Source organism: Pseudomonas sp. ICBG1301, from assembly GCF_016918385.1.
GTDB classification, from domain to species: Bacteria; Pseudomonadota; Gammaproteobacteria; order Pseudomonadales; family Pseudomonadaceae; genus Aquipseudomonas; species Aquipseudomonas palleroniana.
Genome location: NZ_JAEKGB010000001.1, coordinates 460,271 through 517,941, shown reverse-complemented (window position 1 = coordinate 517,941; position 57,671 = coordinate 460,271). Strand labels below are relative to the sequence as shown.

44 protein-coding genes and 1 tRNA gene (2 of these 45 running past the window's edge) are annotated in these 57,671 nt (G+C 60.3%); 18 read left to right on the top strand and 27 right to left on the bottom strand.

Annotated features, from left to right (window positions below):
- Positions 1-2,776: the 5' portion of a multidrug efflux RND transporter permease subunit gene (locus JBE38_RS02330; RefSeq protein ID WP_090369688.1), read on the bottom strand. The gene continues 287 nt to the left of window position 1, outside the view; the window shows 2,776 of its 3,063 coding nt (coding positions 1-2,776); it begins with the start codon at positions 2,774-2,776; its stop codon lies off the left edge, out of view.
- Complete coding sequence (locus JBE38_RS02325) at positions 2,773-3,933, bottom strand: efflux RND transporter periplasmic adaptor subunit (protein ID WP_205343468.1); 1,161 nt, start codon at positions 3,931-3,933, stop codon at positions 2,773-2,775. The genes JBE38_RS02330 and JBE38_RS02325 overlap by 4 nt, the downstream gene beginning before the upstream one ends.
- Positions 3,934-4,482: 549 nt before the next feature.
- On the opposite strand from JBE38_RS02325, the gene JBE38_RS02320 reads away from it, so the two are divergent.
- From JBE38_RS02320 to JBE38_RS02280, 9 genes are read left to right on the top strand one after another with little or no spacing between them, the layout of a single operon-like run.
- Positions 4,483-5,697 carry a methyl-accepting chemotaxis protein gene (locus JBE38_RS02320; RefSeq protein WP_090369684.1) on the top strand — a complete coding sequence of 405 codons (1,215 nt, stop codon included), beginning with the start codon at positions 4,483-4,485 and terminating at the stop codon, positions 5,695-5,697.
- A gap of 9 nt (positions 5,698-5,706) precedes the next feature.
- Positions 5,707-6,075, top strand: coding sequence for a response regulator (locus tag JBE38_RS02315; protein WP_003174214.1), 369 nt, complete (start codon positions 5,707-5,709; stop codon positions 6,073-6,075).
- Between the two features lie 22 nt (positions 6,076-6,097).
- On the top strand, positions 6,098-6,385 hold the full coding sequence (locus JBE38_RS02310) for an STAS domain-containing protein (protein ID WP_205343467.1): 288 nt from the start codon (positions 6,098-6,100) through the stop codon (positions 6,383-6,385).
- A 38-nt stretch (positions 6,386-6,423) separates the two neighbouring features.
- Positions 6,424-8,463: a chemotaxis protein CheW gene (locus JBE38_RS02305; protein ID WP_205343466.1), complete on the top strand. Its 2,040-nt coding sequence runs from the start codon at positions 6,424-6,426 to the stop codon at positions 8,461-8,463.
- A 29-nt stretch (positions 8,464-8,492) separates the two neighbouring features.
- Complete coding sequence (locus JBE38_RS02300; RefSeq protein ID WP_205343465.1) at positions 8,493-10,151, top strand: methyl-accepting chemotaxis protein; 1,659 nt, start codon at positions 8,493-8,495, stop codon at positions 10,149-10,151.
- A gap of 36 nt (positions 10,152-10,187) precedes the next feature.
- Complete coding sequence (locus tag JBE38_RS02295; RefSeq protein WP_060755841.1) at positions 10,188-10,727, top strand: chemotaxis protein CheW; 540 nt, start codon at positions 10,188-10,190, stop codon at positions 10,725-10,727.
- A 9-nt stretch (positions 10,728-10,736) separates the two neighbouring features.
- Positions 10,737-11,546, top strand: coding sequence for a CheR family methyltransferase (locus JBE38_RS02290; protein ID WP_060755842.1), 810 nt, complete (start codon positions 10,737-10,739; stop codon positions 11,544-11,546).
- Complete coding sequence (gene cheD / locus JBE38_RS02285) at positions 11,543-12,046, top strand: chemoreceptor glutamine deamidase CheD (protein ID WP_060755843.1); 504 nt, start codon at positions 11,543-11,545, stop codon at positions 12,044-12,046. Before JBE38_RS02290 ends, cheD begins: the two co-directional genes overlap by 4 nt.
- Entirely contained in the window at positions 12,039-13,121 is a 1,083-nt protein-coding gene (locus JBE38_RS02280; protein WP_060755844.1) for a protein-glutamate methylesterase/protein-glutamine glutaminase, read from the top strand. The genes cheD and JBE38_RS02280 overlap by 8 nt, the downstream gene beginning before the upstream one ends.
- Positions 13,122-13,765: 644 nt before the next feature.
- Here JBE38_RS02280 and JBE38_RS02275 read toward each other — a convergent pair.
- The 6 genes from JBE38_RS02275 to JBE38_RS02250 form a co-directional block, all read right to left on the bottom strand.
- Positions 13,766-14,419 (bottom strand): RraA family protein, encoded by a 654-nt coding sequence (locus JBE38_RS02275; RefSeq protein ID WP_060755848.1) that lies wholly within the window; start codon positions 14,417-14,419, stop codon positions 13,766-13,768.
- Positions 14,420-14,446: 27 nt separating this feature from the next.
- Entirely contained in the window at positions 14,447-15,502 is a 1,056-nt protein-coding gene (locus tag JBE38_RS02270) for an NAD(P)-dependent oxidoreductase (protein WP_205343464.1), read from the bottom strand.
- A gap of 64 nt (positions 15,503-15,566) precedes the next feature.
- Positions 15,567-15,914: a hypothetical protein gene (locus JBE38_RS02265; protein WP_205343463.1), complete on the bottom strand. Its 348-nt coding sequence runs from the start codon at positions 15,912-15,914 to the stop codon at positions 15,567-15,569.
- Complete coding sequence (locus JBE38_RS02260; protein WP_240202383.1) at positions 15,850-16,419, bottom strand: hypothetical protein; 570 nt, start codon at positions 16,417-16,419, stop codon at positions 15,850-15,852. The genes JBE38_RS02265 and JBE38_RS02260 overlap by 65 nt, the downstream gene beginning before the upstream one ends.
- 648 nt (positions 16,420-17,067) lie before the next feature.
- A tRNA-Asn gene (locus JBE38_RS02255) sits at positions 17,068-17,143 on the bottom strand.
- 85 nt (positions 17,144-17,228) lie between these two features.
- Positions 17,229-18,113 (bottom strand): LysR family transcriptional regulator, encoded by an 885-nt coding sequence (locus tag JBE38_RS02250; protein ID WP_090369672.1) that lies wholly within the window; start codon positions 18,111-18,113, stop codon positions 17,229-17,231.
- 101 nt (positions 18,114-18,214) lie between these two features.
- Between JBE38_RS02250 and lldD the strand changes: the two genes are divergently transcribed.
- Positions 18,215-19,345, top strand: a complete 1,131-nt coding sequence (gene lldD, locus JBE38_RS02245) for an FMN-dependent L-lactate dehydrogenase LldD (RefSeq protein ID WP_090369670.1) — start codon at positions 18,215-18,217, stop codon at positions 19,343-19,345.
- A gap of 303 nt (positions 19,346-19,648) precedes the next feature.
- A complete protein-coding gene (locus tag JBE38_RS02240; RefSeq protein ID WP_205343462.1) occupies positions 19,649-20,575 on the top strand; it encodes a GGDEF domain-containing protein in 927 nt (308 codons plus the stop codon).
- A gap of 23 nt (positions 20,576-20,598) precedes the next feature.
- On the opposite strand, the gene JBE38_RS02235 is transcribed toward JBE38_RS02240, so the two are convergent.
- The 7 genes from JBE38_RS02235 to JBE38_RS02205 all read right to left on the bottom strand — a co-directional run bounded on the left by JBE38_RS02235 (position 20,599) and on the right by JBE38_RS02205 (position 28,315).
- A complete protein-coding gene (locus tag JBE38_RS02235) occupies positions 20,599-21,372 on the bottom strand; it encodes a TenA family transcriptional regulator (protein ID WP_218580644.1) in 774 nt (257 codons plus the stop codon).
- Between the two features lie 78 nt (positions 21,373-21,450).
- Positions 21,451-23,913, bottom strand: a complete 2,463-nt coding sequence (locus JBE38_RS02230) for an EAL domain-containing protein (protein WP_060755927.1) — start codon at positions 23,911-23,913, stop codon at positions 21,451-21,453.
- Between the two features lie 71 nt (positions 23,914-23,984).
- Positions 23,985-25,802 (bottom strand): ATP-binding cassette domain-containing protein, encoded by a 1,818-nt coding sequence (locus JBE38_RS02225; RefSeq protein ID WP_205343461.1) that lies wholly within the window; start codon positions 25,800-25,802, stop codon positions 23,985-23,987.
- Positions 25,795-26,430, bottom strand: coding sequence for a DsbA family protein (locus JBE38_RS02220; protein WP_205343460.1), 636 nt, complete (start codon positions 26,428-26,430; stop codon positions 25,795-25,797). The genes JBE38_RS02225 and JBE38_RS02220 overlap by 8 nt, the downstream gene beginning before the upstream one ends.
- 3 nt (positions 26,431-26,433) lie before the next feature.
- Positions 26,434-27,375, bottom strand: a complete 942-nt coding sequence (trhO, locus tag JBE38_RS02215; protein WP_090369661.1) for an oxygen-dependent tRNA uridine(34) hydroxylase TrhO — start codon at positions 27,373-27,375, stop codon at positions 26,434-26,436.
- 118 nt (positions 27,376-27,493) lie between these two features.
- On the bottom strand, positions 27,494-27,790 hold the full coding sequence (locus JBE38_RS02210; RefSeq protein WP_205343459.1) for a BolA family protein: 297 nt from the start codon (positions 27,788-27,790) through the stop codon (positions 27,494-27,496).
- 6 nt (positions 27,791-27,796) lie between these two features.
- On the bottom strand, positions 27,797-28,315 hold the full coding sequence (locus JBE38_RS02205) for a DUF2059 domain-containing protein (RefSeq protein WP_060755932.1): 519 nt from the start codon (positions 28,313-28,315) through the stop codon (positions 27,797-27,799).
- A gap of 181 nt (positions 28,316-28,496) precedes the next feature.
- Here JBE38_RS02205 and JBE38_RS02200 point away from each other — a divergent pair, with 181 nt between their 5' ends.
- Complete coding sequence (locus JBE38_RS02200) at positions 28,497-29,879, top strand: class II fumarate hydratase (RefSeq protein WP_205343458.1); 1,383 nt, start codon at positions 28,497-28,499, stop codon at positions 29,877-29,879.
- Here JBE38_RS02200 and JBE38_RS02195 read toward each other — a convergent pair.
- From JBE38_RS02195 to JBE38_RS02180, 4 genes are all read right to left on the bottom strand, one after another.
- Positions 29,876-30,832, bottom strand: a complete 957-nt coding sequence (locus JBE38_RS02195) for a DMT family transporter (RefSeq protein WP_104994376.1) — start codon at positions 30,830-30,832, stop codon at positions 29,876-29,878. The genes JBE38_RS02200 and JBE38_RS02195 overlap by 4 nt on opposite strands.
- A gap of 70 nt (positions 30,833-30,902) precedes the next feature.
- Positions 30,903-32,087, bottom strand: a complete 1,185-nt coding sequence (locus JBE38_RS02190) for a thiolase family protein (RefSeq protein ID WP_205343457.1) — start codon at positions 32,085-32,087, stop codon at positions 30,903-30,905.
- Between the two features lie 467 nt (positions 32,088-32,554).
- Positions 32,555-34,063 (bottom strand): polyphosphate:AMP phosphotransferase, encoded by a 1,509-nt coding sequence (gene pap, locus JBE38_RS02185; RefSeq protein ID WP_205343456.1) that lies wholly within the window; start codon positions 34,061-34,063, stop codon positions 32,555-32,557.
- 101 nt (positions 34,064-34,164) lie between these two features.
- Positions 34,165-39,003, bottom strand: coding sequence for an NEL-type E3 ubiquitin ligase domain-containing protein (locus tag JBE38_RS02180; protein ID WP_205343455.1), 4,839 nt, complete (start codon positions 39,001-39,003; stop codon positions 34,165-34,167).
- A gap of 233 nt (positions 39,004-39,236) precedes the next feature.
- On the opposite strand from JBE38_RS02180, the gene mnmC reads away from it, so the two are divergent.
- Positions 39,237-41,210: a bifunctional tRNA (5-methylaminomethyl-2-thiouridine)(34)-methyltransferase MnmD/FAD-dependent 5-carboxymethylaminomethyl-2-thiouridine(34) oxidoreductase MnmC gene (gene mnmC, locus JBE38_RS02175; protein WP_205343454.1), complete on the top strand. Its 1,974-nt coding sequence runs from the start codon at positions 39,237-39,239 to the stop codon at positions 41,208-41,210.
- Between the two features lie 7 nt (positions 41,211-41,217).
- On the opposite strand, the gene JBE38_RS02170 is transcribed toward mnmC, so the two are convergent.
- On the bottom strand, positions 41,218-46,044 hold the full coding sequence (locus JBE38_RS02170; protein ID WP_205343453.1) for an NEL-type E3 ubiquitin ligase domain-containing protein: 4,827 nt from the start codon (positions 46,042-46,044) through the stop codon (positions 41,218-41,220).
- Positions 46,045-46,353: 309 nt separating this feature from the next.
- On the opposite strand from JBE38_RS02170, the gene JBE38_RS02165 reads away from it, so the two are divergent.
- The 4 genes from JBE38_RS02165 (at position 46,354) to JBE38_RS02150 (ending at position 51,361) form a co-directional block, all read left to right on the top strand.
- The gene (locus JBE38_RS02165; RefSeq protein ID WP_205343452.1) at positions 46,354-48,126 is read left to right on the top strand and encodes an N-acetylglutaminylglutamine amidotransferase; all 1,773 of its coding nucleotides are present in this window, start codon (positions 46,354-46,356) and stop codon (positions 48,124-48,126) included.
- A gap of 3 nt (positions 48,127-48,129) precedes the next feature.
- A complete protein-coding gene (gene ngg, locus JBE38_RS02160; RefSeq protein ID WP_205343451.1) occupies positions 48,130-49,863 on the top strand; it encodes an N-acetylglutaminylglutamine synthetase in 1,734 nt (577 codons plus the stop codon).
- A 23-nt stretch (positions 49,864-49,886) separates the two neighbouring features.
- Positions 49,887-51,071 carry an osmoprotectant NAGGN system M42 family peptidase gene (locus JBE38_RS02155; protein ID WP_090369643.1) on the top strand — a complete coding sequence of 395 codons (1,185 nt, stop codon included), beginning with the start codon at positions 49,887-49,889 and terminating at the stop codon, positions 51,069-51,071.
- Positions 51,072-51,133: 62 nt separating this feature from the next.
- Entirely contained in the window at positions 51,134-51,361 is a 228-nt protein-coding gene (locus JBE38_RS02150) for a YheU family protein (RefSeq protein ID WP_003192759.1), read from the top strand.
- Between the two features lie 7 nt (positions 51,362-51,368).
- Here the strand turns inward: JBE38_RS02150 and csrA are convergent, their stop codons facing one another.
- The gene (csrA, locus tag JBE38_RS02145; RefSeq protein ID WP_060755941.1) at positions 51,369-51,566 is read right to left on the bottom strand and encodes a carbon storage regulator CsrA; all 198 of its coding nucleotides are present in this window, start codon (positions 51,564-51,566) and stop codon (positions 51,369-51,371) included.
- A gap of 127 nt (positions 51,567-51,693) precedes the next feature.
- Positions 51,694-52,509, bottom strand: a complete 816-nt coding sequence (locus JBE38_RS02140) for an SDR family oxidoreductase (protein ID WP_205343450.1) — start codon at positions 52,507-52,509, stop codon at positions 51,694-51,696.
- 327 nt (positions 52,510-52,836) lie between these two features.
- Between JBE38_RS02140 and JBE38_RS02135 the strand changes: the two genes are divergently transcribed.
- Positions 52,837-52,989: a DUF3309 family protein gene (locus JBE38_RS02135; protein WP_015885095.1), complete on the top strand. Its 153-nt coding sequence runs from the start codon at positions 52,837-52,839 to the stop codon at positions 52,987-52,989.
- A 56-nt stretch (positions 52,990-53,045) separates the two neighbouring features.
- Here JBE38_RS02135 and JBE38_RS02130 read toward each other — a convergent pair whose 3' ends face one another.
- The 5 genes from JBE38_RS02130 to JBE38_RS02110 form a co-directional block, all read right to left on the bottom strand.
- Positions 53,046-55,136, bottom strand: coding sequence for an LTA synthase family protein (locus JBE38_RS02130; RefSeq protein WP_205343449.1), 2,091 nt, complete (start codon positions 55,134-55,136; stop codon positions 53,046-53,048).
- Positions 55,137-55,518: 382 nt separating this feature from the next.
- Entirely contained in the window at positions 55,519-55,710 is a 192-nt protein-coding gene (locus JBE38_RS02125) for a PLDc N-terminal domain-containing protein (protein ID WP_003172956.1), read from the bottom strand.
- A gap of 67 nt (positions 55,711-55,777) precedes the next feature.
- Positions 55,778-56,308, bottom strand: a complete 531-nt coding sequence (locus tag JBE38_RS02120; RefSeq protein ID WP_060755944.1) for a hypothetical protein — start codon at positions 56,306-56,308, stop codon at positions 55,778-55,780.
- A 41-nt stretch (positions 56,309-56,349) separates the two neighbouring features.
- A complete protein-coding gene (locus tag JBE38_RS02115; RefSeq protein WP_060755945.1) occupies positions 56,350-56,865 on the bottom strand; it encodes an ankyrin repeat domain-containing protein in 516 nt (171 codons plus the stop codon).
- A gap of 96 nt (positions 56,866-56,961) precedes the next feature.
- On the bottom strand, positions 56,962-57,671 hold the final stretch of the coding sequence (locus JBE38_RS02110; RefSeq protein ID WP_205343448.1) for a long-chain-acyl-CoA synthetase. Its footprint extends 1,117 nt past the window's final position; only the last 710 of its 1,827 coding nucleotides appear in the window; its start codon lies off the right edge, out of view; the stop codon is at positions 56,962-56,964.

The window sequence follows — 57,671 nt, the reverse complement described above, 5'->3', positions numbered from 1 at the left end:
GCAACTGGTTGGCGAATTCGACGATCAGAATTCCGTGTTTGCTGATCAAACCGATCAACGTCACCAGCCCCACTTGGGTATAGATGTTCAGGCTCGACCATCCAAGGAACAAGGGAATCAGCGCTCCGCAAATCGACATCGGCACCGTCACCAGTATCACCAACGGATCACGGAAGCTCTCGAACTGCGCCGCCAACACTAGGAAAATAATGGCCAACGCCAAACCAAAGGTCACCCACAGTGCGCTACCTTCGTGGACGAACTGCCGTGATTCGGCGCTGTAGTCAAATGCATAACCTGGCGGCGCTTCTTCGACGGCAATCTGCTTCACCGTCTCGATGGCTTCTGCCATTCCCACCAATGGAAAACCCGAGATCAATGCCGAGTTGAGCTGCTGGAACTGGTTCAACTGCCGTGGTCGCGCCCGATCGGTGATGCGGATCAACGTCGAAAGCGGCAACAATTCACCATTGGTGTTTCTGACGTAGTAACTGTTCAACCACTCGGGGTTGTCGCGGTAGGCCCTCTCGACCTGGGCTATCACTTTGTAGCTACGCCCTTCAAGGGTGAACCGATTGATTTCCGCCTCGCCCAGCAATGTCGCCAGCGTACTGCCAAGATCCTGCATCGACACACCCATCTGCGCCGCCTTGGCACGATCGATGTCTATCACCACTTCCGGTTTATCGAACGCCAGGTCGATATCGACAAAAGCGAACTTGCCCGTCTCCATGGCGCGCGTCTTCACCCGATCGGCCACTTTCAGCAACGACTCATAATCGCTGGCGGTGTTGATGACGAAACCAAACGGCAAGCCTTCGCCAGTACCTGGAAGCGAAGGCAGGTTAAAGCCAAAAATTTGTAGACCAGGGATCTGCGCCAGTCGACCTTGCAGTTCGGGCAGGATCTGCATTTGGGTGCGGTTGCGCTCATTCCATGGTTTGAGCAGGAAGCCGCCAATCCCGGACTGCACGCCGTTATAGCCGTTGATCTGGAAAGACGAGTAGTACTCCGGGAAGGCTTTGAAGATATCGATGAATTCGTCGGTGTAAGTATTCAAGTAATTCAGGTTGGTCGGTTGAGGCGCACTGGACATCATGAAAATGATGCCTTGGTCTTCAGCCGGCGCCAGCTCCGACTTGGTGAATTTGAGGAACACTGGAATCAGACACAACACAATCACGGCAAACACCAGTACCACTGGCCGTGTATTAAGAGTGCCATGCAGCAGCCGTTGATAACGCCGTTTGAGGCTTTCGAAAATACGGTCCAGTCGGTGGGCGAGCCCCGAACTGCTGGCCTCGGAACGAAGCAACAGAGCGCACATCATCGGCGAAAGTGTCAACGCGACAATGCCGGAAATCACCACCGCACCGGCCAGAGTCAAGGCGAATTCCTTGAACAGTGCACCGGTCAAACCGTCCAGGAACCCAATTGGCGCATAGACCGCCGCCAAAGTGACGGTCATGGAAATCACCGGCAGGGCAATTTCCCGCGCGCCCTCCAGCGCCGCGTCCATCGGTCCCTTGCCGTCCTCGATATGCCGGTGAATGTTTTCGACCACGACGATCGCATCGTCTACCACCAGGCCGATCGCCAGGACCATCGCCAATAGAGTCAGCAGGTTGATCGAGTACCCCATCATCTGCATGAAGAACATTACGCCAATCATCGACAGCGGAATGGTGACCACCGGGATCACTACCGAACGTAGCGCCCCCAGAAACAGGAACACCACCACAATCACAATCAGCACAGCTTCAAACAGCGTCTTCACCACTTCATTGATCGACGCCTGGATAAATTGTGTGGCGTCATAGGCTATATCTACCTTGAGGCTGGGCGGCAGTTGAGTCTCCAGCTCAGGCATGAGCTTGCGTACTTCCTTGATCACGTCCAGCGGGTTGGCGCTCGGTGTCGCCTTGATGGCGATGTAAACCGAAGGTGTGCCGCCAAAGGAGCTGATGGCGTTGTAGTTTTCCGCCCCCATTTCCACCCGCGCCACATCCCCCAATAACACTCGGCTATCGCCATCGGTTTTCAGGGTGATGGCAGCAAAGGCTTCAGCGGTTTTCAGATCGGTACTGGCGTTAATACTGGTAACCACATATTCGCCTTTTACCTCACCGGCAGCCGAAAGGTAGTTGTATCGGCGTACCGCTGCGGTGACATCGTTGGCACTCAAGCCGAACCCCGCAAGCTTCACCGGGTCGAGCCACAGGCGCATGGCAAATACCTGACTGCCGAGGATTTCGGCTTCAGCCATACCAGGCAGCGTGGCGAGCTTGGGCTGGATGACCCGAGACAGGTAGTCGGTGATTTGCGAATTATTCAGTTGCCGGCTGGAAAAGCTGATGTACATGAGCGCCGAGGCGTCAGCGGCCTCCTTGCTCAGCACCGGGTCTTCGGCGTCCTGTGGCAGCTTGTTCTTGACCTCGTTAGCCTTGGCCAACAGTTCGGTAAACAGACGATCGCTGTTAGACCCGATGCGGGCGTAGATCGAAATCACCGAAAAATTCTGGCGGCTGACCGACGTCATATAGTCAATGCCCTCGGCACTGGCCAGGCTTTGCTGCAACGGTTGGGTGATATAGCCCTGAATGGTTTCGGCATTCGCACCTGGGTATGCGGTCGTGACTGTGATCAGTGCGTTTTCCATCTTCGGGAATTGCCGCAGCGCCAGCTTGCTGTAAGCCTGAAACCCCAGCAGCACGATCAACAGACTGACCACCACGGCCAACACCGGGCGGCGAATGAAAACATCGGTGAACTTCATAGCGCACCTGCAGCGAGGGCTGGTTGGTCAGGCACTGCCGGCTGAGTCTTGTCAGGGCTGATGGCGACAGGGGTACCGGTGTCCAGCTTGAGCTGGCCGGCGCTGACCACCTGATCACCGTTTTTCAATCCGCGCGTTATCAGCACCAGACCGCCTCGCCGCTCGCCAGTTTCTACAAAACGCCGTTCGGCAATCAGGACGGGCTGGTTGTTGGCGTCTTTTTCCACGCTGCCGTCATCGGCTTTTTTCTGCGTGATGGCATACACCGAGTTGCCGTAAAGGGTGAACGTAATCGCGCTTTCCGGGAGCACAATCTCAACCTTCGGATCAGGCAGCAACACCCGCAGGCTGGCGAACATGCCGGGGAGCAGTTTGTTGTCAGGGTTGGCCAGGGTGGCGCGCACCAACATATTGCGCGTGGTGCTCTCAACCTTGGGGTTGATGGCACTAATGGTGCCGGGAAAGGCTTGTTGCGGGTAGGCCGACACCTCGACCTGCACGCCTTGCCCGATGGCCACTTTAGGCACCGATTGTTCGGGAAGATAAAAGTCGACGTAGAGGCTGCTCAGGTCCTGCAAAGTGGCAATCACAGTGCCGCTGGCCAGGTAATCGCCGACATCGACCTGACGAATACCGATGACACCGCCAAACGGCGCAAGAACGTGCTTCTTCGCCAGGGACGCCTTGAGTTGATTGACAGTGGCCAGGTTTTTTTGCAATTGGGCCGAGAGTCGATCGAACTCACCTTTGGAGATGGCCCGATCACCAACCAATTGGCTGCCGCGTCCAAAATCCAGCTTTGCCAGGCCAAGATCGGCCTGGGCGGTTTCGAGCAGCGCCTGCTCTACCGCGCTATCGAGCTGGACCAGAGGTTGTCCGACCTTCACCGTTTGCCCTGATTCGAACTGCACGTCCTTGACGGTGCCGGCAATCTCCAGGCTCAGGTTTACGCCGCGCAATGCCTTGAGCGAGCCCACCGCCGGCAATCGCTCCTGCCATGTCTGCTCCTGCGCCGTCACCACGGCCACACTGACTGGAGGGCGGGGTGTGGAAAAACCCTGTACTTGCTGATAGATCGAATAAGCCTTGTAGCTTGCCAGCATCAATACAACGCACAGAGAAACACCCAACATGATCATCATGCGACGGCGCAGCATATTCCGATTCCTTGGAAAATTTGAACACCCGAAGTCAAAGCAACTGGCACGTTACTTCAAGTATCAAAATGTTTCCAACAGCTAAAACCGACAGGTCGGGACGTTGGATCACTAGACCCGCAACCTAGAGCCTCGCGCAAGATATCGAAATTTTCCATACAGCGGATTCTGTCGTCATTACGCCGTGTAAAAGTGGTTTTTCGGGTGCGCGCGTCTCTTTTTGGCAGGATCTACAGGTTTCGCAGTAAAGTCCCGAACCTCTAAAACCGGCGCACTCATGAAATCATCGGGGTACTGGCCTGAACGTGCAGGCGCTGAAAGGCAGCACAAAAGTCAAGGCAAAAACTGCATAGCCCCATTTGCGTTCGACTTGAGTTGCACACCTCGCAGCGCTACGGCAAGAAATAGGCCATAGCCCTTTTCCCGGCGCCCACTCACGCCTCAGTCACAAACCAGACGGAAGGTACATACTAGGTCTAAAGTTAAGGCGCCAGGGACAGATAGACTTTATGTCGTTCATATCTGCAACAATGTTCAAGGACCGAACTCATGACTCAGCGTCAATCCGGCCGTACTTTGCCCCCCGTTCCCTTGCCTTTTCGCTGGTTTGCGTTAATCCCGGTCATCCCTGCCATCGCATGGACACTCCTGCAATCAGCCTCTCTGGCCAACATGGTGGCCTGTGCCGTACTGCTGCTGATCGGTCTTGGTGCGTGCGCCTGGAGCACCCGTTCGCAGCGTGACCTGGTGCTGCGAGCGATTGCGCAGGCCAAGGCAGACCCGGCAGATGCAGACGCGACACACCACGGCATGGCCGTGCGCGCCCAACTCGACGAGGTGTTGCTGGGCGCCATGCCGATCTGGGCCAAGCAAGTGGAAAGCTCGCGCCTGCAGACCGAAGACGCCATCGTCAGCCTCGCCAACCGTTTCACCGGTATTTCCACGCGCCTGCAGGACACCGTGCAGGCCTCGCAGCAAGCCGCCGGGGAACTCGATGGGCAAGCTGCCGACGGCGCGCTCAAGGTGCTGGCGCGCAGCGACAGCGAACTGAGCCAGGTCATCGACTCGCTCAAGGCCGCTCAATCGAGCCGCGACCAGACCCTCTCCCAGGTGCGCAGCCTTACCGCCTATACCGGCGAACTGCGCACCATGGCCGCCGACGTGGCGGCGATTGCGGCACAAACCAACCTTCTGGCCCTCAATGCCGCGATCGAGGCGGCGCGTGCCGGTGAAGCCGGGCGCGGGTTTGCCGTGGTTGCGGATGCGGTGCGCAGCCTGTCGAGTAAATCCAGCGAGACCGGCCAGCAGATGTCGGCCAAAGTCGACATCATCAACAACGCCATCACCCAACTGGTGCAGGTGGCCTCCACCAGCGCCGACCAGGACAGCCACTCCGTCGCCGCGTCCGAGCAGAGCATCCAGCAGGTGCTCGAACGCTTCCAGAGCATCACCGGGCGCCTGGCCGATTCCGCCGACCTGCTCAAGCAGGAAAGCTACGGCATCCGTGACGAAATGACCGAGGTGCTGGTCAACCTGCAATTCCAGGACCGGGTCAGCCAGATCCTCAGCCATGTACGCGACAACATGCACGCCCTGCATGAGCACCTGCTCCAGGCCAACCAGACGCCCGACCAACTGGCAGCCGTCGATGCCCGCCAGTGGCTGGCGCGCATGGAGGCCACCTATGCCACCGACGAGCAGCGGCGTAACCACCATGGCGATACCGCGGCGCAGCAGAGTTCACAAGACATCACTTTTTTCTAGGAGCACAGCATGGCGAAGAATGTATTGGTGGTCGATGACTCGAGCAGCGTGCGACAAGTGGTCGGCATTGCCTTGAAAAGTGCCGGCTACGATGTGATCGAGGCCTGCGATGGCAAGGATGCCCTGGGCAAGCTCAACGGGCAGAAGGTGCACCTGATCATCAGTGACGTGAACATGCCCAATATGGATGGCATCACCTTTGTAAAGGAAGTCAAGAAGCTGGCCAGCTACAAGTTCACCCCGATCATCATGCTGACCACCGAGTCGCAGGAATCGAAGAAAGCCGAAGGCCAGGCCGCAGGCGCCAAGGCCTGGGTGGTCAAGCCGTTCCAGCCGGCGCAGATGCTGGCGGCGGTGTCCAAGTTGATCCTGCCCTGACCGATGACGGCACGGAGGCCTTATGTCCATCACCTGCGAAACAGTCGGCGGCACCGCCCGCCTGGGTATTGACGGCGAACTGACGATCTACACCGTGGCCGAGCTTGCCGCTGCGCTGCTGCCCCGGATCGGCGCGGCGCCACGCCTGGAAATCGACTTGTCACAGGTCACCGAAATAGACGGCGCCGGCCTGCAATTGCTCGCGGTCATCAAGCGTGAAGCCGCCGGCAATGGCACGGACCTGAGCCTTGCCGGGCAGAGCCAGGCGGTCACGAGCACCTTTCAACTGTGTGGCGGCGCGATCTTCTAGCGCGCAGCCCCGTTCAATGAGCGACAAGGAGTGTCCAGGTGAGTATTGATCTCGATCAGGCACAGCAGACCTTTATCGCCGAGGCACGCGAGCTGCTGCAGGTCATGGAGCAATCCCTGCTGCAACTGGAGAGCGAACCCGGTGATGAAGATGCGATCGGTGCAGTGTTTCGCGCCGCCCATACCATCAAAGGCTCCGCCGGGTTGTTCGGCTTGGCACCGATTGTCGGTTTCACGCATATCGTCGAAGACGTGCTCGACCGCCTGCGCGATGGCAGCGTAAAAGTGGATGCGGCGTTGATCGCACTGCTGCTCAAGTGCGGCGACCACATACTTGACCTGATCGAGGCGGTCGACCATCACGGTGGCGCGCTGCAGCCTGCGACGCTGGAACATGGTGAGGTGTTGCGCGAAGCACTGAGCGCCTATCAGCCACTGCAGATGGCAATCACCGCTGTGGAAAGCGCAGGCCAAGATGACGAGACCCGCGCCGAGGTGCTCTGGCATATTTCCCTGCGCTTCGGCGCAGAGGTGTTCCGCAATGGCATGGACCCGTTGTCCTTCTTGCGCTACCTCGCCACGCTGGGCCAGTTGCTACAGGTCACCCCGCTGACCGAGCGCATTCCGCCCGTGGACGCCTGGGACCCGGAAAGCTGCTACCTGGGCTTTGAAATCGACCTGCGTTCGAATGCCAGCCATGCCACCCTCAATGAAGTGTTCGACTTCGTACGCGATGACTGTGAGGTGCTCATCAGCGCCCTCGACGCGCCAGGCGACAGCAGCACCGCAGCCGGTACCGAGTTGGTCACCCAGACCCTTGCCAGCCCAGTGGCGACGACGCAACAGCGCGTCGCGACGACCAGCGAAGTCAAGCCGCGGGATGGCAACTATGTACGGGTCAATGCCGACAAGCTCGATGAACTGATCAACCTGGTCGGCGAGCTGGTCATCGCCAGCGCCGGTGCCAGCCTGTTGGCGCGTTCCTGCAACAACGACCCGCTGGAAGAAGCCGCCTCGACCGTCTCCGGGCTGGTGGAAGAGATCCTCGATGGCGCGCTGCGCCTGCGCATGATCCCCATCGGCGATACCTTCAATCGTTTCCGCCGCGTGGTGCGCGATGTCAGTCAGGAACTGGGCAAGGATATCGACCTGATCATCAGCGGCGCGGAAACCGAGCTGGACAAGACCGTCGTCGAGAAAATCGGCGACCCGCTGATGCACTTGTTGCGCAATGCGATGGACCATGGCATCGAGAACGCCGAGGCCCGACGTGCCGCCGGTAAATCGACCAAGGGTCACCTGAGCCTGAATGCCTACCACGACTCGGGCAGCATCGTGATCGAAATCGCCGATGATGGCGCCGGACTCAACCGCGAACGTATCCTGGAAAAAGCCCAGGAACGCGGGCTGGTCGCCAGCGGTGCGGTGCTCAGCGACCAGGAAATCTACAACCTGATTTTCGAAGCCGGTTTCTCCACGGCCGAGGCGGTGACCAACCTTTCCGGACGCGGTGTCGGCATGGATGTGGTCAAACGCAATATCACCCTGTTGCGCGGCACCGTCGACCTCGACAGCCGCCCCGGCCAAGGCACCGTGGTGCGCATTCGCCTGCCGCTGACCCTGGCGATCATCAACGGATTCCTGGTCGGTATCGACCATTGCACCTACGTGATTCCGTTGGATATGGTCCAGGAATGCGTCGAGCTGGACGAACTCCAGCGCCAATCCAGCCGCGACCAGGGCTACCTGGATCTGCGCGGCGAGGTGCTGCCGCTGGTGCACCTGCGCGACCACTTCAACCATGAAGGCCCACCGGCCCGCCGCCAGAACGTGGTGGTGGTGCGCTATGCCGAACACAAGGCCGGGCTGGTGGTGGATGACCTGCTCGGCGAGTTCCAGACCGTCATCAAACCCTTGGGCAAGCTGTTCGGTGCGCTGCGCGGCATCAGCGGCTCGACCATTCTGGGCAGCGGCGCGGTGGCCCTGATCCTGGATATACCGGCGTTGCTCAACCAAATCGTACAACAGGAAGCCCGCACACCTCAGGCGCCCTCGTCGCCTACGGTCGGCGTGCGCTGACGCATTCGCAATTCCATGGAGGTTCCCCGATGAAATGGTTCTACGATCTTAAGATTTCCACCAAGTTGATCAGCGCATTCCTGGTGGTCCTGGCGCTCACGGCGGCCATGGGTGGGTTTGCAATCCTCCAGCTCGGTGCCGTCAACCAGGCAGCCCAGGAGATCAAGAGCGATTGGATGCCATCCATGCGCGCCGCAGCCGGCATGCGTTTTTTTGCAGCCAATTATCGCCTGAAGGAAAACCGCCACGTCACTACCGAGATCGCCGAGGAAAAGGCCCAGGCTGATCGCGAAGCCGATGAGACGCTGCAACAGTTCAATACCCGCATGGGCACCTACGAGCAATTGCTGTCGGGCGATGAAGAACGTCAGCTTTTGACCGGTTTGAAAAGTGCCTGGTCCACCTACCTGGCGACCAGCAAGCAGTTACTCGACTTGTCCCGGCAGAACCAGGAAGCCGCTGCGACTACCCTGCTCAGAGGGGAGTCCAGGACGCATTTCGATGAGGTGACCAGCCGCTTGCAGAAAATGGTCGAGTTCAATGAAGCCGGCGCGAGCGAAGCCGGTGACAAGGGCTCGGCGTTGTACGACAGCGCACGCGTGTCGATCATCGCGGTGCTGGTCGCCGCCCTGTTGATCGGCCTGGGCCTGGCGGTGTTCATCGCGCGGATTATTTCGCGTCCGCTGAGGCTCGCCGCGACCGCCGCCGAGCAATTGGCTGAAGGCAACCTCAGCACCCCTATCGCGCCGGGCGGCAAAGATGAAACCGGCATGGTGCTCAATGCCATGCGCAACATGGTCGGCAAACTGGCGACTATCATCGGTGAAGTACGCAACGCTGCCGACAACCTGGCGAGCGCCTCGGAGCAAGTCAGCGCCACCGCACAGTCGATGAGCCAGGCCACCAGTGAACAGGCCGCCAGCGTCGAGGAAACCAGCGCGTCGGTGGAACAGATGAGCGCCAGCATCAATCAGAATACCGAAAACGCCAAGGTCACCGATGGCATGGCCAGCAAGGCGGCCAAGGAAGCCACCGACGGCGGAGAGTCGGTGCAACAAACTGTATTGGCGATGAAGAAAATCGCCCAGCGCATCAGCATCATCGATGACATTGCCTACCAGACCAACCTGCTGGCGCTCAACGCCGCGATTGAAGCTGCCCGGGCCGGCGAGCACGGCAAAGGTTTCGCGGTGGTCGCCGCCGAAGTCCGCAAACTGGCGGAGCGCAGCCAGGTGGCCGCGCAGGAAATCGGCGAACTGTCCTCAAGCAGCGTGGACATGGCGGAAAAGGCCGGAAAGCTGCTCGACGAAATGGTCCCTTCGATCAACAAGACCTCCGACCTGGTACAGGAAATCAGTGCCGCGTCCGAAGAGCAGGCGGCCGGCGTGGCGCAGATCAACACAGCCATGACCCAGCTCAACCAGGTGACCCAGCAGAACGCCTCCAGCAGCGAGGAACTGGCGGCGACCGCCGAAGAAATGAGCAGCCAGGCCGAACAGTTGCAACAGGCGATGAGCTTTTTCGTACTCGACGCCACCTCCGGCACCGCGGTTCAAACCAGCAGTGTGGACAGCCCGGGCAACAAGCCCAGCCGCCAGCCACCCCGCCCGGCACCGCAGCCCGCCCGCAAAGCGTTTGCCTACACGATGGCCAGCGCCCCGGACGAATCGGAATTTACCCGTTTCTGATGCAAGACATCGACGCGGGCTTACAGGGAGAGTGACATGGGTGCAGTGATGACTAACCGTCAGACCGCAGTGGCGGCGGATGAGGATGCGCAATACCTGACCTTCATGCTCGGTGGCGAGATGTTCGCGATCGGCATTCTGGGCATCAAGGAAATCATCGAATACGGCAGCCTGACCGTGGTACCGATGATGCCCGCGTTCGTGCGCGGTGTAATCAACCTGCGCGGCGCCGTGGTGCCGGTGGTTGATCTATCGGCGCGTTTCGGCCGGGCGAACTCGCCGATTACGCGCCGCTCCTGCGTGATCATCATCGAAGCGAGTACCGAAGATGGGCAGCCCCAGGACATCGGGTTGCTGGTGGATACGGTATCCGCCGTGCAGGAGATTCCGGCGGCCCAGATCGAACCCCCTCCCAGCTTCGGCGCGCGGATTCGTGCCGACTTCATCGGTGGCATGGCCAAGGTCGAAGGCAAGTTCGTGATTGTGCTGGAGGTGGGCAAAGTCCTTTCTATCGACGAGATGTCCAGCCTGGCCGAAAGCGCGCAGACACCGGCGCTCGACCTTGAGCAGCGTTGAGATACGATCATGGCCGACACTGCTTCGCTCGACGACCGTGAATTCGGTCAATTCCAATCCTGGTTGTACCGTGCGGCCGGCATCAACCTGTCGCCGGCCAAAAAAGCCTTGGTGGCCGGGCGCCTGTTCAAGCGCCTCCAGCATTATGAATTGGAGAGCTACGGGGACTATTTCAAACTGATCATGAACGACCAGCGCAAGGGCGAACTGCAAGTCGCGCTGGACCTGCTGACCACTAACGAAACCTACTTTTTTCGCGAGCCCAAGCACTTTGATTTCCTGCGTCAGCACGTCCTGCCCAAGGCCGCGCCGGGCAAAGTGTTTCGCGTGTGGAGCGCGGCCAGCTCCTCGGGCGAAGAGCCCTACAGCCTGGCGATGACACTGGCCGAGGCCCTGGGCACTACGCCTTGGGAAGTGATCGGCTCGGACATCAGCACTCAGATGCTGGCCAAGGCGCGTACCGGGCATTACTCGATGGAGCGCGTCGGCACCCTGCCCCAGCCGCTGCTCACCAAATACTGCCTCAAGGGCATCGGCCGCCAGGAAGGCACGTTCCTGATCGACAAGAGCCTGCGCAACCGCGTCAACTTCGTGCAAGTCAACCTGAACGAGCCGCTGCCAGGCCTGGGCGAGTTCGATGTGATCTTCCTGCGCAACGTGATGATTTATTTCGACCAGCAGACCAAGAGCCAAGTCGTCGCACGCTTGTTGCCGCAGCTCAAACCCGGCGGCCATTTCATCATCAGCCACTCGGAAAGCCTCAACGGTGTGAACGACACCTTGAAGCTGGTGGCGCCGTCGATTTACCGCAAGCCATGAAAAAGCCTCTCGGTGCAGCCGAAGTGGTGTTGGCGCCCGGCCAAGTCACTTTTGCGACGCGGCCGACTCGCCTGCGCACCTTGCTCGGTTCCTGCGTGGCGTTCACCTTCTGGCATCCGCAACGGCGGATCGGCGGCATGTGCCATTTCATGCTGCCGGCACGCTTGCGGCATGGTCAGCCCCTGGATGGCAAATACGGCGACGAAGCGCTGGAGCTGCTGATTCGGCATGCGCGCGCCCATGGCACGCGACCCCAGGACTATCAGGTGAAGGCGTTCGGCGGCGGCGAGATGTTCCCCACGCAGCATCGCCACCTACCGGCGCAAAATGTGGCCGCCCTGAACATCCGCGCCGCGCTGGCGCTTGCCAAACACCATCATTTGCACCTGGCGGCCCAGGACATGGGCAGTACCGGTTATCGCACTATCGTGTTCGACCTGTGGAACGGCAACGTCTGGGTCCGGCATCAACCAATGGGATTACTCAAAAACAATGCCTAACAAAAAAATCAGCGTATTGCTGGTCGATGACTCGGCCGTTGTCCGCCAAGTGCTGCTGGCGATTTTCAATGACACGCCGGATATCCACGTCATAGGCGCCGCCTCCGACCCGATTTTCGCCATGGACAAGCTCGCCCGTGAATGGCCGGATGTGATTGTGCTGGACGTGGAAATGCCGCGCATGGATGGCATCACCTTTCTCAGGAAAATCATGAGCGAGCGCCCGACACCGGTAGTGATCTGCTCGTCACTGACCCAGAAAGGCGCGGAAACCTCCCTGCAGGCTTTATCGGCCGGCGCCGTGGACATCATCACCAAACCCACCACCGGCCTGAAAAATTTCCTGATCGAATCGGGCCCGGAACTGATTGCGGCAATCCGTGCGGCGGCCAACTCCAATGTCAGTAACCTCGGCAAGCGCATCGCCAAGCCGACCCCGGCGCCCGCGGTCGCCGGCAAGCTGACGGCGGATGCGATCCTGCCCGCCGCCAACGGCCAGGCCATGGCCCAGACCACTGAACGCATTGTCGCCATCGGCACCTCCACCGGCGGCACCCAGGCGTTGGAGGCCGTGCTGACGGCACTGCCGAGGGTGTGCCCGGGCATGGTGATCGTGCAGCACATGCCGGAAAAGTTCACCGCCTCCTTCGCCGAGCGCCTGAACAGCGTGTGCCAGATCGAAGTGCGTGAAGCGCGCAACAACGACCGTATCCTGCCTGGCCTGGCGTTGATCGCACCCGGCGGCAAGCACCTGATGGTCACACGCAGCGGCGCCTACTATCACACTCAGGTCATCGACGGGCCGCTGGTCAACCGCCATCGGCCATCAGTGGATGTGTTGTTTCGCTCAGTGGCCAAATTCGCCGGCAAGAACGCCACCGGCATCATCATGACCGGCATGGGCGACGACGGCGCCCGCGGCCTCAAGGAAATGCTCGTCGCCGGCGCCGCGACGGTCGCCCAGGACGAGGCCAGCTGCGTGGTATTCGGCATGCCCAAGGAAGCCATCAAACTCAACGCCGCCCAGCGCATCATGGCGTTGCAGGATATTCACCAGGCGATCCTGCATAAGTGAAGTGGGGAGTAACTATCGGGGTCTGCTGACACAGCGGGCCAGTGAGATCGGGCCGTTACCGCCGCCTCCGTTCAGCTAACTTGAAGTGAACCGGGAAAACGCTTGCAACTCAGCTACCCGCTAATGGGTAATGCTCAATACGGCACGCATGACTATGGCCATCGCCTTTACATGTCCCATCCAGATACCGGTAGTTCACACGCACCGACTGGCCTTTTTTTGGCCACTCTCGGCGTGGGATCTGGCTTTGGTAATCAGTAGTTTCTGGGATAAACGTGAGGGTCGCCCCCTCTTCCGGGCACTCTGCCGTGGTCGATGTAGGGCTCACCTTCAGGATCTGCGCCTGCAGCTTGGGGTATGGATGTTTCAATACATCAGTAACACGTAACTCCATACTGCAAATTTGCCACGATGCTGCTTGTACTGGCTGGCACAACATGAAGACAGGAAAAGCAAATAACGCGTAGCGAGCCACATGATTGCCCATTATTGATACTGCCTCGAATATTGATATTCAGGACACTATCAGATTTGAACTCATCGAATCATGGAACGATCAATCTCCTTATGCACATCCAGCCAAGTCGTTGCTCGAGCCGGCATCAACTGAAGCCGCACCCGCTGCGGCTCCTGCCGTGGGCCAGTCAGCGGCGCGGCGTCTGCAAGGCGTGGTAGCCGTAATCGGCGCGAGCTTTGTGTAAAGGAACGCCCGCCTCGATAGCCGCACGAATATGCTCTTCGGCCTGGTGGATTTCTTCGGCCACCTCCAGCACTTGGCTCAGTGAGCCGGCCGGAATCACTACCAAGCCGTCACCATCTCCGCGCAACCAATCATCTGGTTGTACTCGCACGCCGCCCAGCGTCACGGGCGCCTGGATCGCTTCGACACGCACGCGATCCTTGCCGGTGCGCATCCAGTTACCCCGGGAAAATATCGGGTAGTCAAGTTCCAACGCACGGTCGACATCGCGGCAGATACCGTCAATCACCGTCCCGGCCAGCTGCTTGCGGGCGGCAGTAGAGGTCAGCAAATCGCCCCACACGGTGGTGTCGAGCCGCGCCTGGTTGTCGATCACTACCACCTGGCCGGCCTCAAGGTCGTCGATGTAGTCACCCACCGAGCCGCCGTCCAGGCCAATAGGGCCGTAGCGCAGGGTCCAGGCTTTGCCTGTGAGGGTGAACGACCGGTCCAGAGGCATGATGTCGGTGCACTGGCAAACGATTTTCAGGCGGTCCATCGCATCGCTGAGGTCGGTGCAACTCAGGGCGTTGAGACGGGTAAAAATAGAGGTCTGCATGATGTAGCCTTCCTTGTGTCCGGTAGGTTAACGCACGATGGCGGCGGCACTGAATGCATGGATCTTGTCGACGATCTGACGGGACGCCACCCTGATTGCCGTGGTGGTATTGCCGGCGATATGCGGCGTCAGTTGCGCGTTGGGAATGTCGGTCAGTGGCGAGTCGAACCGGTCTTTTTCCAGGGAAAAGGTATCGATGGCGACCGCCTTGATGTGCCTGGGAAACTGGCGCATGAAGGCTGCCAGCTGGTGTTCGTCGACGATCCCGCCGCGAGCGGTATTGATGAGGATTGAACCTTGGCGCATCTGCCCGAACTCGGCGGTGCCGAACAAGCCGCGGGTCAGCGCGGTGAGCGGCACGTGGATCGAGACGATGTGCGATTCAGCCAGTAACTGCGCAAGGCTCGCTCGTCGCTCAAGCTCAAGGCTGCGCGCTACCGGTTCGGTAAAACGCTCGGACCCGGTAGCGATCACCTTGATGCCCAGCGCCGCCGCCTTACGTGCCACCTGCCGGGCAATGCTTCCGGTGCCCACCAGCCCAAGCGTGAGTTCGGCGTATTCGCAGGTGGGTGCCAAGGTGCCTTTTGCCCAATGGCCGTTGTGCGTTTCGGCGTTGTAATAATCCAGATCACGAGATAGAAACAGCGCCTGGGCCAGGACGTACTCGGCAACAGCGACCGCGTTGGAGCCTGGCGTGTTGAGTATCGTAACGCCGCACTGCTCGCATTCGAGCCGATCAATATGGTTAACCCCGGCGCCGGCCTGGGCAATGGCGCGCAGTGGCGTGGCCAACGCGGGCGAACTGGCGGCACGGATCAGGCTGGCACCGAGGGGGATGTTCAGGCGCGTCTTGAACACGCTGTAACCCCTGGCTCGACTCACGGCGGCAATAAAGGCAGGCTCGTCGTGACAGTCGATCTCGGCATATTCAATACGCGTAGTGTAGTGCTGCCGGATGCGCTCTTTATCCGCGAAATAGTGCAGGTTGAGAGTGACGTTCAGGCCCAGCGCAAGAAAGCGATCGACTTCCTCAAACAGCAATGGCGGCCCGGGGGCATCGAGTATCAGGATAGTAAATGCCATACAGTTGATCCTCTTGGAGGGTAGCGCCTGCCGATACCCAGGCTGCCCTGGGTATCGGGGCTAATCACCAGTTGAAATGGTGGGCGCTGGTGGGATCGACCAGACCTGCATCGGTACTCGCGGCCGCGAGGAACCCGCTGTAGAAATCATTCAGCGATGAGGACTGGATGAACGCGGGATTGCTTTTGGCGTAGATAAGAAACAACCGATAGATTCTCAGGTTCTTTTCCTTGCGGTAGACCTCTGCCTTGAGGCTAGGCCACAAGTTGAGCAAGCTGCTTTCCTTGATTTTCCAAGGATCCGCCGGCTCGGTGCCGGTGGTGGCCTTGTACACGAAGCGCTTACCTTCAATCACTTCCAGGTGCAGGCTGGCCAGCAGTTGTTCGGCCGTGCCGATGGCCACGGTCTTCAACGTGTTGTGCCAGTTTCTGCAAGACCAGCACGACAGAATGCTTGAGTTGGTCGGTCTCTTTGCACTGCAGCCCCAGGCTGATATTTACCCCGGACGGCGCTGCAATCAACTGCGAGTCGAGCGTGAGTAACTGACGGGGCAGGCTGGCTTGCGAAGCAATCTGGGTCGCCACACTCCTGACCGACAATTCGAACAGCAGTTGCTTGATCAGCAACAACTTCCAGAACGCCTCGACGTCTTTGCTGGAGCGGGACTCGAAGAATGCCTTACCCAAAGCAGCCGCCAATTTCGAATCAGCCTTGTCCAGATACGACAGCGTATCGATTTCGGCGTAGATCCTCAGGCAGGCTCGGGTGTGCGGGGTCTGGGAAGCGTCGTCCGTGTTTGCCTTGAGTGCGTGCTCAAGTGCTCGCCATAGAATGTCATGTAGTAAAGCGGGGTTGGTATGGCCGAGTGACGGGCGAGTTGATGCATTTTCCAGTATGGAGTTGATCACATGATTCATGGGTTCGAGCCTCGATAATTATACAAATCCCTTGTTTCGCATTGCGCCGAACAGACGCACGCAAAATCATCACTGTCCCAGGCTCAACCCACTGCGCCGCAACGAACGGAACTCACCTGTTCGCCGACAGAAAGCCCCCTTATCGGTGCCGAAAACGGCAAAAATGAAACAACTTGTTACATTTGTGCGCAATAAAGCATGCTCCGAAATTTTCAGCAAAAGACCTTTTTGGAATAGACGGTTAGGAAAAAATAATAGGAAGCCAATAAAAACCACAGCACTGAATTCTGTTTCAGAGCCGATGTTTTTTCTAAAATCCTGATTATTCGAAATTTAAATCCATCCACTCAACAATGTTCGCCCCGGAAAAAATGTCGCGTAGGCACGATCTGCAAGCGCAACCTAAATAATTCTTCATAAACACGACTTTATGAAAAACAGCGCAGGCTCCTTGGGTATCAATCAGAATCAGATCAATTGACGCCAACCCTGGTTTTACCCAGCGCGCCTTGGTTGAAACCACTGCAGCGATTTTCATGTAATCGCAGGATTAGAGACGCAGTCACGCTGGTCGCGCTGCGCGCTTTGATCACCCCGAAGAAATCCAGGGCAAAAAAAAAGCCTGCATCGCTGCAGGCTTTTCCTATCTGGCTCCACGACCTGGACTCGAACCAGGGACCCAATGATTAACAGTCATTTGCTCTACCAACTGAGCTATCGCGGAATGCGCCGTATGTTACTGATTAAAAAGAAGAAGTCAAGCATCGGGATGCGTTTTGACGAATTCATCCTGATAAGCGGTCGCCGCCCTACTCCGAATGGGCCATTTCCTTGGCCAAATCCAGCCAGGCACGCGCCGCCGGCGGCAGGTGGGCGCTGGCGCGCCAGGCCAGGGCGATGTGCCAGTCGGTGTGGGGTTCGTCCAAGGGGATCAGGGCGATACCGGTGGGTTGATGCATGTGCGCCAGCATGCGCGGCAGGAACGCGACGCCCAGGCCCGCCGAGACCAAGTCGACGATAAAGTCGATCTGCCCGCTGCGGGCCGTGACCTTGGGAGTCACGCCCTTGCGCTCGCAGGCGGCGAGGATCTTCGCGTTCAGGGCAAAGCCTGCTTCGAACAGAATGAACGGTGAGTCCGCAAGGTCGGTGAAGTCGATGCGCTTGCGCCGGGCCAGCGGGTGGTTCATGGGTAACACGGCCATCAGGGGTTCATTGCGCACGGGTTGGAAGTCGAACCCTTCATCCGTGGGCAGCAGCAACGCCGCGAGGTCAATCTCCCCGGCTTCCAGGCACCCGCGCAGTTTCTTGCTGCCGTACTCGGTGAGTTCGATTTCGATGTCGGGGTAGCGCCTGCGGTAGGTGGCGAACATGGCCGCGAACAGCACGCCGCAACCCACCGGGGGCAGGCCGATGCGCAGTTGGCCACGCTTGAGGCCGCGCAAGTCATTGATCTCGGCCACCAGGTCATTGCTCTCGGCGAGCAGCACCTGGGCGCGACGGTAGACAATTTCACCGGCGGCGGTGAGTTCGTTACGGTGGCCCAGGCGATTAAAAAGCGGCGCGCCCAGTTCATCCTCCAGCGTCCTGACGGCCTTGCTCACGGAGGACTGAGTCAGCGACACCACCTCGGCAGCCTGGGAGAAGCCGCCCTGGCGTACCACTTCGACAAAGGCACGCAATGCTCGTAGGTTCATCGGTATTCCTTTTGCGACTGGCTACCATTGATAAAAGTTGTTTTTATCATGCCAGATTATTGCCTATCCTGAATTACCTTGCCCTGTGGAGCCCCTCTTCAATGATCATCTCGTCCGCCTCCGACTATCGCGCAGCCGCCAAGCGCAAGCTGCCGCGCTTCCTGTTCGACTACATCGACGGCGGTGCCTACGCCGAACACACGATGCGCGCCAACAGTTCGGACCTGGCCGAGATCAGCCTGCGCCAGCGTGTCCTGCGCAATGTGGATAGCCTGAGCCTCAAGACCACCCTGTTCGGCCAGCCCCTGGACATGCCGGTGATCCTCAGCCCGGTGGGCCTCACCGGCATGTATGCGCGGCGCGGCGAAGTGCAGGCGGCCAAGGCAGCCGCCAATAAAGGCATCCCCTTCTGCCTGTCGACGGTGTCGGTGTGTTCGATTGAAGAAGTGGCGTCTCAAAGCGCGCAATCAATCTGGTTCCAGCTGTATGTCCTCAAGGACCGTGGCTTCATGCGCAACGCGCTGGAACGGGCCCAGGCGGCCGGGGTGACGACACTGGTGTTCACCGTGGATATGCCCACGCCAGGCGCACGCTACCGCGATGCACACTCGGGCATGTCCGGGCCATTCGCGGCGTCGCGGCGCATGCTGCAAGCCGTCACCAAGCCGCAATGGGCGTTCGATGTAGGGTTGCTCGGCCGTCCACACGACCTGGGCAATATCTCCAGGTACCTGGGCAAACCCACCCACCTGGAAGACTACATCGGCTGGCTGGCCAACAACTTCGATCCCTCCATCAGCTGGAAAGACCTGGAGTGGATCCGTGAGTTCTGGAAAGGCCCGATGATCATCAAAGGCATCCTCGATCCGCAGGATGCCAAGGACGCCGTGAGCTTCGGGGCCGATGGCATCGTGGTCTCAAACCATGGCGGGCGCCAGCTGGACGGCGTGCTGTCCACCGCCAAGGCTCTGCCACCGATTGCCGACAAGGTCGGCGATGACCTCACCGTGCTGGTGGACTCCGGCATCCGTTCGGGGCTGGACGTGGTGCGTATGCTCGCCTTGGGTGCCAAAGCGTGTCTGCTGGGCCGCGCCACCGCCTACGCACTGGCTGCCGACGGCCAGCACGGGGTGGAAAACCTGCTGGATATCTTCGCCAAGGAGATGCGCGTGGCCATGACCCTGACCGGGGTCACCTCGATTGAGCAGATCGACCGCACGACCTTGGTCTAAGCCCGCCGTCAGCCAAATAACTGACGCAAGCAGGCGACAATCCCACTGAGTTATAAAAGCAATTAATTGATTTGTAAGACGTTTTATACAGCCAAAAGGATTTGGCACGAATCTCGCTCTAATCCCTGCCAAGCAGGTTAAGCGATGACAAGACGTGCGGCAGTGCCCCGGGGTTATAACCCGGACTAAAGCGGTTTAAACTGTTCCTATTGTTTTACGCAACTGACGGAACAGTAAGACGCTTGGCTTCTGCCATTCTCATCCAGCCTGTAAGACAGTTCAGTGCTTAGAGGCCGTCCAACTATGAAAACACCCACCCAGACCAACGCAATTGACTTCGACAGTGCCAAATTGCAACGTCTGGGGTTTGGTCAGCCCTCCCTGCGGCCGCAGCGCCCCATTACCCTTACCCAACTGCGCCAGCAACTGAACCAGCAATTGCAGGTCAGCCTGGAGCCGGAGCGTATCCTCGGCCTGTTCTTTCGCGAAATCCAGCGCCTGGTCCCGGTGGATGCCCTGCAGTACCGTCACGCAACCAGCGACCTGCGCCTGGAGTTCGGCCATCGCGGCCATCATTCAGTGAGCTACAGCCTGAGCCACGAAGGCGAGCACTTGGGTGAGCTGATCTTTCGCCGCAACCAGCGCTTCATGGAAGACGAACTGCACCAGCTCGAAACCCTGCTGGCGACCCTGCTCTATCCGATGCGCAACGCCCTGCTCTACCGTGCAGCCACGCGCAGCGCCCTGCGTGATCCATTGACTGAAACCGGCAACCGAATCGCCATGGACCAGACTCTGCAACGGGAGATCGACATGGCCAAGCGGCACCTGAGCCCGTTGTCCTTGCTGATGCTGGACATCGACCACTTCAAGCGAATCAACGACACTCACGGTCATGCGGCTGGCGACAGCGTGCTGCGCGAAATCGCCACAACGATCAAAAACCAGTTGCGCAACGTGGACATGGTGTTTCGGTTTGGCGGGGAAGAGTTTCTGATCCTACTGTCGAATACCGGCCGAGAGGCCGCCGCCATGGTCGGCGAGCGTTTGCGCCAGGCAGCACAGGCACAGGATTACTGGGTGGAGGGGACGCGGATCGAATTGACGGTGAGCCTCGGCTGCTCAACCTTGTTGGCCGCCGAGTCGGCTGAAAGCCTGCTGCGCCGGGCCGATAACGCTTTGTACGTGGCCAAGCGCGAAGGCCGCAACCGCTTGGCGATGGCGGGGTAAGCCCCCCCGCCATCACGCTTGCATCACGCCTCGCTGGCGACGCGTGCCGGGCGCTCGCGAACGGCCGCGAGCATCTTGTCGTTGTCTTTTTCCAACCGCATGCAGCTTTCCAGAAACAGGTACATGTAGTCGTAGCTCTTGCAGACGGCCTGGCGCAGCTCGACCTGCAAGGCCTTGCTCGGGTTCATCCCGGCCAGGGTACAGATGATTTCCAGGGCCTCCCAGGGGTGGGCGTCGTCGTACTGGGCGTGCATCTTCAGCCACTTCATCGCGCGCTTGCGGTCTTCCTCAGGGAAGGCGGCGGCATACACACCGGTCGAACACACCACGGCGGACCACTCCCCAGTCGCCCCCTCGATGGCATAATTGGTTGCGGCAATTGCAACGATCAGCGCATCGGACGAACTGGTATGCCAGCACCAGTGGCTCAGGGCATGCAATTCCGGCGGTACATTCTGCGCCTGCAACTCCTCCAGGCTCACGCCATGGGCACGCGCCCAATTCACCCAATAGTCAGCGTGGTTCAGTTCCACGCGAATATTGCGCATCAGCCAACGTCGCGCCATATCCTCCCCAGGATGGCGGGCAAACTTGGTCTTGGTGAGGTTCTGTGCCATGTACAAGGCAAACTGTTCCACCACCGGCCAGCCACCAATCAGGTAGTGGCGCATGGTCTTGGCGCTGAGCGTGTTGTCGCGCATGCGCTGGTACAGTTCGTGCTCGACAACTCGGCGCTTGCTCTCGCTACAGTCCTGGATCAATTGTTGCGCCCAGGCGGGGTAACTCGAGGCTTCCATAAGCGGGCCGGTTCTGTTGAATGTGTCGATCACTGTAGGGCTCCTTTTTTAGTGTGATAGTACAGACCAGCAAATGTTTCAGCGGAATGTGCCGGGCGCCTTGAATAACAGAGGCTGCGGACGCACAGGTCGACACTGCAAGCTATCAAAGGTAAACAATTGCGGGCGTTCAATCAGGTAGCCCTGAGCGTAATCCACACCGATCTCAAGTAACGCCTGTTCGATGTGCGTGGTTTCAACAAACTCGGCAATTGTGCGCTTACCCATGACATGGCCGATGTGATTGATCACTTCGACCATGGCGCGGTTAATCGGGTCGTCCAGCATATCCTTTACGAAACTTCCATCGATCTTCAGGAAGTCTACAGGTAAATGTTTGAGATAAGCGAATGAGGACATTCCGGCGCAAAAGTCATCGAGGGAAAAATGGCAACCTAAGGCTTTGAGTTCATTAATAAAACGGATTGCACTGCCGAGATTGGCAATAGCACTCGTCTCGGTTATTTCAAAACATATCATTTCAGGCGGGATGTTATAAGCCGCGAATTTCTCATGTAGAAACCCCAGGAAATCGTCATCACCAATGGTAATACCTGACAGATTGATCGCACACATAGCCATGGGCCGGCCCGGACGCTCATGCATGCACTTGGCGATGATCTTGAATACGTTCTCGACCACCCAGCGGTCCAGCGATGTCATCAGGCCGTAACGTTCGGCGGCCGGGATAAAGCTGTCGGGCAAGATGATGCGCCCCCCTTCATCGTGCAGTCGCAACAGGATTTCGATATGCCCACTGCCGGCGTCGGTATGGCCCAGCGGCGAGATTTCCTGGGAGTACAGGCAAAAACGGTCTTCCTCCAACGCCATGTGCAGGCGCTGCACCCAGGCCATCTCACCGAAACGCAAAGACAATTCCGAGTCATCGGCATGGTAGACCTGCACCCGGTTGCGGCCCTTTTCCTTGGCCATGTAGCACGCCATATCTGCCGCCCGCAACGACGTTTCGAGGGTGGTCGGGGTTTGTGAGATGTGCACCAGGCCGATACTGACGGTGGTCATGAACGGCCGTCCCTTCCACACAAAATGCAGGCTCTGCACGGTATGGCGCAGGCTTTCGGCGATTCTTTCCGCCACCGGCGCCGGACAGTTCTCCAGCAGGATCCCGAACTCGTCGCCGCCCAACCGAGCCAGCGTGTCGCCTTCGCGCAGGTCCGACTGCAGCAGCGCACAAATATGACGCAGCAGCTCGTCACCGGCCGCATGACCACAGGTGTCGTTGACCAGCTTGAACTGGTCCAGGTCGAGGAACATCAACGCATGCCGCCCACCCTGCTGGCGCCCCACTTGTTGCAGCACCTGCTCCAGGCGGTACTCGAACTCACGACGGTTGGCCAGGCCGGTCAAGGCATCATGGGTCGCTTGCCACGACAGGTTGGCGATGTACTGGCGCTCCTGGGTCATGTCGTGCAGCACCAGTACCGCACCGCTGACTTTGCCGGCGCTGCGGATCGGCGCCCCCACCAGCGTCACCGACACCGTACTGCCGTCCAGGCGCTGGATCAGCTTGGAATGTTCGCTGCCGCCACCAAGCCGGCCCTTGATGATGCGCTCGATCAGGGTAAAGCCGTCGGGCTCGGCGCTTTCGTCCAGCAGGTTGAACAACGCCGCCAGGGGCAGGCCTTGGGCCTGGGCGTTTTTCCAGTGGGTCAACGCCTCCGCCGCTGGGTTCATGTAGGTGATGGCGCCATCGACGTCGGTGGTGATCACCCCGTCGCCGATCGACTCCAGGGTGATCTGCGCCCGCTCCTTCTCGACTTGCAGGGCATTGGCGAAGGCATGGCGCTGGGCCAGAAGCTTGTGGGTACGCAGCAGCGCCAGAACAATCAGCCCCAACGCGGTGGCCAGGTTGGTGATCAGCAACAGCCGCAAAATCATCCGCGAGCCCTCGCCCAAGGCATCGCTGAATGCCTTGGCCGCCGGGGTCACGCCGTCATTGATCGCAATGATGTGCGCCTTCCAGTCGCGCACGTTGTCGCCACTGACTTGATTGGCGCTGATCGCCCGGTGCATCGACTGGGCCAGTTCATCCAGCTGCACCAGATAGCCATCGCCCACGGTCCACAGTGCGATGGCTTTTTCCAGGTAGCTGAAATGGCGAAAGTTGAGGTACAGCCAGATCAGGCTGGAAACGTCATCCGGGTGGTTGCCACCCTTGAGAATACCCAGGCGCGCCGCGGTGAGGTCGGGGACGGGACGGTCGAGGGCAATGCGCAGCTCGTGCCCGCCCTGTGGCACGGCGATAGCGTGCTGATACTTGAGGTAAGTGGCTTCGTCGCGATTATCGGCGTAGAGGGTCAGGTAATAGATGGCATCTTTCTGCCCCTTGGACCAAAGACTTTCGCCAGCCACATAGCCACGCACCGCTGAAAGCACGTAGAGACTGACGCAACCCAACAATGCCTGGAACAGCACAACGGCAATAAAAGGCCAGACAATGCCCAACAACCGTGGTGTTCCGAGAGTTCGTTTTTGCTTCATGAAGTCCCTTGCACATGCACAGCTGAATACGCACGCGAAAATCCGCCCCCGACAGCACAGCCTAAGCTAACTCAACGCACTTGTTGCAGGTGACCATACAGCTTGGCGTACAACCCGCCATCGGCAATCAATTGCTGATGGTCGCCATCTTCGGCGATATGCCCACCATCGAACACCAGTACCCGATCGGCCTGTTTCACCGCCGAGAGGCGATGGGCGATAATCAGTGTAGTACGCCCGCTGAGAAACCGCGCCAGCGCCTGATGCAGGTTGTACTCGGTGGCGGCATCCAAAGCGGAGGTCGCCTCATCCAGAATCACCACCTTCGGCTCGGCCAGCACCATCCGCGCTATTGCCAGGCGCTGGCGCTGGCCGCCGGAAAAGCGCACGCCGGAACGCCCCACCACGCTGTCCAAGCCCAAGGGCAAGGCCCTGACGGTAGCATCCAGCTGGGCGATCTCCAATGCCTGCCAGCAGGCCTGGTCGGAACGGGTACGGCCCATGGTCAGGTTGGCGCGCACGGTATCGTTGAACAACGCCGGATGCTGCAGCACCACCGCAACGTTTTCACGAATGGTTGCCAGGCCGATCTCCTGCTGGGTGGCACCGCCAAAACGGATACTGCCCGCCTGCGGGGTATACAAGCCCAGCAGCAGTTGTACCAAAGTACTCTTGCCGCCACCACTGGCACCGACGATGGCGACCTTCTCTCCGGGCGCAATACTCAGGTTAAGCTGGTCGAGGACTAAATCTTCGCCGTAGCCGAAATTGAGGCCCCGCACATCAATACCGACCGTTTCATGCCCGGTAAACGGATCTTCGCCACCGGCATATTGCGGCTCATCGGCGCGCGCCAGCAGCTCGTTGATCCGCGTCAGCGCCCCACCCGCCGCGTAGTAGGCGTATTGCAGGTTCAACAGCTGCTCCACCGGGCCGATCATGAACCACAGGTAACTGAACACGGCGAGCATCTGGCCAATGGACAGGTCGGAAAACAACACGGTGAGCATCGCCGCGGCACGGAAGATGTCGATACCAAACTGGAACAACAACCCGCTGGCGCGGCTGGAGGCGTCGCTTTTCCATTGGGAATGGATCGCATAATCGCGCACCTCCAGGGCACGCTGGCCGAGGCGCCCGAGGAAAAAGCCCTGGCGGTTGCCGGCGCGCACTTCCTGGATGGCGTCCAGGGTTTCGGTCAGCGCTTGGGTAAAGCGTGAGGTGCTGTCGTTTTCCAGCTTCTTCAGGTGTTTGACGCGTTTGCCCAACTGCACCGTGGCGTAGATCACCAGCGGGTTGAACAGCAGGATCAACAACGCCAGTTGCCAATGCATCCACACCAGAATGGCCGAGGTGCCCACCAGAGTGAGCATGGCCACCAGGAAACGGCTGAGGGTTTCACCGACAAATTTGTCCAGAGTATCGAGGTCGGTGACCAGATGCGTGGTGACCGTGCCGCTGCCCAGGCTTTCATATTCGCCGAGGGAAATGCGCTTGAGCCGTTCGATCAGGCGCACGCGGATGCGGTACACGATGTCTTTGGCCAGCCGCGCGAACAGCCGCGCCTGCACGACGTTGAATACCAGCGCACCGCAGCGCAGCAGCAGGGTCACCAGCAGCATCAGGCCGATATAACCGGCGGCTTTCTGCCAGCCCGCCGGTAAGACGTGGTTCATCACCTTGAGCGCGGCGTCGCCGTGGCCCAGCAGTACTTCATCGACCAGCAGCGGCAACAGCAACGGAATGGGCACACTGCACAGGGTCGCCAGCACGGCGACGCCATTGGCGAGCCACAACGACTTCTTGTGACGCAGGGCCAGGCGACGGATTTCCGCCCAGGTCAGGCGATCAGTGCGTTTGCTCGGCTCGAGGTCAGGCTGGTCATGCACAGGTTGCTCGCTCCAGCCATCGAGCCAGCAACGGCGACAGCTCGGACAGCGGCTGGTAACCATTGGTCAGCAAGGCCAACTGGCCATTGCGCTCGGCCAACAGCGTCGGGAAACCGGCGATGCCCAGGTCCTGCACCCAGGTGAAATCGGCGGCCGTCGCCGCGTGTTGCTCGGTGCGGTCAAACTCACCGGCAAACTCGATGCGCGGGATGCCCGCCTTTTCCGCCAACTCCACCAGCACACTGGCGAGGGTCACATCGCGGCCCTCGACATAAAACGCACGCTGGATCAGCCCCAGCAGCTTCCACGCGCAATCCGGCGCCAGGCTGCGGGCAGTGACGATGGCGCGGCACGCAGGCTCGGTGTCATAGACGAAGCCGTCGGGCAATGCGCCTTCAAGCTTGAACGGCTGGCCGGTGGCCTCGGTAACCGCCTGCCAGTGCTCCAGGATGTAGCGCCGGGTCGTAGGCTCCAGCGCCGCGCCGCTGCCGGTGCGCAAGCCGCCCACCACCAGGTGCAGCTCCACGCCGGCGGTCTGGGCCTGCTCCACCAAGGCCTCGGCCACCGGGGCAAAGCCCCAGCACCAGGAACACATCGGGTCCATTACATAGAGCAGGCGCGCGGACATGGCTCAGGCCTCGGAAGGGGTTTGCTTGTAGTTGAAGCCAATCGGGTGCGGCATATTGCGGGCCTTGGCCAGTTCAATCTGCTTTTGCCGGTCGATCGCACTGCGACGGGTCTTCTCCGGCAGCTTATCCCAGCAATGCGGGCAACTGATGCCGGCCACATAGTGCTCGGACGCACGGTCTTCGACGCTTACCGGCGTGCGACAGGCATGACATTGATCGTAGTCGCCTTCGCTCAAGTCGTGGCGGACCGTCACGCGATTGTCGAATACAAAGCAGTCGCCCTGCCATTTGGTTTCTTCCTGGGGCACTTCTTCGAGGTACTTCAGGATGCCACCCTTGAGGTGGTAGACCTCATCGAAGCCTTCGCTGAGCATATAGCTCGACGCTTTCTCACACCGAATGCCGCCGGTGCAGAACATCGCGACCTTCTTGTGCTTGGCCGGGTCGAAGTTGGCTTTGATGTAGTCGGGAAATTCGCGAAAACTGGTGGTTTTCGGGTCGATCGCACCTTCGAAGGTGCCAATGGAGACTTCGTAGTCGTTACGGGTGTCGATCAACAGCACTTCCGGGTCGCTGATCAACGCGTTCCAGTCCTTGGGGTCCACATAGGTGCCGACTTTCTTGTTCGGATCGACGCCTTCGACGCCCAGGGTCACGATCTCTTTCTTGAGCTTGACCTTGGTGCGGTAGAACGGCTGCTCGTCGCAGTACGATTCCTTGTGGTCGATGTCGACCATGCGCGGATCGTTCTTCAGCCAGGCGATCAGGCCATCGATGCCTTCGCGGCTCCCGGAAACAGTGCCGTTGATGCCTTCCTCGGCGATCAGCAAGGTGCCTTTGATGCCGTTGTCGACCATTGCCTGCAGCAGGGGTTCGCGCAGGGCGACGTAATCTTCGAGGGTGACGAACTTGTACAGTGCCGCCACGACAATCGGTTGAGTCATGGGTGTTCTCTCCAGGTGGCTACCCTCGTAAAGGGTGAACCGGATGCAAAAAAAACGCGCCGGCTAAGCGGCGCGTTGCGGATTCTAACAAATGCCCGGTGTCAGAGACACCCGCTCATTAATCATGCCCGCCGGCGCAGGTCGGCGAGGCCGGGGCTGCGTCGATTTTCGCCCATTCGTCAGGCGTGTAGGTATGCAGCGCCAGCGCATGAAACTCGCTCATCAGATCACCCAGGGTGGCGTAGACCTTCTGGTGGCGCCTGACGCGGTTGAGCCCCTCGAACTGCGGGCTGACCAGCACGGCCTTGAAATGGGTCTGCAACCCGCGGCTGTGCATGTGGCTTTCATCCAGCACACTCAGATGGTCGGAGCCCAGGGCGGCAAGCGCCGTTTCGATACGCTGTTGCATGGTCATTCCTGCTTACTTCTTCTTGGCCGGTGCGGCGGCTTTCGGCATCAGCTCGTTGGTCATGTCTTCCAACAGCTTGTTCACGACCGGCACGGCGCTTTCCAGCTTGGCCTGGGTCATCTGGGCCGATTGCTGGGTCAGTTGCGGCATTTTTTCCAGGACTTTCTTGCCCAGTGGCGACTGGTAGAAAGCGACCAGGTCCTTGAGCTCGGATTCGCTGAAGTTGCTGGTATAGAGCTTGACCATGTCCGGCTTCAGCTTCGGCCAGCCGATGGCCTGGTCCAGGGCGGCATTGGCCTTGGCCTGGTAGCTGTCCAGTACGGACTGCTTGGCGGCAGGCGCCTTGGTCTGTTCGAAACGCTGGGCGAACATTTGCTGCACTTGCATGTACACCGGGGTACCCAGCTTGTCGGCGTGGGCCAGGGTAAGGAAGGCTTCGGCACTGGCGTTGTGGCTGGCGGTATCGGCAAGAACCTGGCCGCTGGCGCAAACCAGAGCAACCGCGGTACAGATGGCACGAAGACGAGTCATCGAGTTTCCTTTTCTAGCAGGCGAGGTAAGACCCCAAGGGCGCCCATTCTGCGCCTAAAAAACCTTATGGCTCAACCCCGCCCCTTGTCGGACGTGGATTTGCCGATGAAAAGTCTTTTAGGGAACCCGCCCGGCCGATCACAGCCTAAACTGCGCAAACGAACCTGAAGGAGTGTGCCCGATGAGCCGTATCGAAACCGACAGCCTGGGGGAAGTTCATGTCCCGGAGGACGCTTACTGGGGCGCGCAGACCCAACGTTCGCTGGTGAATTTCGCCATCGGTGAACAACGCATGCCACTTGCGGTGCTGCACGCCCTGGCCCTGATCAAGAAGGCCGCTGCACGGGTCAACGACCGCAACGGCGACCTGCCCGCCGATATCGCCCGCCTGATCGAACAGGCCGCCGACGAAGTGCTCGACGGGCAGCATGACGATCAATTCCCATTGGTGGTGTGGCAGACCGGCAGCGGCACCCAGAGCAATATGAACGCCAACGAAGTCATCGCCGGCCGTGCCAACGAGCTGGCGGGCAACAAGCGTGGCGGTAAAAGCCCGGTGCACCCCAACGACCACGTCAACCGCTCCCAGAGCTCCAACGACTGCTTCCCCACGGCCATGAGCATCGCCACCGTGCAGGCCGTACATCAACGGCTGCTGCCCGCCATCGCCAATCTTTCCGGCGGTTTGGCGGAGCAAGCGGCCAGGCACATGAAGCTGGTGAAAACCGGTCGCACCCACATGATGGACGCAACGCCGATCACCTTCGGCCAGGAACTCTCGGCCTTTATTGCCCAACTCGACTACGCCGAACGCGCGATCCGTGGCGCCCTGCCCGCCGTGTGCGAGCTGGCCCAGGGCGGCACCGCCGTCGGCACCGGGCTCAATGCGCCCCACGGTTTTGGCGAGGCGATTGCTTCCGAGCTGGCGGCGTTGTCAGGCTTGCCGTTCGTCACGGCCCCCAACAAGTTCGCCGCCCTCTCCGGCCATGAGCCTTTGGTGACCTTGCACGGCGCGCTGAAAACCCTGGCCGTGGCGCTGATGAAAATCGCCAACGACCTGCGCCTGCTGGGCTCCGGCCCCCGCGCCGGGCTGGCCGAAGTGAAGTTGCCGGCCAACGAGCCGGGCAGCTCGATCATGCCGGGCAAGGTCAACCCGACCCAGTGCGAGGCGCTGACCATGCTGGCCTGCCAGGTACTGGGCAATGACGTGACCATCGGCCTTGCCGCCAGCCAAGGGCATTTGCAGTTGAACGTCTACAAACCGGTGATCATCCACAACCTGCTGGAATCGATCCGCCTGCTGGCCGATGGCTGCAATAACTTCCAGGAGCACTGTGTCGCCGGTCTCGAGCCTGACGCTACGCAGATGGCCGAGCACCTGGAGCGCGGGCTGATGCTGGTCACGGCACTCAACCCGCACATCGGCTATGACAAGTCGGCAGAGATCGCCAAGAAGGCTTATGCCGAAGGCCTCACGCTACGGGCGGCGGCGCTGGAGCTGGGCTACCTTACCGATAAGGAGTTCGAGCAATGGGTCCGCCCTGAGGACATGCTCGGCAACTAGGAGGCCATGCGCAAGCGCCGGGCCTTGAGCCCGGCAAGCAACGACGGAGCCAACGCCACCGTCGCCGAGCCCAGCACCACCACCAACGCCCCGGCATAGCCCAGGGCGTTGATCTCTTCGGCCTGCACAGCGTCCGGCCACCACCACGCGGCCAGGGCCACCGCGACAAATGTCACCAGGGGCGTGAGCGCCAGGGTCGCACTGACCCTGGACGCTTCCCAATGGGCCAACGCCTCGGCGAAAGCGCCATATGCCACCAGGGTGTTCATGCAGCAGGCCAGCAACAGCCAGCCTTGCAACGGGCTCAGGTCCAGCGCTTCCAGTGGATGCGCCCAGGGTGTAAGCAGCAAGGCACAGAACAGGTAGATCACCATCATCACCTGCAGCGAATTCCACACCGTCAGCAGTTGTTTCTGGCCCAGGGCGTAGAACACCCAGATGGTGGTGGCCAGCAGGATGGTCAGCACCCCGGCGGTGTAGGCCCCAAGAGACGTCAGCAGTTCGTCCAGGCGCTGGTTGAAGAACAGGCCAAAGCCAATGATCAGCACCACCAGGCCCAGCCCCTGCCCCAGGCTGAAGCGCTCCTTGAACACAAACACGCTGGCGACCATCAGAAAGATCGGCCCCATCTGCACCACCAGTTGGGCGGTACCAGGGCTGAGCATCTTCAGGCCAACCAGATACAGCACGTAGTTGCCCACCAGGCCGCACGCCGCCATGACCACCAGCCAGCCGCCCCTGGGGCCGAGCACCTGGCGGCTGGGCAAGCGTTTGGTGAGGGCGAGGTAGACGAACAGACAACCGCCGGCCACCGTCAGGCGAAACCAGGTGACGGTGATCGGGTCCATGACCTGCAACACTTGCTTGAGTTTGATGGGCAGAATGCCCCACAGCAGCGCGGTCAGCAGGGTCAGGAGAAAACCATAGACCCAGCGGCCGGAAGAGATGTGCATGAGTGCCCCAGAAGCCAGAGGGAGTGGAGCCGCATTCTAGGGGCACCCGATGCACTTTGTGTAGCGAAGATCAGCGCACCGCTTCGAACAACCCGGTCGCGCCCATGCCGCCGCCCACGCACATGGTCACGATGCCATAACGCAGATTGCGTCGTTGCAACTCACGCACCAGGTGCCCCACCTGCCGCGAACCGGTCATGCCGAAGGGGTGCCCGATGGCGATCGAACCGCCGTTGACGTTGTACCTGGCATTGTCGATTTCCAGGCGATTACGCGCATACAGGCACTGCGAGGCAAACGCCTCGTTGAGTTCCCACAGGTCGATATCCGCCACCTGCAAGCCCTTGACCTTGAGCAGCTTGGGCACCGAGAACACCGGGCCAATGCCCATCTCGTCCGGCTCACAGCCCGCCACCGTGAACCCACGGAAAAACGCCTTGGGCTTGAGCCCCAGCGCCAGGGCTTTTTCCAGGCTCATCACCAAGGTCATCGAGGCGCCGTCGGACAACTGCGACGAGTTGCCCGCCGTGACCGATCCATCCTCGGCAAATACCGGTTTCAAGCCTTGCAGGCTGGCCAGCGTGGTGTCCGGACGATTGCAATCATCACGGTCAACCACCCCCTCGAGCACCTGCACTTCACCCGTGTGCTTGTCCTCAACCTTGTACTTCACGACCATCGGCACGATTTCATCACTGAACAGACCCTCAGCCTGGGCCTGGGCCGTGCGCTGCTGGCTCTGCAGGGCATACAGGTCCTGCTCTTCACGGCTGACGTGATAACGGCGCGCGACGATCTCGGCGGTCTGGCCCATGGGAAAATACAGACCCGGCACCTGCTCCTTGAGCAACGGGTTGATCAGGTGATCGGTGTTGACGCTTTTCATGGTCAGGCTGATGGACTCGACGCCACCGGCAATAATGATATCGCTGCAACCCGAAGCGATCTGGTTGGCCGCAATGGCAATCGCCTGCAAACCCGACGAACAGAACCGGTTGAGGGTCATGCCTGCCGTCCCGGTGCCCAACTGCGAGAGCACCGCCACGTTACGCCCGATGTTGTAGCCCTGGGCGCCTTCGTTGGAGCCGGCGCCGACAATGCAATCCTCCACACTCGCCGGATCGATGCCATTGCGTGCGAGCAGCGCGTTGACGCAATGGGCCGCCATGTCATCGGGGCGGGTCTGGTTGAACTTGCCGCGAAAGGATTTGGCCAGGCCGGTTCGCACACTGTCGACGATCACTACTTCACGCATGGGCTACCTCGATCTTGTCATTATTGGGAGAGCCTTCGAGGATAGATCCAGGCCCTCCCAACCGCGACGATCATTCACCCCGCGTATGCAAAACCATGATGGTGTAGTGAGCGGGCTTGCCCCGCGCTGGGTGGCGCAGCCGCCCCAAAACCAGACACCGCGGTCTTTCTGAAACATCACAGTTACAGGGTTTAGGGCGGCTACGCCACCCAGCGCGGGGCAAGCCCGCTCACTACCGAGTTTGGTCGCGGCGGGGCAAGCCCTAATGCCAGTCAGTTAAGCGATAAAGCGGGCGATGAATAAGATGAATAAATTGTGGGAGGGGGCTTGCTCCCGATAGGCCGCGCAGCGGCCTCAAAAATGGGCCTGCTACGCAGTCCATCGGGAGCAAGTCGAATCGTCGCACCGCCCCTCCCACAGTGACCGCGTTAATCCTTAACTGACTGGCATTAGGGCAAGCCCGCTCACTACCGTTTCTTGTCGTGCTTGTCGGATTTGGCGAACGCTTCTTCCAGCGCCCGGTTGATCGTGCGCAGCACCTTGACCCGCGCCCAGCGCTTGTCATTGGCCTCCACCAGGGTCCAGGGCGAAACTTCGGTGCTGGTGCGGTCGACCATATCGCCCACGGCGGCGCGGTAGTCGTCCCACTTGTCGCGGTTGCGCCAATCGTCTTCGGTGATCTTGAAACGTTTGAAAGGGATATCTTCACGGGCCTGGAAGCGCTCCAACTGCGTCTCCTTGTCGATGGCCAGCCAGAACTTGACCACAATCACGCCCGCGTCGCGCAGTTGCTCTTCGAAGTCGTTGATCTCGCCGTAGGCACGCATCCAGTCGGCCGGCGAACAGAAACCCTCGACGCGCTCCACCAGTACGCGGCCATACCAGGAACGGTCGAACACGGTGAACATGCCGCGTGCCGGTATTTTCTGCCAGAACCGCCACAGGTAAGGCTGGGCGCGCTCGTCCTCACTGGGCGCGGCAATCGGCACGATATGGTATTGGCGTGGGTCGAGCGCCGCCGCCACACGACGGATCGCCCCGCCCTTGCCCGCCGCATCATTGCCTTCAAACACGGTGACCAACGCGTGCTTGCGCATGCGCTTGTCGCGCATCAGGCCGGAGAAACGCGCCTGTTCGGTAATCAGCTGTTCTTCGTAATCTTCTTTTTCCAGACGCTGGGTCAGATCGAGGGCGTCCAGCACGCTCTTCTTGTCCACCGAAGCGATCAAGGGCGCCGGGTTCATGCCGCTGGATTTACCCTTGGCCAGCTTCAAGGCGTTTTGCAACCCTTCGAGCAGCAGCTTGCCCACCGTGAGGCTGCGATAATGGGCATCGACCCCTTCGATCACATGCCACGGCGCGTAGTCGCGACTGGTTCGGCGCAGGATACGTTCACCGAAATGCACGAACTTGTCGTAGGTCTTGGATTGCTGCCAGTCCAGCGGGCTGATGCGCCAGCTGTGCAATGGGTCATCCGCCAGCGCCTTGAGGCGAGCCTTCATCTGCTTCTTGGACAGGTGAAACCAGAACTTGAAGATCAGTGCCCCTTCATCACAGAGCATCTTTTCCAGGCGCTCGGCACCGGCAATGGCCTGATCGAGACGGGCGTCCTTGATCTCGCCGTGCACCCGGCCTTGCAGCATCTGGCTGTACCAATTGCCGAAGAACACCCCCATGCGCCCCTTGGCAGGCAACTGGCGCCAGTAGCGCCAGGCCGGAGGCCGGGCCAATTCTTCATCGGTCTGCTGGTCGAAGGTGCGCACCTCGATCAGGCGCGGGTCCATCCACTCATTGAGCAGCTTGACCGTCTCGCCCTTGCCGGCACCTTCGATGCCGTTGATCAGAATGATCACCGGAAAACGCTTCTGCTGCTGCAGTTCATACTGCACTTCCAACAGCGCTTCGCGCAGCGCCGGCACTTCGGCGTCGTAAGTGTCTTTGTCGATGGCGTGACCGATTTCGGCGGATTCGAACATGGGGCAGCTCCGTTTCAAGATGGCTCAAGACTAGCGGATTGGGCTGCACGGCAGGAAAGGAATTCCAACGAACTTGTCGTGAGTCAATGACCCGAGGCGGGCTAAACCTCGGGAACAATGCACATGTGCAGATCCTGATGTCTCATGACTTGCAGAGTCAGGCGTTCAATTACGTCGCCTACCGCCCTGCGACGAGGGGAACGCAAGGCTTCCATTTGCATAAGGTATTCGCCGTCGGTGAGTTTCTGGCGACTCTCGAAGAGAGTCTGCTGTTGAACATCAAACGGGGCGGTGGCCTTTGCGAATTCACCGGGAAATTGTTGTTCCAGATGGGCTATCCAGAAAGACTGCTGTGAAATGAAACGTAAAAAGGCCGGAGACAACTCTGCATTGAGCACCTGCTCATGCGCCCGATCCAGACCTTCGCGGGTCAAATCCGCCAACGAAGCATACTGCATATGCTTGGGCTGCCCTGGCAGTTGCAGGACCTGGGCCAACCCCACACGGTAAGCCAAGCTGACCTCCAACGGGTCCGGCGAAGCATGTTCGGCGGCATAGGTCGCGGCAATTTTTTCCAACTCGCTGAGGCGAAACAGACCGCGCCCCAGGGTCAACAACGCAGCGGCACTACCTTTGGTCTGACTCGCCTGAAGGGTTGCACGCTCGACTGCGGTCAGGACTTCCAACTGGCTGAACAGCTCTGCGGCCCCATCCGAACAGTTCGCCGGGTGAGCGGTCAGTTGAAAGACCTGCTCGCGCAGCTCGACACTGTCATGGGTCGATTGCAAGACGTCCCAGACACGCCGGTTCAAATCCTCTCGGACATAACGGCTGTCGGCGCTCCCGAACAATTGGGCCAGCAACATGAACAGAGGTGCCGACTCCGGGTCATCGCGCAAATTGGCCCAAACGCTGCGTTTAATCTCATCGCGGGCGGCCACTTCGTCCGGCAACCATATTTCCCTGGCCCTCAATTCGGTGGCGCGTGAGTGATCATCATCCGTATAACCCATGCCGGTCCCCACTTCGGTGCGGTAACGAACCAGTGCAGTCACCGTCGTACTGGACAAGGGGTTACCTCCCACGTTGATCGCCTGACTGAAATGGCGTGTTGCAGTGAACAACCAATCGGGCAGCAGCGTAATCCAGTTGTCGCGCAGGTCCACTTGATCCAGGTAGGCCAAGCGTGCGAGCCCGATGGGTAGATCGGTAATCTTTGAGTCCTGCAATAACAGCGTATGCAAGTTGGACATCTGACTGACATCCACTTGACCGCCCACTGGATTGTGGCTCATGTCCAATAGCCGCAACGTGTTCAAGTCGGCCAGTTTACGGCGGGTGTACTCGGTCAGCGCCAGCCGGTTGTGGGACAACGACAAACTCTCGAGATCGGGCATTCGAGAGAGATATTCGGGTAACCGGGTCAGTAGGTTACGGTTCAGATCCAGACGCCGCACCCCCTTGAAACACTTCAGGAAGTAGGCAACGTCATCGCCCAGTCGCATATTTTTGAGTGATAACTGCCGGACATGGTCGAACCGGATCTCGGCAGGCAGGTTCGGTAAAGAACCTACGCGCATCCCGTCCAGGGTCAGACCGGCAACCGACATCTGCCGCTCATCGAGCAAAAAGGTCTGGCGCCGCCAGCACGCTTCAATACGCTCGGCCACTTGCAGGCGACCGTGGCGGATATCGCTGAGACCCGGCTGCTTATCCAGGCTCCCGATGTTGGTCGCCCATTGCTTGAGCACTGCCCGCAGACGGTCAAGGTCACCCTCCATGCGGCTGACGGCCTTGGCCCGGGAAAGCTCATCGGCACCCGCGTCCATCAGGAGCGCCAACGCTTGTGCATCATTGAACAGGGGGTAAACCTTCTTCACCTTCGCGACCAGTGCCGCAGAGGCCCCCGCTCTGACCGGTGAGTCCGCCATCTGGCAGGGAGGGTCCCTCTCCAACGGCGCGTGAGCGTCCTTGGAAAAGGCTCCGGCCGCCAGCTCCCGCTCACTCTGAGCCTGGACAGCGACCCTGCGCCGCAGCCGCCAACCACTGGCGGGTTCGAGCGTCGCCAGCCCCAGGGACATACGTCGCCTATCGGCCAGCGTGTGCTCTATCGCCTCGAACAGCCCATCCGGCCCCGACTGAACGTCTCCCACACTCACGCCGTTGCCATCGAACGGCTCAAAACCGGCTGCCGACCTGACCACCACTCGACGTACGTCAGCCCCCTCGGTCGCTCCAAGGGCCAACAGATCACCCTGTGGGGAATCCTGACGCAACTCCAGTCTCAGCGTGTTATCCCACCCCTCAACGCGCGGGAGCATCCGAACCCCAATGCATTGCGTGTCGAGACCTGCCAGTTCCGGCAGCTCGAAACCTGCAAGGGCTCGATCCAGCCTTTGTTCCTCGAGTACGCGTCGCGCCGCCTGCGCCAGTCCCATAGGCACACGCTGATGATCACGCAGGAATTCGCGCTCCACAGAGGACGCCTCGGCCAATAACTCGCGCATCACCCGATACGGCAATTGCGGATAGCTCTTCCTGAGCAACGCCAATTCGGGCGGAACCGGCCCGTCATAGCTCCGGTACAACTGCTCGAACAGCGGCTTGCGATCGGCCTTCAGGTACGCGAGTAATTGACGCACCAATACAGCGCTCTCCTGACTGGCGGCAATGCCCTGTCCCAACAGGCCGAGCTTTTGTTCCTTATCCAACCCAGACAACAACACATCAAACACTTTCCCCTGGCTCCTCGCCTGCTCGGTGATGGGCAAGCGCCGTCTGAGATCCTCAACAGCCGAGTTGGAGGGGTAACGCGCCTTGACACTGCCCTGGGCGTCCAGCACTTCGAAATAGCGCCCCGCAGGCCACCCTGGCAACAAGGGCAAGGCGTGCATCTGCAAGGTGGCGCTTTCAGCGTTGAGGTAATCACCGCGCTCCAGCAACCAGATCAGATCGCGGATGGACTGATCCAGCCTGAAACGCTCATACAAATCACGGAACCTTGCGGGAAAGGGCAGGCATTCCTGAGCCAGGTGGTAACCCCAGCGGTGAGGTTTGTCCATGATGTCCCTGACCAACCGTAACTTGCGCGACTCCAGAACGGGGTGGCGACTCGCCGGCTCCAGACGAGAAAAGAGATAGTCCTGATCCTCCCAGTCGTCAGGCTTTTCAAATGAGAAACGCCAGGCGCCCTCGCCGTTGTGCAGCATTGCCGGACGGTAGCCCGTCTGCCGCAACGCATGGCGGGCGCGCCACTGGCCCAGCGTTGAATCGAACGAAACCTGGTGGACGAAGCCATTGACCTTGACGTACGAATGGCCGCCAACCTGGTAAATGCCTCGCGCGTCCGCGAGCACGTTGTCGATAAGCCGTTGATCATGGCTGTAGGGCCTGATGTCAGGACGCCACAGCCGCGGAATACCGTCGCTTGAACGAACGGCTTCCAGCGTCTGAAAGTAACGGTCAATGCTCTGCCGGGCCCGCTTGAATACCGTGGCAACGGCCTTGATTCCCACCGCGAACAAGACCATCGAGGTGATATTTTCCGCCACGGCGCCCAACTGCTTGAGCGCCTCGTCCTTGTCACCACGACGCCAGTCCTCGATACCGTCATACACCTCTGCGAGGATCTGCCCCACCGCCACACTGGTCATCAGTAACCCCAACGCGGGCACGACAAGACCGGCGAGGTTCAGCAGTGTCAGCCCTGCATTCAGATACTCCAGCGAACGTTGCTTGCGAGCCTCCTCATCCACATCTTCCACGGGTACCGCCAGTGTCCGCGCGTCGATTTGCAACTTGCCTACATAAGCGCCGAAAAAGTGGTCCGCCAGGCTGACGGTGATGGGCTTTGCCTGCAAAACACCCAGCGTACGATGCTGCTCAAACCGCTGGAAAAAGCCGAGTCGGTCGACCTCTCCCAAGTAGCGGGTAAAGAAGGTGCGGTAAGCGGAAACCTCCAGCTTCAAATCCAGGTAAAGCTTGAAGTCATTGAGCGAGGGATACTCAAAAAACGGCCGCCCCGGCTCATTGGGCATGTAGACCACGCAAGGTTCCTGCGGGTCATCCGCGATCGGACGCCCCGACAACACAACAATGCTCCACAGACAGCAGTCAAGTGCGCTCAGGCCCTGCCAGATAACCGGCCGCCCCTGAAACAACAGCTCTTTGCTTTGGGCGCGGGTCAAGTTTGCGTCCAGCAGCTTACACACCATCGCATAAGTATCCTGGGTGATATCGCCACGCATGCACGCGATGTGAGCATCGATTTTTACATCCAGCGTTTTCATCCGCCTCATATCGATGGCTACGCGACCGCTGTTTGGCTCACCTTCAGTCCCGCCCGTGCCCAGCTGGAACACTTCAGCAATGTGGTGCTGATACAACCGGCCAAGGTCCAGGGCTCTGCAGCCTTTGGCAAACTCGTGTGGCGTGACCGCGATCAAGGCACTCGAGCCAGATTCCGATTGCAGCAATGACCCGGAAGCAAAACGCTCAGCGCGCTCTTCATCCTCGGAAAAATTCTGCATCGCCACATGCAACAGACTCTGGCTCTGCACTTTGCTGGTCCGCACATAATTGAGCGGCGCGTGTTCTTTCTGGTACTCGTAAGTGACACGGACGAACAGGTCCTTCACCGGGTCCACCGTGACCTGCCATCGCGTCAGGCAGTACGCCTTCAACCGCTCGATGCAAAACTGGTCCAACGCCTGCAGTGGCTTCATGTGCCCAGCAACCGCTGCCTTGGCATCTTCAACGCGCGACGCGTCCCCTTCCAGTGCCTCCAGCAAACCGCGCGGGGCATTGATCATCCAGCCCGGGAGACGCTTTTGCAGCACATAGGCCTTGTCCAGATCGCCAGTCATTTCCAACAACGCAGCTTGCAAGTGTCGCTGCGTAAATTGAGTGCATAGTTTGGTCAAATCATCGGGTGCCTGCATTTGCAATGTTCCTTATTGCGCGTTAATCAAGCAGCCACGATACCCCCGCATAAGGCTTTGAATTAGCGCTGAAAATTGATTGATCAAGGTACTGTTTCGACGGTTTTTCCCATGCAAGATCTAGCCGGTTACCGCCATTTTTCAGGCGCCGGCAACCGCAGATCAATCGCCTGCCCCGTGATCGGCTAGAATGGCCGCCTTGCCTTTGCCTGCTGTTTTTTTATGAGCTGCCCATGACTCCCATCACCCACGCCCAGCTCGACTGGGATGACCAAGGCCGCCCGCACTCGCGGGTGTTCGACGATGTGTACTTCTCCGATCAGTCGGGCCTTGAAGAAACCCGTTATGTCTTCCTTGAACAAAACCGTTTGCAGGAGCGCTTTGCCGCCTTGCCGGTAGGCGAGCATCTGGTGATTGGTGAAACCGGGTTTGGCACCGGCTTGAATTTCCTGTGCGCCTGGCAACTGTTCGAGCAGCACGCGGTAGCCGGTGCACGGCTGCATTTCGTCAGCGTGGAAAAATACCCCCTCAGCCACGCCGACCTGCGACGTGCCCTCGCCCTCTGGCCCGAACTGCAACCGTTCGCCGAACAACTGCTGGCGCAGTACATCGCCATCCACCCGGGTTTTCAGCGCCTGGTGCTGGATAATGGCCGCGTGACCCTGACGCTGTTGATCGGTGATGTACTGGAACAATTGCCGCAACTGGACGCGCAGATCGATGCGTGGTTCCTCGACGGTTTCGCCCCGGCGAAAAACCCAGAGATGTGGACCGCCGAGTTGTTTGCCGAACTGGCACGCCTGGCCGCGCCGGGCTCGACCATCAGCACCTTCACCAGCACCGGCTGGGTGCGCCGTCTGATCAATGCCGCCGGGTTCAAGATGAAGCGCACGCCGGGTATCGGCCACAAGTGGGAGATCCTGCGCGGGGAATTTCTCGGTTGGCCGAGCGATGCCCCCCCACCACCGGCAACCAAGCCCTGGTTCGCGCGACCGGCGCGTTCTCAAGGCGAACGTAAAGCCCTGGTGATCGGTGGCGGCCTGGCCGGTTGCGCCACCGCCGCCAGCCTGGCTGCACGCGGTTGGCAGGTGCACCTGCTGGAGCGCCATGAGGCACTCGCCCAGGAGGCTTCCGGCAATCCGCAAGGCGTGCTTTACCTCAAGCTTTCAGCCCACGGCACTGCCTTGTCCCAGATGATCGTCGCCGGGTTCGGGTACACCCGTCGTTTGCTGGAACATCTGCAGCGTGGGGTGGACTGGGATGACTGCGGTGTGTTGCAACTGGCCTTCGATGCCAAGGAGGGTCAGCGCCAGGCGCAACTGGCCAATGCGTTTGCCCCGCAGTTGCTGCACCCGCTGAACCGGGAACAGGCGCAAGCCAAGGCGGGAGTGGCACTGGCACACGGCGGGCTGTTTTACCCCGAAGGCGGTTGGGTACACCCGCCCGCCCTGTGTGACTGGCAAGCGCGTCAACCCGGCATCAGCGTGCAGCCCCTTCACGAGGCGCTCGAACTGCGCAAGGTCGATGGTCAATGGCAGGCCTGGGGCGGTGAACAGCTGCTGGCCAGTGCACCGGTGGTGGTATTGGCCGGTGCGGCCGAAGTCCAACGCTTCGCCGACCTGCCGCTCAAGCGCATCCGCGGGCAAATCACCCGTTTGCCGCAAACTGTCGAGAGCGCCGCACTCAAGACGGTGGTGTGCGCCGAAGGCTATGTGGCCCCGCCGCGCCTGGGCGAACACACCTTGGGCGCCAGCTTCGACTTCAAGAACGATGACCTCACGCCCACGGCCGCCGATCACGCCGGCAACCTGGCGCTGCTCCAGGACATCAGCACAGACCTCGCCCAACGCCTGCGTGCCGAAGCCTTCGACCCTGCCCATCTGCAGGGTCGCGCAGCCTTTCGCTGCACCAGCCCGGACTACCTGCCCATCGTCGGCCCGCTGGTTGATCGCGCGGCGTTTGACCGGGCCTACGGCATATTGCGTAAAGACGCCCGCCAGGTTCCGGATGCGCCCTGCCCCTGGCTCGACGGCTTGTACGTCAACAGCGGCCACGGCTCTCGCGGCCTGATCACCGCGCCACTGTCCGCCGAACTGCTGGCGGCCTGGATCAATGACGAGCCACTGCCGGTTGCCGCCAGTATCGCCGAAGCCTGCCATCCGAACCGCTTTGCCGTGCGCGCGTTGATTCGCGCAAAAGCAGGCTGAGCGCCCCTCAGGGCAAGGGGCAGATCCCCAGGTCATCGATGCGCAAGGCATCCTCGCTCAGGCGCCGGAGCTCGGCCGCCTGGGCCTGCTCCTGCTCATGCAGGATCACGTTCATCTGGTCGCGATAATCGATGTCACTCAGCGTCAGGCTCAAGTCGAACACCTCGTTCACACGCCGGTTGTACGGCTCATTCAAACGCTCGAAACGGCTGCCGAAGACGCGCTTCAGATAGTCTGTCCAGAACGGTAGCTCGACCAGATAATTCAACAGGCGCGACGACATTTCAGCCGTCTTGACTTGCTGCTCGGCGCTGTCCAGCGCACTGGGCGTCACCCCACCCAGGCGCGCAAAGCGCATATGCAGGGGTTGCCCCGGCAGGTGGAAGCGGTCGACCAGCCCAGTGCGGTAAGCGAGGCTGACTTCCAGCGGATCGACCGCAGGGTTGCTGTCACTGTGGCGGCGCGCGATACCTTCCAACTGGTCCAGTCGAAACAATCCCCTGGCCAGTTTCAGCAACGGTTTGGCCGTCAGTACCCGGCCTTCGATCAAGCGCGTGGCGTCGCTGATCTCCGTGAGCACTTCCAGTGTGCTGAAATTGTTGGCCGCCGCATCATCGCAACGCAGCGGTGTGGCGGCGCGCTGGAACACCCCCTCGCGCAAATCCTCGTCGTCGGCGGCGGCCATCAGCACGCGCCACACTCGTCGATCGAGGTCTTCATGCACACAGCGCGCATCCGCCGTGCCGCCCAGTTCGGCAAGCAAGTTGAACAGGCCGTCGGAGCCCGGCTCATCCGCGAGGCCTCGCCACACCCGGTTCTTTTCAGCGTAATGGCTCACGCCTTCATCGCCTAACCACAGCTCCCGGGCACGCTGTTCGCTCAAGCGCGCAAGGTCATCCTCAAGGAAACCCATGCCGGTGCCGTGGTTGAGCCGATAATTCTTCAGCGCCAGTCGGCTGGAGAATGACAGCGGGTTGAGCCGCAGGTTGAATGCCTCGGTAAACCGTCGGGGCATGGTGAACAACCAGTCCGGCAATACCTTGATTTCGTTCTGGCGCAAGTCGACATGCTCCAGCCACGGCAACCGCCGGCAACCCTCGGGAAAGTCGGTGAGCTTGCAATTGCGCAGCAGCAGTTCGCGAAGGTCGAGCATCTTCCCCACTTGCGGCACGTCAATCAGCGGGTTTTCGCTCAGGTTCAGCGAGTGCAGGTTGCGCAGGCCGGCCAGCTTGCGAAGGGTGTGTTCAGTCAACTGCAACTGATTGTTGGCCATGTTCAACCGCACCAACTGCGGCATTTGCCCGAGTACTTCGGGCAGCCGCGTGATGTGATTCTGTGTCAGGTCGAGGGTGTGCACCGCCTTGAAGTGCTTGAGAAAATACGCAACGTCATCGCCCAGGCGCATATTTCTCAACGACAAACGCTGAACATGCTCGAATTGAATGGACGACGGCAACGTCGGCAAGCCTCCCAACAGCATGCCGTCGAGTTCAAGGGTCGGCACACGCAAGCCGTGCTCGTCGCGCGCCAGGCTCATCCGCCGCCAGCACCGCTCGATCAGGTTCATGGCCTGGAGCCGGCTCAGGCGCTGATCCCAGGGCGCAATCGCTTCGCTGTTACTCGGTGCCCGCTGATTGCTCCAGGTTTTCAGCGCACCGTGCAGTGAAGCGAACTCACCTTCAAGCGCCTCCACCCTCATGGCCCGGGACACGTGGTCGTGGCCGGCACCCTCGATCAATCGTGAAATTTCCACGTCGCTCAAAAGCGGATACAACTTTTTAAGCTTACGCACCAACGCCGTCGGATGCGCGGCGGGCGTCCTCAGTTGCGCTTGAATACAGGACGTCGGCGCGGCTTCAGGCATGCCCCGCTCTGGCCACAGGTAGCCCTTCACGCGATGTCGTTCGCCCTGGGACTTGAAACGCAGTTGGCTGCGCAGTTGACTGCCGGTGCGCGCGCCGGCCAGGCGCAAGGCCGTGCGCTGGGTATCCAACAGGCAATCGACGATTGCCTGATACAAACCGTCCGGGCCGGTGATGTGCGCGCCGAGATTATGGCCTTGCTCGTCAAACACCTGAAAACCCTCGGCGGACTCGACGATCGTACGGCGCACTGCCGCTCCGGCAGGCCCGACCTGCTCAAGGAGGCGTCCGGTCAAATGCCCTTCGCGCACTTGGAACGAAAAATCCCGCGGCCAACCCGGCAAACGCTCAAGCGTGCCCAGCGCAATACGTCGCGTCCCCGCGTTGGCCAATTGCGGCCAAACCAGGCCCATCAGTGCCTGGTCCTCGTGCAATTTATTCAGAGCCTGTCGGGCTTTGCGCGCCAGGCGCAACGGAACGCGGCCGCTCTCATGCAAGACCCGGCGATCAGTCGTGCGGGCCTGGGAGGCCAGTTCCCTGGCCACTCGACGTGGCAACTGGGGATATAGCGCGATCAAAGGCTCCAGTTCCCCCTGAGCAACGCCTTCGTAATCCTGATAAAGACGACGATGCAACTGCGCATGCTGTGTGTTGACGGTCGCCAGCAGCTGCTTTCGAAGCACCTCGGGCGCCTGTTCCCGCGCAACGGTTTGCCCAAGCAGCTGTGTACGTTCTTCACTGCTGAGCGCTTGCAGCAGCACGTCCATCACCTGACCCTCCTTGAGCTGTTGCTCGGTGACAGGAACAGGCAGGCCCTCATCGTCGAAGGGTTCCCGGAACGCCAGGCTTTCGAGCACATTGCCCGGCTCGTCGCGCACCTCAAAAAAGCGCCCCTTGGGCCACCCCGGCATCAACGGCAAGGCGAGCATTTGCACACGCGCGGTGGCAGCATCGGCGCGCGCGCCCTGCTCAAGCGTATAGGTCAGCGCGCCGATTTTATGATGCAGGCGCCAGCGCGCCACGGCGTTCTGAACTCGCTCCGGCAAGGGTTCGTGCTCCAGGGCCAGGTGTTGCATGTCGGCCAGTGCCAGTTCGGTGATGGCCGCGAGGCTGTTCAACGGGTCCTCGGGCACTGCGCTCAACGCGGGATCGATCCGCCTCAGGTTATAAGAGGGCGAATACCAGTCCTGCGGACGCTCGAATGCGTGCTGCCAGCCACCCTGCCGGTTATGCTCCAGGGGCGGGCGCCAGGCCTCAGGTCGTCGCGGGTGCAGGGCGCGCCACTTGCCCATGACCGGATCGAAGCTGATCGCGTACAGGGCGCCATCGATGTTCGCATAGGCGCTCCCGTTGGCCTGGTAGATGCCTCTGGAGTCGACGTCCCATCCGCGCTGGAACATTTCCGGCGGCTGGCTGTACGGCGCCAGCCGCGGGCGCCACAGCCTCGGGCTCTGATCCTGCAAGGCGATGGGCTCGACTTTTTCAAAGAACCGCGAAGACCGAGTGAGCTGGCGTTTGAGGCTGCCAACGACTTTCCCGCCTGCGGCGAACAGCATCATGCCCACAATGTTTTCCGCCACGTTGAACAGGTGGTGGAGCGCCTCGTCCTTCTCGCCGTGAGCCCAGTCCTCGACGCCTTCAAACACCTCGCCGAGCAGTTGGCCGACAGCCACGCCCATCATCAGTTGGCCCAGTACCGGGACGACAAAACCCGCTACGTTGAGCGCGTTCAGCCCGATATCCAGATAGGTTTGCAGACGTTGCTGCCAGGCCTCTTCATCCACTTCGGCCTTGGGCACCGCCAATACCAGGGCATCGAGCTGGATCTTGCCGATACAGGCCTGAACCAGGAAATCCGACAACCGTACCTGTATCGGGATCACTCGTAACGGGCCGACCTTGCGCGCCGTATCGTAGCGCTGGAAAAACTCCAGGCGCTCAGATTCATCCAGATAAGCCCCGAACGTTTTGCGGTAAGACTGCGCTTGCAACATCAGGCTCAGATAAAGCGTGAAGTCCTCCAGGTGCGCGTATTCGTACCAGGGGCGCAGCGGCTCGTTGGGCATGTAGACCACAAAATGCCTGGTCGGCAATTGGCCGGGGGGCTCCCGGCTGAACAGCATGACGCCCCACAGGCAGACGCTGTCGATATTCAGGCCTTGCCAGATCCACGGCTCATTGGCCGGAATCGAACTTTGCGATTCATCCGCCGGCTGGTCAGCCTTGATCAGGTTGAGCAACCCGTCGTAGGTCGGCTCGCCGAGGTAACCCTTGGCATAGGCGATATGCAGGTCCATTTGCAGGTCGAGGCTTTTGGATTCGCCAAGATCAAAGATTGTCCGATTGAAACCCTGCCCATCGGCGCCCGGCCCCCGCAGGTTGAATACGCTGCGCACGTGAGCCTGGTAGGCCGCCCCCAGATCCAGCTCACGGCAGTAGCCGACAAACTCGGTAACCGTCATGCCGGCGATGGCCTGCCCGGTAGCCGCGCTGCGCAGCAGCGCCGAAGCGGACAAGCCACCAGGTTCGGCCTGGCTCTCGGAAAAGTTTTTCATCGCCGCCTGCACCAGGCAGAGGGTCTCGACCGTCACGGTCTCTTGCAGGGCGCCTCCCAGGTCCGCGCCGACGCCCGACAAGCTGCGTTTTGACAGCTCCAGCGTGTCACGCTCCACTTCCACGCCCGCTACGCCCTTGCCCAGTAAAAAAGTGCTTAATCGCTCAATGCAAAACCTGTCCAGCGACTGCAGGCGCCCGAGCCGTTGCTGAGCACGCAGGCGCGTCTCCTGGCTGTCACGGTGGGTTTGTTCGATCGCTCGCAGAGTAGTGGACTTGGCCTCCAGCAGCCAATGCGGCAGCGTGGCCTGCAGCGCCCGGGCCTTGCCCAGGTCGCCGGTCATCTCCAGCAGGGCAGCCTCCATCTCGGCTTGGGTCACAGGCTTTGCGGCATTGAGCAACTCGCGTCTCGGCACCATCGACAACGTCTTCCTTTGCGTTGAATAACGATGGATACGATAAGCGCGAAATACAGGAAAACAGATTCGAATACCCCTGCATTGTCCTGTGCGATCAATGCAGATTTTCTATGCAAACTTGCGTTATTTGACGCCAATTCGCTGCACACCGCGCCCGACAAGGACCGGGCAAAAACCGATCGCGGCCATTTGCCTTATAACTTATCGGTCTAAAACTCCCACAAATGCCTCGGGTCAGTTTCAGGGTATGCGCCCTTTCGGCGCTGTGAGTTTTTTAGTCTCCCCAACGGAAAAACCGGTAAGGAATTTATGTGTGGATTAGCTGGCGAGCTACGTTTTGATCATCAACCTGCCGACCTGGCAGCAATAGAACGCATCACCCATCACTTGGCCCCGCGCGGGCCGGATGCATGGGGCTTCCACGCCCAGGGCCCGATTGCGCTTGGCCACCGGCGCCTGAAAATCATGGACCTCTCGGACGGCTCGGCCCAACCGATGGTCGACGCCCATCTGGGCCTGTCCCTGGCCTTCAACGGCGCCATCTACAACTTCCCGGAACTCAGGGCAGAACTGGAAGCCCTGGGCTACGCCTTCTACTCCGGCGGCGACACCGAGGTGCTGCTCAAGGGCTATCACGCCTGGGGCGAAGCGCTGTTGCCCAAGCTCAATGGCATGTTTGCATTTGCCATTTGGGAGCGGGATGCCCAGCGCCTGTTTATTGCGCGTGACCGTCTCGGCGTGAAGCCGTTGTACCTGTCACGCAGCGGTCAGCGCTTGCGCTTTGCTTCGGCGTTGCCGGCACTGCTCAAGGGCGGTGACATCAACCCGATCCTTGACCCGGTGGCACTCAACCATTACCTGAATTTCCACGCCGTGGTGCCGGCGCCGCGTACCTTGCTGGCCGGCATTGAAAAGCTGCCACCGGCCAGCTGGATGCGCATCGACGCCAACGGCAAGACCGAGCAGAAAACCTGGTGGACCCTGCCCTACGGCCCGCGTGAGGATGAACGCAACCTCACCCTCGAAGACTGGACCGACCGCGTCCTCGACAGCACCCGCGAAGCCGTGGCGATCCGCCAACGTGCCGCCGTGGATGTCGGTGTGCTGCTCTCCGGCGGCGTCGACTCGAGCATGCTCGTCGGCCTGCTGCGCGAAGTCGGCGTAGAGGGCCTGTCGACCTTCTCCATCGGTTTTGAAGATGCAGGCGGCGAGCGTGGCGACGAGTTCCAGTACTCGGACCTGATCGCCCGGCACTACAACACCCGCCACCACCAGTTGCGCATCGCCGAAAGCGAGATTATCGAGCAACTGCCTGCGGCCTTCCGCGCCATGAGCGAGCCGATGGTCAGCCACGACTGCATCGCCTTCTACCTGCTGTCTCGGGAAGTGGCCAAGCATTGCAAAGTGGTGCAGAGCGGCCAGGGCGCCGATGAGTTGTTCGCCGGTTACCACTGGTATCCGCAGGTGGACGGCGCCAGCGATCCCTACAGCGCCTACCGCGAGGCGTTCTTCGACCGCAGCTACGACGACTACGCCGCCACCGTCGCCCCGAAATGGCTGACCGCCAACGACGCTGCGGGCGACTTCGTGCGCGAGCATTTCGCGATGCCGGGGGCGGATGCCGCAGTGGACAAGGCGCTGCGCCTGGACAGCACCGTGATGTTGGTGGACGACCCGGTCAAACGCGTCGACAACATGACCATGGCCTGGGGCCTGGAAGCGCGTACGCCGTTCCTGGACTACCGCCTGGTGGAACTGTCGGCTCGCGTGCCAGGCCAGTTCAAATTGCCCGATGGCGGCAAACAGGTGTTGAAAGAGGCGGCGCGCCGCGTCATCCCCAGCGAAGTCATCGACCGCAAGAAAGGTTACTTCCCGGTGCCGGGCCTCAAGCATTTGCAGGGTGACACCCTCAATTGGGTGCGCGACCTGCTGCTCGACCCCAGCCAGGACCGTGGCCTGTTCAACCCGGCCACACTCGACCGCCTGCTCACCGACCCGCAAGGTCAACTGACCCCGTTGCGCGGTTCAAAACTGTGGCAACTGGCGGCGCTGAACCTGTGGCTCAGCGAACAAGGAATCTGATCGATGAAACCCCATGCAGCGGCTTACAGCCAACGTTTGCTCAAGGGCCAGGCGCCGTCCTACGAACGCCTGCAAGCCCGACTGGCCGAGGATGGCAACCCGCACCACGCTGAACCGATTGCCGTACATTGCGGCTGGGGCCGGTTACTGATCGGCCATACGTTTCCCGACCCCGCCAGCCTGGCCGAAGAACTGCTCAAGGAGCAGCCTGGGGAGCGCGATATCGCGCTGTACGTGGCCGCGCCTCAGCAGATTCTCGGGCTCGACCCGCAACAATTGTTCCTCGACCCCTCCGACACCCTGCGCCTGTGGTTTACCGACTATCGCCCGGCCACCCGCGTATTTCGCGGCTTTCGCATACGCCGCGTACAGACCGATGCCGACTGGCAGGCGGTCAACCTGCTGTACCAGGGACGCGGCATGTTGCCCGTCGACGCGGCCCGTCTCACGCCCCGCCACCAAGGCGGCCCGGTGTATTGGTTGGCCGAAGACGAAGACAGCGGCGCGGTGATCGGCAGCGTGATGGGCCTCAATCATCAGAAAGCCTTTCACGACCCGGAACACGGCAGCAGCCTGTGGTGCCTGGCGGTCGACCCGCAGTGCACTCGCCCCGGCGTGGGTGAAGTACTTGTGCGCCACTTGGTCGAGCATTTCATGAGCCGTGGCCTGAGTTATCTCGACCTGTCGGTGCTGCACGATAACCGCCAGGCCAAGAACCTTTACACCAAGCTGGGTTTCAGGGCGCTGACCACGTTTGCGATCAAGCGCAAGAATGGCATCAACCAACCATTGTTTCTGGGGCCGGGTCCGCAGGCGCAATTCAACCCCTATGCACGGATCATCGTCGAAGAAGCCCATCGACGGGGCATCGATGTACAGGTCGATGATGCCGAGGCCGGCTTGTTCACCCTCAGCCATGGCGGGCGCCGTGTGCGCTGTCGTGAATCCCTCAGCGACCTGACCAGCGCGATCAGCATGACCTTGTGCCAGGACAAAAGCCTGACCCACAAAGTACTCAAGGCGGCGGGTTTGAACTTGCCGGCACAACAATTGGCTGGCAGTGCCGATGACAACCTCGAGTTTCTCGATGAGCACCAGCGCATCGTGGTCAAGCCGCTGGACGGCGAGCAAGGCCAGGGCGTGGCGGTGGACTTGCAGACCATCGAAGACGTGCAACAGGCCATCGAGGCGGCACGCCAGTTCGACAGCCGGGTGCTGCTGGAAAGCTTTCACCAGGGCCTGGACCTGCGCATTCTGGTGATCGGCTTTGAAGTGGTCGCCGCCGCGATCCGCCGCCCGGCCGAAGTCACCGGCGATGGTCACCACAGCATCCGCGCCTTGATCGAGGCCCAAAGCCGTCGCCGCCAAGCGGCCACCGATGGCGAAAGCAAGATCCCGCTCGATGGTGAAACCGAGCGCACACTGCATGCTGCCGGCTATGACTACGACAGCATCCTGCAACCTGGCCAGACCCTGGCGGTGCGCCGCACGGCCAACCTGCACACCGGTGGCTGCCTGGAAGATGTCACCGCGATCCTGCATCCCACCCTGGCGGATGCCGCGGTGCGAGCCGCCCGTGCCCTGGACATCCCAATGGTGGGCCTGGACCTGATGGTGCCCGCGGCAGACCAGCCCGAGTACGTGTTTATCGAAGCCAATGAGCGCGCCGGCCTGGCCAACCATGAGCCGCAACCCACTGCGCAAAAATTTGTGGACTTGCTGTTTCCCCACAGCTGAACGATCCGACCTTAGGAGTCTTTATGAGCCGAACCATCCCCGAACCGGATCTGAACTACCTGCAAAAAGTCCTCCTGGAAATGCTCGCCATTCCCAGCCCGACCGGATTTACCGACACCATCGTGCGCTACGTCGCCGAGCGCCTGGAAGAACTGGGCATTCCGTTCGAAATGACCCGGCGCGGCACCATTCGCGCCACCCTGAAGGGTCAGAAAAACAGCCCGGACCGCGCCGTCTCCGCGCACCTGGACACCATCGGTGCGGCGGTACGGGCGATCAAGGACAATGGTCGCCTGAGCCTCGCGCCGGTGGGGTGCTGGTCGAGCCGGTTTGCCGAAGGCAGCCGGGTCAGCCTGTTTACCGACAACGGTGTGATTCGCGGCAGTGTGTTGCCGCTGATGGCTTCCGGACACGCCTTCAACACCGCAGTGGATGAAATGCCGGTGAGTTGGGACCATGTGGAACTGCGCCTGGACGCCTACTGCGCCACGCGCGCCGACTGCGATTCGCTGGGCATCAGCGTGGGCGACTATGTGGCCTTCGACCCGTTGCCCGAATTCACCGAGAGCGGGCATATCAGCGCCCGCCACCTGGACGATAAAGCCGGCGTCGCGGCCTTGCTCGCCGCCCTCAAGGCCATCGTCGACAGTGGCGAACCGTTGCTGATCGACTGTCACCCGCTGTTCACCATCACCGAAGAAACCGGCAGTGGCGCGGCGGCCGCCCTACCCTGGGATGTCAGTGAATTCGTGGGGATCGACATCGCGCCGGTCGCACCCGGCCAGCACTCCAGCGAGCACGCCGTAAGCGTGGCGATGCAGGACTCCGGTGGGCCCTATGACTATCACCTGTCTCGCCACCTGCTGCGCCTGGCCAATGACAACGAGCTACCGGTACGCCGCGACTTGTTCCGTTACTACTTCAGCGATGCCCACTCGGCCGTCACCGCCGGCCACGACATCCGCACCGCCCTGCTGGCCTTCGGCTGCGACGCCACCCACGGCTACGAACGTACGCACATCGACAGCCTGGCCGCGCTCAGCCGCCTGTTGGGCGCCTATATTCTCAGCCCGCCGGTATTCGCCAGCGATGCACAGCCGGCCCAGGGCTCTCTGGACAGGTTCAGCCATCAGCTGGAACACGAGACGCAGATGGAGAGCGACACTCGCGTGCCGTCGGTGGACAGCCTGGTCGGTCAGAAGTCCTGACGCTGCTGGTAACCAGGGCCCCGGCGCAGTAGGATCGCCGGGACCCTACCTCTGAGGCTTGTATGCTGATTCCCTATGATGCACTTGAAGTCGATACCCTGACCCGGCTCATCGAAGACTTCGTCACCCGCGACGGCACCGACAATGGCGACGACACGCCGCTGGAAACCCGCGTACTGCGCGTACGCCAAGCCCTGACCAAGGGCCAGGCGCTGATCGTATTCGACCCCGAGAGCGAGCAATGCCAGTTGATGCTCAAGCACGATGTGCCCAAGCATCTGTTCGACTGAGGACGTTTCAGGGGTTGGTGGCGGTGTGGGGTTGGGCTGCCTGGCGTTCGAGTATCTTCTGGTAGACCTCGGCACGGTGCACCTTGACGCCCACGGGCGCCGCGATACCGAATTTTACCTGGGTACCGTTCAGTTCGAGGATATGCAAAGCGATGTCATCGCCGATGGAGATGATTTCGCCTATGGCGCGGCTTAAGACCAGCATGGCGGTTGTCCTTTTGGAGTGACAGGACCTTGACCATGCGCGCTTGAATAGGGCCCAGCAATGGCTTGCGGTCAAATCAGGCACTACCTACATCAACAGGTAATTTGCCTGACAGACCGCACGCTAATCAGCCCTTAACGGCTTGCGCCCTGGCCCGCATCTTGTCGGCCATCAGCGTCATTTCGTCGTAGAGCAATTGCGGGTTCTTTTGCTTCAAGGCCCAGGCCATCCGCCCCTGCTCATGGGGCAGAATCATGAATTCACCTGCGGCCACGCGCTGGTAGATGTAATCGGCAATGTCTGCCGCCGAGATCGGCGAGCTTTCCAGCAACTTGCCCACCTGCGCCTTCATCGCCGGGGTCGGCCCCCGGAAAGAGTCGAGCAGGTTGGTCTGGAAAAACGACGGGCACACCACATGCACACCCACTTCCTGCTGCTTGAGTTCCACCAGCAGGCTTTCCGACAGCGCCACCACACCGGCCTTGGCCACGTTGTAGTTGCTCATCGCCGGCCCCTGCATCAGCGCCGCCATCGAGGCGATGTTGATGATCCGGCCCTTGCTCTTCTCCAACAGCGGCAGGAACGCCTTGCATCCCTTGACCACGCCCATCAGATTGATTGCAATCTGCCAGTCCCAATCCTCCAGGGACAATTCGGCGAAGAAGCCGCCCGACGCGACCCCGGCATTATTGACGATGACATCAATGCCGCCGAGCTTCACCTCGCACGCTTGGGCAAGCGCCGTGAGCTGGCTGTAGTCACGCACATCACAGCGCTGGGTGAAGCCATCACCACCGGCCTCGCGCACCTGCTTGAGGGTTTCCTGCAAGCCCGGCTCGCTGACATCCGACAAGGCCAACTGCCAACCTTCACGGGCCCAGCGCAGAGCGATTTCACGACCCAGCCCGGACCCGGCGCCAGTGATCATCATGCGATTTTGCATAGAGAAGTTGCCTTGTGTTCTCGGAAGTAGTGCTCGGCAGTGTAGCGAAGGTTTTTCGCGTACCCACGCACCATCCAATTGATGAATGCCTCGGGCAAACCGGCGAGCGGGTACGAGGCTGGCTTATCGGGTAAGTTCAATCTTTTTCAACTAAGCCTGGCTATTTGCGAGCGCATTAAAAGAAATAAGAAAGTTTGCAAAATGCTTTAAAGAAACAGGGAATTTTCTTTAAAGGGGCACAGTCGGAGTTATCAAGGCGTCCGTGAACAACTGGCGGGCCTCTCGTTAAACAACCGGTCTTTACCCAAGGCCAATAAGGAAGAAAACATGAGCCTCATTCTGATCATTATCCTGATCCTGCTGTTGGTCGGCGGCTTGCCGGTGTTCCCTCACTCGCGTAATTGGGGCTATGGCCCATCGGGTATCCTGGGTGTCGTGCTGGTCGTTCTGCTGGTGTTGCTGTTGCTCGGTCGCATATAAGCGCCGCCCAAAAAAAGAGGCCTCATATAGAGGCCTCTTTTTTTATTGCCGGTTAATTAGTCCGGCTTGCCATCCACCACACCTGCCGTGTTATCCAGCAGGCTCTTGGTTGCGGTTTGCAGGAACGATTCAAGCTTCTGCTTCAACGCCGCCTCATCCGGCGAATCCGGAATGACTTTGCCGGTCGGGTTTTCGCCCAACTCGTATTGCCACAGCTTCGGTGGCATTTCCTTAGGCAATACCAGCACGCGGTCGTCGGTGAGCAAGGCGACGGTCTGGTCGCTGCCCGATGGCTTGATCACGCCGAAGCCTTTGTCGCCTTCCGGCAGGTTCAGCAAGTCACGGCCCCAGCACTGGTGCAGGGTATCACCGCCGAGGCGGCCCATGATGGTCGGCACGATGTCGATCTGGGTGCCCACGGTGTGGTCACGCACGCCGAACTTCTCCTGCATGCCCGGTGCAATCATCAGCATCGGCACGTTGAAGCGGCCCAGGTCCATCTCGGTGATCTGCTGTTCGTTACCAAAACCGTGGTCGCCCACGACTACGAACAGGGTTTCCTTGAAGTACGGCTCTTTACGGGCTTTTTCAAAGAACTGGCCCAAGGCCCAGTCGGAGTAACGCATGGCGGTCAAATGCTCGTTGAGGCTGCCACGGTCGGTGACTTTCTCTACCGGCAATGGCGTCGGCAACGCGTACGGCGTGTGGTTGGACAGGGTTTGCAGCAGTGCGTAGAACGGCTTGCCGCCTTCGCGGGCTTTCAACTCTTCCAGGCCACGGTTGAACATGTCCTGGTCGGACACGCCCCAGGTCGGGTCGGAGAACACCGGGTTGACGAAGTCGTTACGCCCGATGAAGTTAGTCATGCCCTGGTTGCTGAAGAAGCCCGACTGGTTGTCCCAGGCGAAATCGCCGTTGTAGACATACACGTCGTCAAACTTGCGGGCGCTGAGCAACTGCGGCAGGCCCGATAGCTTGTGGCTGCCTTCGGGTGTCTGCATCAGGTATTCGAAGCCCGGCAGGTTCGGGAAGCAGGCCATGGTGGCGAACATACCCTGGTGGGTGTGGGTGCCGTTGGAGAAGAAGCGGTCGAACAGCAAGCCTTCCTTGGACAGTTTGTCGAAGTACGGCGTGATATTGCCCGGACGACCCAAGGCGCCTACCGAGTGACCGGCAAAGCTCTCCATCAGGATCACCACGACGTTCTTGATCGGCAGGGTCTTCTCGGCCGGTGGCGTGAAGTCACGGCGCACGGCGGCGCTGGCGGTGTCTACCAGCTTCTCATGGGCCGGCAGCAGCAACATGTCGCGCACGGTCCGGGTCGCCAGCGGCTGGTCCAGGGTAGCTTTCCAGATGTTGGTACGCTCTTCGGAGAAACGCGCCTTGGCGGCGGCAATCAGCGACAGGGTGCCGTTCAAACCCAGCTGGTTGGCGAAATTCGAGTCGGTGGTGTAGACATCCCCCCAACGCAGCGGCGGGCCCTGGCGCAGGGTGCCGCGAATGGCGACGGTAGCGATCAGCAGGCAGACCACGAACACCGCAATACGGGTGTACCACGGCGCCACCTGGCGCGTGCCGATGCTGCCGCCGCTGAACGGGCCACGGGGGCGCGTTGCGCGGTCGGCACCTTTAAAGGCCATGCTCAGGATCAGCGTACCCACGGCCCAGGCCAGCAGATAACGCACCACCGGGAAACCGTACCAGAGCATGCTCATCACGGTTTTCGGGTCTTCCTTCACGTATTGGAAGACCAGGCCGTTGAGGCGCTGGTGGAATTCGCGGTAGAAGTCCATTTCCATCAGGCCCAGGAACAGGGCAATGCTGGACGCGACGGTCAGCCACAAACGGAAGAACCCCCGCGCCGCCATGGCTCGCACGCTGAACAACGCCAGCAGCAGCGGCACCAGCGCATACATCACAAAGCGGATGTCGAAGCGCGTACCGTTGGCGAACGCTTCGAGGAAGGTCGAGGCCGGCGTGTCGAGGATCATCTCACGGTTGTAGACCAGCAGCGCCAGGCGCAGCAGGGAGAACATCACCATCATGACCAGTGCGCAAAGCAGTGTGTACGCCAGATGGGATTTGACGGTCGGTTGCAGCAGGCGATTTGAAGCTCGCTGCTGATTCAGGGCGTCCGGGTTTGCCATGTCGTTTCAGGACCCATTGGAAGTTTAAGTTTCGAAGTAATGCAGTGGCGCGAATGGTGCCCGATCAACGGCGGCAAGGCTATTAATTACTGAACGCGCACCACTGCCCCACCGTGAATGGCACTCGAAATAGAGCCTTTGGATGGGAAATGAAGCCGGCGAATTGTCTTGGATGAGATGTGAAAATTTCGTGCACCGAATATTTCGACACACAAATCTCCCAACTACTGGGAAAGCAAATGTGGGAGGGGGCTTGCTCCCGATGGCGGTGTAACAGTCAACGAATGTGTTAACTGAAACACCGCCATCGGGAGCAAGCCACCTCTCACATTATTCACTGTAGCCATATATGGACTGTGGCCACTCCCAATGGAGTGACTTGTCAGATCCGCACGTTGCCGCGCGGCCCGGCAATTGCCCAGATGATCAGGCCCAATACCGGCAGCAACAGGATCAACAAGATCCACAGCACTTTGGCGCCCGTGCTCGCGCCGCTTTTGAACACGTTGATGATCGCCCAGATATCCAGCGCCAGAATGATCAGGCCGATCAGGCCATTAAAAGTGGAACCCATGGTGTCGCTCCTAAGTGAGGGCATGCACTTGTAGGATAGTCAGCCCTGGCAGGGGTTCCGTTTTATTTCAGACGTGTACGGCAACGCGCAGAGCTTCCAGGGACGGCTCGGCCTTGATCCCCACTTGCGCGCACAGTTCCAGCACCCGTGGCAGGTCGTTGCCGTACACCAGCACCGCCTGGATTTCGTCATCGAGCAATTGGCTGAAATTCATCAGCACGTAACCGCCCTCTTCCTGGCTGAGGGCACTCATCTGGATCTGAATGCGGTTCAGCGCGGTGAGATCGTCGGTCTTGGCCAGTTGCTTGGGTTTGAGGTTGAACGCCACGCCCGGACCGAACGAGGCAACGATCTGCGCAAACAGGTCGCCGTAGGTGTCAGCCTGGAAAAGTGCAGTCTCCGGCAAGCTGCCGACCACCACCCACTCACCCAACGGGATAGGAAACGTATCGTCGTAGTTGATATCCGGGTTGGCGGCCAGAAAAGCCACAGGGTCGGCGTAGGCCTGGGCCGCCTCGTTGGCGATGCGCGCCACTTCGTCCTCGCCCATGACGCCGGCGCTGATTTTGCTGATGAGTTCGACGAGGGCGGTTTTCATGGGCGGATCCTGTGGCGGGCGGGTTTTCGAGGGCGCGTAGCCTACACCAGTTTCTGCAACTGCGCCGCCGTGTCCACCGCCCCCATGGTCTGCGCCGCCGCCAGCGCGGTCGCGCCCTGGGCATCGACCGCCTTGGGGTCAGCGCCCTGGCCGAGCAGGTAATCGACCATTTCAACGCGATTGAACATCGCCGCCATCATCAACGCCGTGCGGCCGTCCGAGGACGCGGCATCCACTGGCGTGCCGCCTTCGATCAGCGCCTTGACCACCGGCAGGTTGCCCTTGAACGCTGCGCCGGCGATCGGCAGTTGGTTCTTGTCATTGGCGATCTGCGGGTCAGCCTTGAATTCCAGCAGCACCTTAACCGCCTCGGCATGACCATGGTAGGCCGCGAGCATCAGCAACGTGTCGCCGTTATGGTTGCGAAAGTTGGCCGGCAAGCCTTTCGCCAGCAACGCCGCGAGCATGGCGGCATCGCCTTTGCGGGCCACATCGAAGACCTGTTCGGCAAATTCGGCGGCTTCGTCTTCGGTCATTTGTTTGGCGTGGTCTGACATGCGAGGGCTCCATAAGGGGTGCTGTATAGGGTGCCAGTGTGGCGGCTGAGTTCCTCACGGTCATGGCTTTTTTGTCAAAAGCCCTCATAGGCAGAATCAATAGCGGAACTGGCCACCCTGAATCTGCGCCAGCAATTGCCCGGTCATCGGCACGTAGCAGTCCGAACCCGGCAGCCACGCGTAGACAGGATCATTGCCCGACTTGCCAGGGTCGAAGGCCTCTTCCTTGAGCTTGACCTTCTGGTATTTGAAAGTGCCGGTGGTTTCCATCTGCACCTTGATCCGCAGGAACAACGGTACTGCATAGTGTGGCAACTGGCCGTGGGCGAATTGCAGCAACTCACGCATATCCAATGACGCCAAGGACTCGCTGGGCGTGATCGCGACCATGCCCGCACGGCCATTGGTGTTTTCGATCTCGACGCCGTAGGCCACCACTTCGGCGATCTGCGGGTGCTGCAGCAGCACGTTCTCCACTTCGGTGGTCGACACATTTTCGCCCTTCCAGCGATAGGTATCGCCGAGGCGGTCGACGAATTGCGCATGGCCGAAGCCGATACTGCGCAACAAGTCACCCGTGTTGAAATAGCGGTCACCCTTCTCGAACACGTCGGTGAGCACCACCTTGCGGTTCTTCTCCGGGTCGGTGTAGCCGTCGAAGGGCGACTTTTCATCGATCCTGGCCAGCAGCAACCCCTGCCCGCCCGTTTGCACCTTGCGCATCAAGCCGTCGTGGCCACGCAGCGGCTCGCCCGAGTCGTGGGCGTAGTCCACCAGCGCCCAGTGCTGCAGGCAAAAACCGATGG

Coding starts and splice junctions, on each gene's coding strand:
- JBE38_RS02140 (WP_205343450.1), bottom strand. CDS start 52,509: ATGCAAAATCGCATGATGATCACTGGCGCCGGGTCCGGGCTGGGTCGT.
- lldD (WP_090369670.1), top strand. CDS start 18,215: ATGATCATCTCGTCCGCCTCCGACTATCGCGCAGCCGCCAAGCGCAAG.
- JBE38_RS02125 (WP_003172956.1), bottom strand. CDS start 55,710: ATGGGTTCCACTTTTAATGGCCTGATCGGCCTGATCATTCTGGCGCTG.
- JBE38_RS02325 (WP_205343468.1), bottom strand. CDS start 3,933: ATGCTGCGCCGTCGCATGATGATCATGTTGGGTGTTTCTCTGTGCGTT.
- JBE38_RS02290 (WP_060755842.1), top strand. CDS start 10,737: ATGGCCGACACTGCTTCGCTCGACGACCGTGAATTCGGTCAATTCCAA.
- JBE38_RS02190 (WP_205343457.1), bottom strand. CDS start 32,087: ATGCGTGAAGTAGTGATCGTCGACAGTGTGCGAACCGGCCTGGCCAAA.
- cheD (WP_060755843.1), top strand. CDS start 11,543: ATGAAAAAGCCTCTCGGTGCAGCCGAAGTGGTGTTGGCGCCCGGCCAA.
- mnmC (WP_205343454.1), top strand. CDS start 39,237: ATGACTCCCATCACCCACGCCCAGCTCGACTGGGATGACCAAGGCCGC.
- JBE38_RS02155 (WP_090369643.1), top strand. CDS start 49,887: ATGAGCCGAACCATCCCCGAACCGGATCTGAACTACCTGCAAAAAGTC.
- JBE38_RS02315 (WP_003174214.1), top strand. CDS start 5,707: ATGGCGAAGAATGTATTGGTGGTCGATGACTCGAGCAGCGTGCGACAA.
- JBE38_RS02150 (WP_003192759.1), top strand. CDS start 51,134: ATGCTGATTCCCTATGATGCACTTGAAGTCGATACCCTGACCCGGCTC.
- JBE38_RS02205 (WP_060755932.1), bottom strand. CDS start 28,315: ATGACTCGTCTTCGTGCCATCTGTACCGCGGTTGCTCTGGTTTGCGCC.
- JBE38_RS02180 (WP_205343455.1), bottom strand. CDS start 39,003: ATGCAGGCACCCGATGATTTGACCAAACTATGCACTCAATTTACGCAG.
- JBE38_RS02310 (WP_205343467.1), top strand. CDS start 6,098: ATGTCCATCACCTGCGAAACAGTCGGCGGCACCGCCCGCCTGGGTATT.
- JBE38_RS02295 (WP_060755841.1), top strand. CDS start 10,188: ATGGGTGCAGTGATGACTAACCGTCAGACCGCAGTGGCGGCGGATGAG.
- pap (WP_205343456.1), bottom strand. CDS start 34,063: ATGTTCGAATCCGCCGAAATCGGTCACGCCATCGACAAAGACACTTAC.
- JBE38_RS02300 (WP_205343465.1), top strand. CDS start 8,493: ATGAAATGGTTCTACGATCTTAAGATTTCCACCAAGTTGATCAGCGCA.
- JBE38_RS02240 (WP_205343462.1), top strand. CDS start 19,649: ATGAAAACACCCACCCAGACCAACGCAATTGACTTCGACAGTGCCAAA.
- JBE38_RS02135 (WP_015885095.1), top strand. CDS start 52,837: ATGAGCCTCATTCTGATCATTATCCTGATCCTGCTGTTGGTCGGCGGC.
- JBE38_RS02170 (WP_205343453.1), bottom strand. CDS start 46,044: ATGGTGCCGAGACGCGAGTTGCTCAATGCCGCAAAGCCTGTGACCCAA.
- JBE38_RS02120 (WP_060755944.1), bottom strand. CDS start 56,308: ATGAAAACCGCCCTCGTCGAACTCATCAGCAAAATCAGCGCCGGCGTC.
- JBE38_RS02235 (WP_218580644.1), bottom strand. CDS start 21,372: ATGGAAGCCTCGAGTTACCCCGCCTGGGCGCAACAATTGATCCAGGAC.
- JBE38_RS02320 (WP_090369684.1), top strand. CDS start 4,483: ATGACTCAGCGTCAATCCGGCCGTACTTTGCCCCCCGTTCCCTTGCCT.
- JBE38_RS02220 (WP_205343460.1), bottom strand. CDS start 26,430: ATGTCCGCGCGCCTGCTCTATGTAATGGACCCGATGTGTTCCTGGTGC.
- JBE38_RS02130 (WP_205343449.1), bottom strand. CDS start 55,136: ATGGCAAACCCGGACGCCCTGAATCAGCAGCGAGCTTCAAATCGCCTG.
- JBE38_RS02250 (WP_090369672.1), bottom strand. CDS start 18,113: ATGAACCTACGAGCATTGCGTGCCTTTGTCGAAGTGGTACGCCAGGGC.
- JBE38_RS02165 (WP_205343452.1), top strand. CDS start 46,354: ATGTGTGGATTAGCTGGCGAGCTACGTTTTGATCATCAACCTGCCGAC.
- JBE38_RS02260 (WP_240202383.1), bottom strand. CDS start 16,419: ATGAATCATGTGATCAACTCCATACTGGAAAATGCATCAACTCGCCCG.
- JBE38_RS02195 (WP_104994376.1), bottom strand. CDS start 30,832: ATGCACATCTCTTCCGGCCGCTGGGTCTATGGTTTTCTCCTGACCCTG.
- JBE38_RS02210 (WP_205343459.1), bottom strand. CDS start 27,790: ATGACCATGCAACAGCGTATCGAAACGGCGCTTGCCGCCCTGGGCTCC.
- JBE38_RS02230 (WP_060755927.1), bottom strand. CDS start 23,913: ATGAAGCAAAAACGAACTCTCGGAACACCACGGTTGTTGGGCATTGTC.
- JBE38_RS02270 (WP_205343464.1), bottom strand. CDS start 15,502: ATGGCATTTACTATCCTGATACTCGATGCCCCCGGGCCGCCATTGCTG.
- JBE38_RS02275 (WP_060755848.1), bottom strand. CDS start 14,419: ATGCAGACCTCTATTTTTACCCGTCTCAACGCCCTGAGTTGCACCGAC.
- JBE38_RS02200 (WP_205343458.1), top strand. CDS start 28,497: ATGAGCCGTATCGAAACCGACAGCCTGGGGGAAGTTCATGTCCCGGAG.
- JBE38_RS02115 (WP_060755945.1), bottom strand. CDS start 56,865: ATGTCAGACCACGCCAAACAAATGACCGAAGACGAAGCCGCCGAATTT.
- trhO (WP_090369661.1), bottom strand. CDS start 27,375: ATGACTCAACCGATTGTCGTGGCGGCACTGTACAAGTTCGTCACCCTC.
- ngg (WP_205343451.1), top strand. CDS start 48,130: ATGAAACCCCATGCAGCGGCTTACAGCCAACGTTTGCTCAAGGGCCAG.
- JBE38_RS02280 (WP_060755844.1), top strand. CDS start 12,039: ATGCCTAACAAAAAAATCAGCGTATTGCTGGTCGATGACTCGGCCGTT.
- csrA (WP_060755941.1), bottom strand. CDS start 51,566: ATGCTGGTCTTAAGCCGCGCCATAGGCGAAATCATCTCCATCGGCGAT.